This window comes from Pseudomonas sp. NPDC087598 (assembly GCF_044743525.1).
Taxonomy (GTDB): domain Bacteria; phylum Pseudomonadota; class Gammaproteobacteria; order Pseudomonadales; family Pseudomonadaceae; genus Aquipseudomonas.
In genome coordinates this window covers 2686-60356 of sequence record NZ_JBIUWQ010000036.1, presented here as the reverse complement: position 1 = coordinate 60356, position 57671 = coordinate 2686, and the positions used below count along the sequence as shown (strand labels likewise).

Sequence of the window (57671 nt, the reverse complement as noted above, 5' to 3'; positions counted from 1 at the left end):
CGCCAGCTCAAGGCACGATTGCCCGACTACGATTACGACCGGCATGTCGGTGGCGCGCTGTACCTGTTTCTGCGCGGTACTCGTGCAGCCAGTCGCGGTGCTTACTTTGTGCGACCACCGCGGGAGTTGATCGAACGTCTGGACCGGATGTTCCAGGGCAAACCCGAACCCAAGGCCGAGCCCTTGTGGGAACAGGGAGTCTTGCTATGAGCCGCAGCCTGGACGATCTGCTGCCGACACCGCTGGCTGCCGACAGTCTGTCGACACTCGCGCCCCTGACCCGCGCCGATGATTTGCTGGTGCTGCTCACCCGTTGGGTCGAACGTGGCTGGCTGCGTGCTCTCGACAAGGCATTCGTCGCATTCCTCCACGAGCTTGAGCCGGATACTGATCCACTGGTGCTGCTCGCCGCGGCGCTGACCAGCCATCAACTCGGTCATGGGCATGTGTGCCTGGATCTGTTCGAAACCCTCAAAGCGCCGGACTTTGCCCTGTCGCTACCGCCCGAAGGCGATGTGCTGGGCGGGGTGTTGCTGCTGCCCTCGCAATTGCTTGAGGCGCTCGATGGCGCGCATTGGTGCAAGGTTCTGGCGGCGAGCGCCTTGGTTGCATTGTCGGCTGACGGCAGTGATTCGGCGCAGCGACGGCCATTGGTATTATCCGGGAAACGTCTGTATCTGCGACGCTACTGGGCCTACGAGCGCCGTATCGATCTCGCCTTGCGCCAGCGCCTCGTACAGCGCGAAGCAACGCCGGATGACCTCCCGCAGCGGTTGAACGAGTTGTTTGGCTCGGCGAAATCCGGCGATGTGATCGACTGGCAAAAACTCGCCTGTGCCATCGCCACGCGTGGCGCATTCAGCATCGTCACTGGTGGCCCGGGCACAGGTAAAACCACGACGGTGGTACGTTTGCTGGCACTGCTTCAGGCGCCGGCGGTGGAGACTGGCCATCCCTTGCGTATCCGCTTGGCGGCGCCGACCGGCAAAGCCGCAGCGCGGCTGACCGAGTCCATCAGTCAACAAGTGCAGTCACTGAAAGTCGCCGAAGACGTACGGGCGAAAATCCCCTGCGACGTGACCACGGTGCATCGCTTGCTCGGCAGTCGCCCCGGCACTCGACACTTTCGACACCATGCCGGCAACCGCTTGCCCCTGGATGTACTGGTGGTCGATGAAGCGTCGATGATCGATCTGGAAATGATGGCGAATCTGCTCGACGCCTTGCCGCCCCACGCGCGCCTGGTATTGCTCGGTGACAAGGACCAACTGGCCTCCGTGGAGGCCGGTGCGGTGCTGGGTGATCTGTGTCGCGATGCCGAAAGTGGTTGGTACAGCCCGAAGACGCGTCAGTGGCTGGAGTCGGTCAGCGGTGAAACCTTGCAGGGCAGCGGTTTGTGTGAAGACGTCGACGACACTCATCCGCTGGCGCAACAAGTGGTAATGCTGCGTCACTCACGGCGTTTCGGCGAGGGTAGCGGTATCGGCCAACTCGCGCGCCGGGTCAATCAGCAATTGCCGGATGAGGCGCGTCAGCTGCTGTCGGCTGGGCACTATGACGATGTGTATTCGTTGTCGCTAAAGGGCGAGCACGATCACAAGTTAGAGCGACTGTTGCTGGAGGGCCATGGCGATGGCCCGCAAGGTTATCGGCATTATCTGAGTGTGCTGCGCAATCAGCGTCCACCGTCCGGCAGGCCGCTCGAACATCCGGACTGGATCACATGGGCCAGGGAAGTTCTGCAGGCGTTCGACACTTTTCAGCTGCTGTGTGCGGTGCGCAAGGGGCCGTGGGGCGTGGAGGGTCTGAACCTGCGCATTACCGCAGCTTTGCTCAAGGCTCGCCTGATCGACAATGACCAGCAATGGTACGAGGGGCGGCCAGTGCTGATGACGCGCAATGACTACGGCCTGGGTTTGATGAATGGCGACATCGGCATTGCCTTGAAACTGCCCGAGCGCGAAGGTCCCGATGCCGGCAAACCGGTGCTGCGTGTGGCTTTCCCGCGCAATGATGGCCAGGGCGGGGTGCGTTTCGTGTTGCCGAGTCGGCTCAACGATGTGGAAACCGTGTACGCCATGACGGTGCACAAATCCCAGGGCTCGGAATTTGCGCACACCGCGTTGATCCTTCCGGATGCCCTGAATCCAGTGCTGACCAAAGAGCTGATTTACACCGGCATCACCCGGGCCAAGCACTGGTTCACCCTGATCGAGCCGCGCGCCGGGGTGTTCGAAGAAGCCGTGCAGCGCAAGGTTAAGCGCCTCAGCGGGTTGATGCTTGAACTGGAAGAGGGGGCCGAGCCCCGAGAGTGATAAAAACAGCCATTGATGGCAATTACTGACCAGCCAGTCAGGGGGCACTGTATCGCTGGTGATTCAGCGCTGTGCTATCGTTGCGGCATCATTTCGCTACGATCCAAGAGAATCCCTGCATGAAGCTGGCTGTCTGGGCGACAGAGCGCGTGTTTCGCTGCAAGCGCGCAGTGCTTGTCGGTTTGCTCTGTGCGCTGGCGGGCATGGCCGTCGCACAGCCGCAAACGCCGCCGGGCATGGCTGAGCAACGCGCTCAAGCTGTCACCAAAGTCGTTCTGGGCATTCTCAGCTACGCACGCTGGCCGGTGGAGCCTGCGCAATTGCGCCTGTGCATCGTCGGCCCTACCGAGTACACCGACGATCTGGTCAAAGGTACGACCCAAGCCACAGGCCGACCCGTTACCGTGCGCCGTCTGCTGGCGGACAACCCGGCCATCGTCAGCGAATGCGATGCCGTGTACATCGGCAAACTCACAGCGGATGAACGCAGTCGCCTGTTTACCTCGCTGATCGGCCATCCGGTGCTGAGCATCAGCGAAGGCGGTGATCAGTGCACGGTGGGCAGCCTGTTCTGCCTGCGGGTTGGCGACGATCAGGTGTCTTTCGAAGTCAATCTAGACTCCGTCGCCCGCAGTGGCGTGCGCATTCATCCAAGCGTCCTGCAGTTGTCGCGTCGCAAACCGGCGGCGCCATGAAACTGTTCAGCTCGAAAGTTCGCCCCACGCTGGGCTCGGTCATTGGTCGCGGCAACTTGATTGTGGCGTTGGTGGCCGTGACGATGGCCAGTGTCTCGCTGACCCTGCTGGGTGTTCTGGCGTTGCGGGTTTACGCCGATCACAACCTGCACTTGATTGCTCGCTCGATCAGCTACACCGTCGAAGCGGCGGTGGTGTTCAACGACAAGGCTGCCGCCACCGAAGCGCTGGCGCTGATCGCTTCCACCGAGGAAGTGGCGGACGTCCAGGTGCTGGACGCTCAAGGCCAATTGCTCGCACGCTGGCAACGGCCGGAAAACGGCTTGTTCTCGGCGCTGGAAATGAGCATCACCCGCGCCGTTCTGGAAAAACCGATCAACCTGCCGATCCTGCATCAGGACCGTGAAATCGGGCGCGTTCTGCTCATGGGCCATGGTGGCAGCCTGATGAGCTTTCTGCTCAGTGGTCTGGCCGGGATTATTCTCTGTACCGCGATCAGCGCCTGGGTTGCACTCTCTCTGGCACGGCGCCAGTTGCGCGGCATCATTGGCCCGCTGCACAAACTCGCAGCCGTGGCCCACGCCGCGCGCAGCGAGCGAGCACTGGATCGCCGTGTGCCGCCGGCGCAGATCGCCGAACTGGACAATCTCGGCAACGACTTCAACGCCTTGCTCGACGAGCTGGAGTCGTGGCAAACCCATCTGCAAAACGAAAATGAAACGCTTGCTCACCAGGCCAGTCACGACAGTCTGACCGGGCTGCCGAACCGCGCCTTTTTCGAGGGCCGATTGATCCGTGCGCTGCGCAACGCCAGCAAACTTCACGAGCGCGTGGCGGTGCTGTTTCTCGACAGTGATCGATTCAAAGGGATCAACGATAACTTCGGCCACGCCGCCGGAGACGCGGTGCTGGTAGCCGTGGCCAACCGAGTGCGCGCCCAGTTGCGCGAGGAGGATCTGGTCGCGCGCCTCGGCGGTGACGAGTTCGCCGTGCTGCTGACCCCCTTGCACAAGATCGAAGACGCCGAGCGCATCGCCGACAAGATTCTCGCCAGCATGGACATGCCCATCGCGCTGCCGGGCGACACCAGTGTCGTGACGTCGCTCAGTATCGGCATCGCCGTTTACCCCGATCATGGCGCCACGCCCGGAGCCTTGCTCGATGCCGCCGATGCGGCGATGTATCAAGCCAAGCGCCTTTCCCGTGGCGCTCAATTCACGGCTGGGTCGGAGCACCCGACCGATCCCGTTCAAACCAGGAGCTGACTTCCGTGTTCACACTGCCCATTCGAATTTTTTCCATCCTGCTGCTGATGGCCACGCTGACCCTGACCGGTTGCCAGACCGCCCCGCAAAAAGGCCTGACTCCCGCGCAGATTGCCGTGCTCAAACAGCAGGGTTTTGAATTGACCGACGAAGGCTGGGAGTTTGGCCTGTCGGGCAAAGTGCTGTTCGGCAGCGATGTCGAAAGCCTGAACAAACAAAGCACCGAAATCGTCGAGCGCATCGGCAAGGCGCTGCTCAACGTCGGCATCGAACGAGTGCGGGTCGATGGCCACACCGACGCGTCTGGCAAGGAAAGCTACAACCAGCAACTGTCCCTGCGCCGAGCCAAAAGCGTGGCCAAGGTGCTGGGCACGGTCGGCATGAAGCAAGAAAACATTCAGCTGCAAGGCCTGGGCAGCAGCGAACCGGTTGCGCCCAACACCACGGCGGCGGGGCGCACGGAAAACCGCCGCGTCGCGATCGTGGTCAGCGCCGACTAATCGGCAAACCGCATCTCGCGGGTCTGCCCCATCAGCAGACCCTGATTGCGCTCGGTCACCTCACGGATGTAATCCCACAACAGGGTAATCCGCTTGAGCTTGCGCAGATCTTCGCGGCAGTACATCCAGAACTGCCGGGTGATATCGATTTCCTCGGGCAACACCGGCAGCAGGCGCGGGTCCTGTGCGGCGAGGAAGCACGGCAGAATCGCCAGAGAACGCCCCTGCTGCGCGGCGACGAACTGCGCGATCACGCTGGTGCTGCGCAAATGGGCGCTGGCGCCGGGCAGCACGTTCGCCAGGTAGAGCAGCTCCGAGCTGAACGCCAGGTCATCCACATAACTGATGAATTGATGCTTGCTCAAATCGGCCGGGCGACGGATCGGTGGGTGTTTGTCGAGGTAGTCCTGGGTGGCGTAGAGCTGCAAGCGGTAGTCGCAGAGTTTGCAGCAGACGTACGGCCCGTGTTCGGGACGCTCCAGAGCGATGACGATATCGGCCTCGCGCTTCGACAGGCTGATGAAGTGCGGCAGCGGCAGGATGTCCACCGAGATTGCCGGGTAGGAATCGACGAAATGGCTCAGCTGCGGCGTGATGAAAAAGCTGCCGAAGCCTTCGGTGCAGCCCATGCGCACGTGCCCGGACAGCGCCACGCCGGAACCGGAAACCTGTTCGCAGGCCATGTGCAGCGTGCTTTCAATCGACTCGGCATAACCCAGTAGGCGCTGGCCTTCGGTGGTCAATACGAAGCCGCTGGTGCGCGACTTCTCGAACAGCAACGTGCCGAGCGCCGCTTCCAGCGAACTGATGCGCCGCGACACCGTGGTGTAGTCCACCGCGAGCCGTTTGGCGGCGGTGCTGGCCTTGCGCGTACGGGCGACTTCGAGGAAAAACTTGAGGTCGTCCCAGTTGAGCGAACCTAGAGAGGTGATGTTTTTTTGCATGATGGACGGGCTTATATGTGCGTTCTTATTAGAAGTTTGCACATCTATACTCCAAAAACAGTCCGACAACCAATTCGTGACACACGCCTCATCTCAAGGCGAACTCTTCGCCTTGGCTACTACGATAAAAACAAGTTTTGGAGACCAGCATGAACGCATCGCTTACGCCCAACGAAACCACGGTCCAGAAGGTCAAGCTGCTGATCGACGGCGAGTGGGTCGAGTCGCAGACCACCGAATGGCACGACATCGTCAACCCGGCGACCCAGCAAGTGCTGGCGAAAGTGCCGTTTGCCACCGCCGCTGAAGTGGATGCAGCCATCAGTGCCGCACACCGTGCCTTCCAGACCTGGAAACTGACCCCGATCGGCGCACGCATGCGCATCATGCTCAAGCTGCAAGCGCTGATCCGTGAACACTCCAAACGTATCGCCGTGGTACTGAGCGCCGAGCAGGGCAAAACCATTGCCGACGCCGAGGGTGATATTTTCCGTGGCCTGGAAGTGGTCGAGCACGCGTGCTCCATTGGCACTCTGCAAATGGGCGAGTTCGCCGAAAACGTCGCCGGCGGCGTCGATACCTACACCCTGCGTCAGCCAATCGGTGTCTGCGCCGGCATCACGCCGTTCAACTTCCCGGCGATGATTCCGCTGTGGATGTTCCCGATGGCGATCGCTTGCGGCAACACCTTCGTACTCAAACCATCCGAACAGGATCCGCTGTCGACCATGCTGCTGGTGGAACTTGCCATCGAGGCTGGCGTTCCGGCAGGCGTGCTCAACGTGGTTCACGGCGGCAAGGATGTGGTCGACGGCCTGTGCACGCACAAAGACATCAAAGCCGTATCGTTCGTCGGTTCGACGGCGGTCGGCACCCACGTCTATGACTTGGCCGGCAAGCACGGCAAACGCGTGCAATCGATGATGGGCGCGAAGAACCACGCCGTGGTGCTCCCGGACGCCAATCGCGAGCAAGCGCTGAATGCCTTGGTTGGCGCCGGTTTCGGTGCGGCCGGGCAGCGTTGCATGGCCACTTCGGTGGTGGTGCTGGTCGGTGCGGCGAAACAATGGCTGCCGGACCTGAAAGCGCTGGCGCAGAAACTCACCGTCAACGCCGGCAGCGAGCCGGGCACCGATGTCGGGCCAGTGATCTCGAAGAAAGCCAAGGCACGGATTCTCGACCTGATCGAAAGCGGCATCAAGGAAGGCGCCAAGCTTGAGCTGGACGGTCGCGACATCAAGGTGCCGGGCTACGAGCAAGGCAACTTCGTCGGCCCGACCCTGTTCTCGGGCGTGACCACCGACATGCAGATCTACACCCAGGAAATCTTCGGCCCGGTGCTGGTGGTGCTGGAAGTCGACACCCTTGATCAGGCCATTGCGCTGGTCAACGCCAACCCGTTCGGCAACGGCACGGGTCTATTCACCCAGAGCGGCGCAGCGGCGCGTAAATTCCAGACTGAAATCGACGTTGGCCAGGTCGGTATCAACATTCCGATTCCGGTACCGGTGCCGTTCTTCAGCTTCACCGGTTCCCGTGGTTCGAAACTCGGCGACCTCGGCCCGTACGGCAAGCAAGTGGTGCAGTTCTATACCCAGACGAAAACGGTCACGGCGCGCTGGTTCGATGACAACAGCGTCAACGACGGCGTGAACACCACCATCAATCTGCGCTGAGGAATCGGCCATGAAAATCGCATTTATCGGTCTGGGTAACATGGGCGCGCCAATGGCGCGCAACCTGATCAAGGCTGGCCATTCGCTGAATCTGGTCGACCTGAACAAAACCGTGCTGGCGGAACTGGAACAACTGGGCGGCACCATTCGTTCGTCGGCGCGCGAAGCTGCCGAGGACGCCGAACTGGTGATCACCATGCTCCCGGCCGCCGTACATGTGCGCAGCGTCTGGCTCGGTGAAGACGGCGTCCTGGCCGGCATCGGCAAAGGTGTGCCGGCAGTGGATTGCAGCACCATCGATCCGCAGACGGCTCGCGATGTCGCAGTTGCAGCGGCGAAACAAGGGGTGGCCATGGCCGATGCGCCAGTCTCCGGCGGCACCGGTGGCGCGACGGCCGGGACGCTGACCTTCATGGTCGGCGCCACGCCAGAACTGTTCGCCACCCTGCAACCGGTGCTGGCGCAGATGGGCCGCAACATCGTGCATTGCGGTGAAGTCGGCACCGGGCAGATCGCCAAGATCTGTAACAACCTGCTGCTGGCGATTTCGATGGTCGGTGTCAGTGAAGCGATGGCGCTGGGTGATGCGCTGGGCATCGACACCTCGGTGCTGGCCGGCATCATCAACAGCTCGACCGGGCGTTGCTGGAGTTCGGAAATGTACAACCCGTGGCCGGGCATCGTCGAAACGGCGCCCGCCTCACGCGGTTATACCGGCGGTTTTGGTGCGGAACTGATGCTCAAGGATCTGGGCCTGGCAACGGAAGCGGCACGTCAGGCGCATCAGCCCGTGGTACTCGGCGCGGTGGCACAGCAGTTGTATCAGGCGATGAGTCAGCGTGGTGATGGCGGGAAAGACTTCTCGGCGATTATCAACAGCTATCGCAAGCCGCAGTAACCACAACTCCAAGAGCTAGGGTCAACTCAATCTCTTGGAGTGAAGGCGTTTTTTGTGGCGAGGGAGCTTGCTCCCGCTGGTCTGCGCAGCAGACCCAAAACCAGCGAATGCGGATATCCAGAACTCCGCGTCTGCTGAATTTACGACTGCTGCGCAGCCGAGCGGGAGCAAGCTCCCTCGCCACAGGTGATTTCCCGGCTTTTTTGTATCAGGCAAACACGAAGTATTTGCGCACGGTCTCGACCACTTCCCACGTGCCTTTCATCCCCGGTTCAATCACGAAAATATCGCCGGCCCGCAGGTGGATCGGCGCCATGCCGTCCGGGGTGATCACGCAGTAGCCTTCCTGGAAATGGCAGTACTCCCACTTCACATATTCCACGCGCCACTTGCCCGGGGTGCAGATCCAGGTGCCCATGATCTTGCTGCCGTCTTCGCTGGTGTAGGCGTTGAGGTTGACGGTGTGCGGGTCGCCCTCGAGTTTTTCCCATTTGCAGGCGTCGAGTACCGGCAGCGGGTGGGTGTCGCGCAGAACAGTGATAGGGGCGGTCGCGGTCATGGGGACTCCGGGCAGTGAACGTGAGGAATGAACTCGCACCCTATAGCGCCCGGGCGCTGCTCAGTTGTCTGTGCTCGACATCGAAGTGCTCAGAAACGCGCAAACCGCTTACAGGTTTTCCAGTGGGCAAGTGACCCGGGCGTGTTCCAGGCTTGCTTCGAACCCTTCCAGTTGCGCGTATTGCCGGATGAGCTCGGCCATGCTGTTGTTGATTTCGCGTTTCTTCGTTTCAATGGCCTGTTGCGCCAGCGCCCAAGGCATCGCCTCGCCGTGGTGATCAGCGAAGATCGCCTGCAGCTCCTTGAGGCGAAAACCCATGTCTTTGGCGCATTTGATGAAGATCAGCAGTTCGACACTTTGTTGATCGTAGAGGCGGTAGTTGCCTTGACGCCGGGGTTTGGGCAGCAGGCCGATCGACTCATAGTGGCGGATGCTTTTGATGGTGGTGCCGGAGCGTTGCGCAGCTTGACCGATGTACATAAACGTCCTTTTTAATGTGAATCAGCGCGGGGCATTATCGGCAGACTTACCGGCCGGCGATAGCCTGCGCCTGTTGCAGCCAGGCTTGTCGTTGCTGATCGGTGGAACCAAGCACCGGACCGAACGTCAGCGTGCGCACGGGTTTGATCCCGCAGAATTGGAGTGTGGTTTTGCGCACTTCATTCAGTCCGGGCATGCGATAGACCCAGCGGTAATACCAGGGCGGTGTGTCCATCGTCACCAGCAAATGCGCGGTGCGGCCCTTCAGCAGTTTGTCCGGGAAGGCTTTGCCTTTGCGGTATTTGAAGGCGAAACCCGGCAGCAGCACCCGATCAAAAAAACCTTTGAGCAGCGCCGGAATGCCGCCCCACCAGATCGGGTAAACCAGTGTCAGATGTTCAGCCCAAAGGATGTCGGATTGTGCCGCACTCAAGTCATTTTCCAGCGCCTGGATCTGTTGATAACCTTCGCGCAGCACCGGGTCGAAATTCATCTCCCCAAGCCTTAACTGACGCACCTCATGCCCGGCCGCAAGTGCGGATTGTGCATAACGCTCAGCGAGCGCGGCGCACAGGCTTGTCGCCGAAGGGTGGCCCAGAATCAGCAGTATGCGTTTGCCCATCGTTACTGTCCTTGCTGGAAAAAGCCAAGGATGAAGTCTGCCCCTTAGGGGAGAGTCAAGGCGTGCAACAAGGCTTTGGCGTACCCCGGCAATGCGCTGAAATCTCTGGCACAGAGCATTAAGGTACGGCGCGCCCAAGGCTCATCAAGGGCGACGCTTTTGAAGGCGCGAGACGGCCCGCGTTCGACGGCGGCCAGCGGCACAATGGCAAGTCCCGCGCCACGGCCGACCATGCGCATCACACCGTCAAAACCATCCGCGCGGATGCGCACCTGCATTCGCGAGCCGCTGTGCAAGGCCTGCTCTTCGAGATAGATCGCCAGAGCGCTGTCGGCACTCAGTCCTACAAAGTCGTGGCGCAAGGCGTCGCTGAAACTGACCTCCGCGGCGTCAGACAATGGGTGGTCCAGCGGCAGAATCAACACCAGTGGATCGTCGCGGAACGCTTGAGTCTGTAGGTCGCTGGTGTCGACCGCGTCAGACACAATCCCCAGATCTGCCGCACCTTGGCGCAAGGCATGGGTGATGCGTGCGCTGGGCAGCTCTTGCAGGTCGATGTCGAGATTGGGGTGGCTGCGCAAAAAGTCCGCGAGCACTTCCGGCAGGTATTCAGTGATCGCGGTGGTATTGCACAGTAGACGCACCTGACCTTTGACGCCTTTGGCGTAGTCGGCCAGATCCTGCTGCAGGCGTTCGGCCTGTTGCAGAAGGATGCGCGCGTGCTGCGCCAGGGCTTTGCCGGCCGGTGTCGGGGTGACGCCACGGCGACCGCGCTGGAGAAACTCGGTGCCCAATGACGCTTCCATCGCGCGGATTCTTGCGCTGGCGGCGGCAAGTGACAAATGGCTGCGGGCGGCGCCGGCGGTGATGTTGCCGGTGTCGAGAATGTGCAGGTAGAGGCGCAGGTCGGTGAGGTCGAAGTGCATGGGGACAGCCTCTGGTTTTGTGGTGTATGGGCCGGCCTCTTCGCGAGCAGGCTCGCTCCCACAGGTTTGTGCTCGCCACAGATCCAATGTGGGAGCGAGCCTGCTCGCGAAGGGGCCTGAGGTCTCAAAGAGTATCTCAGACTCTTGTATAGAGAGAGGCAGCCTCAGTATATGGCAGATTTTCAACCCGCCCCCTCAGGCGCACAGTAGCGCCATGAACACCCTCGCAGATTTCTACCAAAACCTCGGCCTGGCCCTGTCACTGCTGGTCATCGCCACTTTCGTCATGGCCGGTCTGGTCAAAGGCGTCATTGGCCTCGGCCTGCCCACGGTCGCCATGGGTCTGCTGGGTCTGGCTATGGCACCGTCGCAGGCAGCGGCGCTGCTGATTATTCCGGCAACGTTAACCAATGTCTGGCAACTGGCATTCGGCGGGCATTTGAAACAACTGATCCGGCGCCTGTGGCCGATGCTGCTGATGATCTTTCTCGGCACCGGTGTCGGCACTGTGTGGATCGGCATGGCGGGCGGGCACTGGGTCGTACGCGGGTTGGGCGCGGCGCTGTTGCTGTATGCGTTGAGTGGGTTGTTCCTGCCGACGCTGCACGTTAAACCTCGCCATGAATCCTGGCTCGGCCCGGTCTGTGGCGTGATCACCGGCCTCATCACTTCCGCCACCGGCGTCTTCGTCATTCCCGCCGTGCCGTACCTACAAGCGCTGGGCTTGAACCGTGATGAACTGGTGCAGGCGCTGGGCCTGTCCTTCACCGTTTCGACGCTCGCGCTGGCCGGCGGCTTGCTCTGGCGCGGCGCACTCGGTGGCGGCGAATTGAGCGCCTCGCTGCTGGCGCTGATCCCGGCAGTGCTCGGGATGCTGCTCGGCCAATGGCTGCGTCAACGCATCAGCGCGATGCTGTTCAAGCGCGTGTTCTTCATCGGAATGGGCGCGCTCGGCGCCCACCTGCTGATCAGCGGTTAGCCGATGACTCGCTGAGCATGTCGATCCGGCGGATATCAAAATCACGCTCCAGATACTCCATGCGCTGCTCGAAGAATTGCTTCATGTGCGGCAGGTTCGAGTGCACGTCCAGATGCGCCTGGCTTTTCCAGATCTCGTAGAAGATGAACAGCGACGGATCTTCCTGGTCGCGCAGCATGTGGTATTCGATGCAACCCGGTTCGGCGCGGCTCGGTTCGACATAGGCGCGGAACAGCGTCTCGAAAGCCTCGGCTTTTTCCGGACGGGTCTTGGCGTGCAGGATGAAACCGTGGCGTTCACTCATCGATGAAATTCCTCAAGTTCAGATGGCGGCCAATCCTACGGCAACAATCTGTGCTCGATTCGTGCGTTTTGCTCAAATGTATTTTGCGCAACAAAGGCTTATTCCGCGCGAGGCGGATCGTTAATCTGCCGCCATTCCATTTTCCCTTCTCCACCCAGCCCGATGGCTGCGCCGAGGCTTTGTCATGAAAAAAGTTTTGTTGCTCAATGGCGGTAAAAAATTCGCCCACTCCGACGGTCGCTACAACACCACCCTGCACGAAGCGGCGCTGAGCGTGCTGGATCGCGGCGGTGTCGACGTGAAAACCACGTTCATCGACGAGGGTTATGACGTTGCAGAGGAAGTAGCGAAATTCCTCTGGGCTGACGTGATCATCTATCAAATGCCGGGCTGGTGGATGGGCGCGCCGTGGACGGTTAAAAAGTACCTCGACGAAGTCTTCACCGAAGGTCACGGCAGCCTCTACGCCAGCGATGGCCGCACCCGCTCCGATGCGTCGCAGAAATACGGCAGCGGCGGACTGATTCAGGGCAAGCAATACATGCTGTCGCTGACCTGGAACGCACCCCAGCAAGCGTTTGACGACCCGACCGACTTCTTCGAAGCCAAAGGCGTGGACGCGGTGTATTTTCCGTTTCACAAGGCCAACGAGTTTTTGGGCATGACGGCTTTGCCGACGTTCCTCTGTGTGGACGTGATGAAGCGCCCGAACATCGAGAACGATGTGGCGCGGTATGAACAGCATCTGAAAGAGGTATTCGCTCTCAAGGCTTGAGTGAATCAAGCTACTATCGAATAGTTTGGCCAAATCCTGTGGCGAGGGAGCTTGCTCCCGCTGGACTGCGCAGCAGTCCCAAAAAGCTTGCGACCGCTGCGCGCTCGAGCGGGAGCAAGCTCCCTCGCCACAATGAATATGCATTCGATTAGAGGACACCCGTGAAAGCCAGATCGGATGAGTTGCAGATTTTCGTCTGCGTGATCGAATGCGGTTCAATCTCCGCCGCCGCCGAGCAGGTCGGGCAGACCCCTTCGGCGGTCAGCCGCACGCTGTCGCGGCTGGAAGCCAAGCTCGACACCACGTTGATCAACCGCACCACGCGGCGCATGGATCTGACCGAGGAGGGCAAGTATTTCTTCGAGCAGGCCAAGCTGATTCTCGACCAGATGGACCAACTCGAAGAACGCCTGTCCTCCCGCCAGCAAACCCCGTCCGGACGCCTACGGATCAACGCCGCCTCGCCGTTCATGCTCCACGCCGTCGTCCCTTACATCGACGAGTTCCGCCGGCTCTACCCGGACATCCAGCTCGAACTCAACAGCAATGACCTGATCATTGACCTGCTGGAACAAAGCACCGACATCGCCATCCGCATCGGCACCCTCGCCGATTCGACGCTGCACGCGCGTTCACTCGGTTGCAGTCCGCTGCTGATCGTCGCCAGCCCCGCGTATCTGCAGAAACACGGCGCACCGTTGCAAGTGGCCGACTTGAGCGAGCACACCTTGCTCGGCTTCACCCAGAACGAAGGCCTCAACCAGTGGCCATTGCGCTACGTGCACGGTGACCGCTGGCCGATCAATCCGGCCATCAGCGCCTCCAGCGGCGAGACCGTGCGCCACCTGGCACTGGAAGGGCAGGGCATCGCCTGCCTGTCGCACTTCATGACCATCGACGACATTCGCGCCGGACGTTTGAAAGTGTTGCTGGGTGAATTCAACAGCGGTTATCGCCAGCCGATCAACGCGGTGTACTACCGTAACTCGCAACTGGCGCTGCGCATTCAGTGCTTCCTCGACTTTATCCAGAGCAAACTCGCCGCTTACGCCAGCGCTGATTTCAAGGGCTGATTCGTGACCTCTGCGCAAGAGTGAATTGGCCGAGGGCGGGTGTTTCCGTGAGGGACATCGGTCGATACTCGCCCCATCACTTATTCACGCAGGGAGTTTCTCCATGAACGTATTCGTCACCGGCGCCGCCGGTTTTATCGGCGGTTCGATCGCCACGGGTCTGGTCCAGGCCGGGCATAAAGTCACCGGTCTGGTGCGCAGCGCCGAACAGGCAGATGAGCTGAAAGCACTGGGCATCACCGCGGTGATCGGCACCCTCGACGATAAAGTATTGCTCGCCGAACAGGCCCGTGCTGCCGACGCTGTGATCAACGCCGCCAGCAGCGACCATCGCGGTGCGGTTGAAGCGTTACTCGACGCTTTGCGCGGTTCCAACAAAGTGTTCCTGCATACCAGCGGTTCGAGCATCGTCGGCGATGCGTCGGGCGGTAAATCCAGCGACGTCATCTACTTCGAAGACAACCTGCCGGAACCGACCGTCGACAAGGCTGCCCGCGTGGCCATCGACAACCTGATCCTCGCCGCCGCGAAGGATGGCGTGAACTCTGCCGTCATCTGCAACACCTTGATCTACGGCCACAGCCTGGGCGTCAATCGCGACAGCGTGCAGTTGCCACGTCTGCTCAAACAGGCACGTAAAAGCGGCGTTGTGCGCCACGTCGGCACGGGTCAGAACATCTGGTCGAACGTGCACATTGAAGACGTCGTCGCCCTGTATCTGCTGGCGCTGACCAAAAACGTACCGGGTACGTTCTATTTTGTCGAAAGCGGCGAAGCGTCGTTCATCGACATGACCACCGCCATGGCGCAGGCACTGAACCTCGGTGAGCCGCAAGACTGGCCGCTGAAAGACGCCGAAGCCGAATGGGGCTACGAAATGGCCAACTACGGCCTCGGCTCCAACAGCCGCGTACGCGGCAAACACGCCCGCGAACTGCTGGGCTGGGCACCGAAGCGTACGTCGGTGGTTGAATGGATTCGTAACGAAATGGTGTGATGGGTGTTTAAGCCCTGTAGGGCCTGGCGATCACCACTCCAAACGGCTGCCCTCGGGCGGCCGTTTGTATTTCAGGCTTTGCGCTCGTGTCAGACCGGTCTTATGGTGCTCGGAACTATGCCGGTTCAAAGGTGCAAGGATGACTAACCGATATGACGCAGAGGGCGCACAGAGTCGCTTTCAGCCCGGCTCGAATGAGCAAGTACTGAGCAACAAATTGGGCCTCTGCGATCCTGAGGAAATGGATGACGCAGAACTGGTGCTGTTGGAAAAACTCTACCAGTCCGTGCTTATCGAGGATTTGCCGGATCGGTCAATCACTATTGAGGATTTGCAGGATTGGCATCGGCAATGGCTGGGGAATATCTATCCATGGGCGGGTGATGTTCGTGCGGTGGACCTTGGCAAGGATGGATTCTTCTTTGCGGCGGCACCGCAGATTCCTCGACTGCTGGATGGATTCGAGAAGAGCTGCCTGGCGAAATACACGCCATGCGGGCCTGATCTGGACGAGAACCTGATTCACGCCATCGCGGTTACGCACGTGGAGTTCATCCTGATTCATCCGTTCCGTGAAGGAAATGAACGTTTGTCGCGATTACTGGCGGATGTCATGGCCGTGCAAGCGGGCTACGTTCCGCTCGACTACAGCAGTTGGGAACGAAACAAAGAAGCTTATTTTTCTGCGATCCACCAGGGTTTGAATGGCAACTACGAACCGATGGAGTATTGGGTACGACAAGCCTTGTGGACCTGAGCGGCGATGTTACTTGGCCAGGGAAAGGTGCAGGAACTTGCTGTTTTTGACTTTGAGTTTGCGTTCAATTGCTTCAGGGATTCGGTGAACGACTGCAATCAAAACTGTAGGAGTGAGCCTGCTCGCGAAAGCGCTGCTTCAGTCGATAGAGATGTTGAATGCGAGACCGTCTTCGCGAGCAGGCTCGCTCCCAAATTCGTCTCTCATCTGCCAGGAAACTTATGAAAATCCCGCCCCTCGATTTTCATTAATCGCGACACGGCATATCCATTAGCGACACGCCTTATCTCTCCACGAAAATTACTTTCATGCGGTTTGAAATCTCGATCTCGAAATGATTTATGAGTTTCACAACCCATTCGAACGTGACCCTTTCGAGGAGTACCGCATGACGCCTTCCTTCGGCTATTGGCTGCTGGTCTATGCCGCCGTCGCCATCATCGCGCTGATCGTGTTGATCGCCCGTTACCGGCTCAATCCGTTCATTGTCATCACCTTGATTTCCATTGGCCTGGCACTGGTGGCGGGGATGCCGCCGTCGGGTGTGGTGGGCGCGTATGAGGCCGGGGTGGGCAAGACGCTGGGGCATATTGCGCTGGTGGTGGCGCTGGGGACGATGCTCGGCAAGATGATGGCCGAGTCCGGCGGCGCCGAGCAGATGGCGCGCACCTTGATTGACAAGTTCGGCGAGAAAAACGCCCATTGGGCGATGGTCTGCATTGCGTTTCTGGTCGGGCTGCCGCTGTTTTTCGAAGTCGGTTTTGTCTTGCTGGTGCCGATTGCCTTCACCGTGGCGCGGCGCGTCGGTGTGTCGATTCTGATGGTCGGCCTGCCAATGGTCGCCGGCCTGTCGGTGGTGCATGCGCTGGTGCCACCGCACCCGGCGGCGATGTTGGCGGTGCAGGCGTATCAGGCGTCGGTCGGGCAGACTCTGTTGTATGCGATTGCCATCGGCATTCCGACCGCCATTATCGCCGGCCCCTTGTACGCCAAATTCATCGTGCCGCGCATTCAGTTGCCGGCGGATAACCCGCTGGAAAAGCAATTCCTCGACCGCGAACCGCGCGACAAACTGCCGGGTTTCGGCATCACCATGGCGACCATTCTGCTGCCGGTGGTGCTGATGCTGATTGGTGGTTGGGCCAACCTGATTTCCACGCCGGGCAGTAGCTTCAATCAGTTCCTGTTGTTCATCGGCAACTCGGTGATTGCGTTGCTGTTGGCGACATTGTTGAGTTTCTGGACGCTGGGCATTGCTCAGGGTTTCAACCGTGAATCGATCCTCAAATTCACCAACGAATGCCTGGCCCCGACCGCCAGCATCACCTTGCTGGTCGGTGCTGGCGGCGGTCTGAACCGGATTTTAGTGGATGCCGGCGTCACCGATCAGATCGTCGGTCTCGCCCACGAATTTCACCTGTCGCCGCTGATCATGGGCTGGCTGTTCGCGGCGTTGATGCGCGTCGCCACCGGTTCCGCCACCGTGGCCATGACCACCGCGTCCGGCGTGGTCGCGCCGGTGGCCATTGGTCTGGGATATCCACACCCTGAGCTGTTGGTGCTGGCGACCGGCGCTGGCTCGGTTATCTTTTCCCACGTCAACGACGGCGGCTTCTGGTTGATCAAGGAATACTTCAACATGACGGTCGCGCAGACGTTCAAGACCTGGACCGTGCTTGAGACATTGATCTCGCTGGTCGCTTTCGGTCTGACCGTCGGCCTTTCTTACCTGCTGTAACCGGAGCCATCCGCCATGGACATCCTCTACCAGATCCGCGCCCGCCAGGATTCCTTCAGCGCCGGCGAGGGCCGCATCGCCCGGCTGATGCTCGACGACGTTGGTTTTGCCGCCTCCGCCAGCCTCGAAGATCTGGCGCAACGCGCCGAGGTCAGCACCGCCACGCTGTCGCGGTTTGCTCGCACCGTCGGCTGCCGTGACCTGCGTGATCTGCGCCTGCAACTGGCTCAGGCCAGCGGTGTCGGCAGCCGTTTTCTCGACCCGGCGGGCACGCCTGAGCAGTCGGCGTTTTACGGACAGATTGTTGGCGATATCGAAACCACACTGCGCCAGCACTTGGCCGGGTTCGACGAATCGCGCTTTGCCGACGCGGTGAAACTGCTCGGCCAGGCGCGGATGATTCATGCGTTCGGCATGGGCGGTTGCTCGACCTTGTGCAGCGACGAATTGCAGGTACGCCTGGTGCGCCTCGGCTACCCGATTGCGGTGTGTCATGACGCGGTGATGATGCGCGTCACCGCCGCCAGCCTGAATGCCGAGCAAGTGCTCATCGTCTGCTCGCTGACCGGCATCACCCCCGAATTGCTGGAGACCGTCGAACTGGCGCGCAACTATGGCGCACGTATTCTCGCGATCACCCGCAGCGATTCGCCGCTGGCCGAACTGGCCGACATCGTCCTGCCGCTGCAAGGCGCGGAAACCTCGTTCATCTACAAACCGACGGCGGCGCGCTACGGCATGCTGCTCGCCATCGACGTGCTCGCCACCGAACTGGCGCTGGCCAATCCTGAAGACAATCAAGAACGCTTGCGGCGGATCAAACTCGCCCTCGACGAATACCGTGGCGGCGACGATCACCTGCCGCTGGGAGACTGACATGCAGTACGACACACTGATTCGCAACGCCCTGATCATCGACGGTAGCAACACACCCGGTTACCACGCCGACGTGGCGATTCGTGATGGCCGCATCGAGCGCATTGGTGACTTGCACGATGCCACTGCAAACGAGGAAGTCGACGCCGCCGGCCGCGTGCTGGCGCCGGGTTTCATCGACGTGCACACCCACGACGACACCGTGGTCATTCGCCAGCCAGAGATGCTGCCGAAACTCAGCCAGGGCGTGACCACAGTGATCGTCGGCAACTGCGGGATCAGCGCCTCGCCCGTGACGCTGAAAGGCAATCCACCGGACCCGATGAACCTGCTCGGCACAGCGGCAGCCTTCGTTTATCCGCGCTTCAGCGATTATCGTGCGGCGGTCGAAGCGGCCAACACCACGTTGAATGTGGCGGCGCTGGTCGGCCACACGGCGCTGCGCAGCAATCACCTCGATGACTTGTTCCGCACCGCGACGCCGGAAGAAATCGCCGCGATGCGTGAGCAGTTGCGCGAGAGCCTGGAACACGGCGCCTTGGGTTTATCCACAGGTCTGGCCTACGCCAGCGCCTTCAACGCGTCCACCGATGAAGTCATGCAACTGACCGAAGAACTCACGGCGTTTGGTGCGGTGTACACGACCCATTTGCGCAGCGAATTCGCCCCGGTGCTGGAGGCGATGGATGAGGCGTTTCAGATCGGGCGACATGCGAAATCGCCGGTGATCATCTCCCACCTCAAATGCGCTGGCGTCGGTAACTGGGGGCGCAGTCCGCAGTTGCTCGCGTCGCTGGAAGAAGCGGCCAAAACCCACCCGGTCGGTTGCGATTGCTATCCCTATGCGGCCAGTTCTTCGACGCTGGATCTGAAGCAGGTCACCGATGCCCACCGCATCACCATCACCTGGTCGACGCCGCACCCGGAAGTCAGCGGCCGCGACCTGATCGACATCGCTGCCGAATGGACCGTGCCGTTGCTCGACGCGGCCAAACGCCTACAACCGGCGGGCGCGGTGTACTACGGAATGGACGAGGCCGATGTACGAAGAATCCTCGCGCATCCGTTGTCGATGGTCGGTTCTGACGGACTGCCGGAAGACCCGTTCCCGCACCCGCGCCTTTGGGGCGCTTTCCCACGGGTGCTCGGGCATTTCAGTCGTGATGTCGGGCTGTTTCCGTTGCACACCGCTGTGCACAAGATGACCGGGTTATCGGCGGCACGATTCGGCCTGAAGGAAAGGGGCGAGATTCGCGAAGGTTATTGGGCGGACCTGGTGTTGTTCGATCCGGAGACCGTGCGCGATGTAGCGGATTTCAGTGATCCGCAACGGGCGGCGCAGGGTATTGACGGCGTGTGGATCAACGGTGTTTTGAGTTACCGCGACGGCCAGGCAAACGGCCAAAGAAAAGGACGATTCCTCGCCCGCGAAGGAGACTTGCGCAAAGGTTTCAATTAATCGCAAAACCTCTGTAGGAGCCACCGCAGGCTGCGATCTTTTGATCCATGTCTCATGGTGGCACATTGCAATTAAAGAAAGTCCGCACCAAGCCGAAGTGCTGACATCCAGCCCAGCTACACTGTCGGGCCAACCAGTCAGGGAGCACCCCATGAGCTTCGGCAAAACCACCCCGATCCTGCGGATTTTCGATGAAGCCAAAGCCGTAGAATTCTACGTCGACTTCCTCGGTTTCAAGATCGACTGGCAGCATCGTTTCGAAGCGAACTTCCCGTTGTATCTGCAGGTGTCTCGCGGCGAATGTGTGCTGCACCTGTCCGAGCATCATGGCGATGCGACGCCGGGTTCGGCGTTGCGCATCGAGACCGATGAGCTGGAGGCGTTTCAGCAGCAATTGGTGGCCAAGGAATACAAGTTCTCGCACCCGCAGATTCAGGCGATGCCGTGGGGCAGCCAGGACATGACGATTGCTGATCCGTTTGGCAATCGGTTGGTGTTCACCAACGCGATCAGTGTTTGAGCTGAGAAGAGCCCCTCACCCTAACCCTCCCGAAACGTCGGACCGCCCAGAGGGAGAGGGGACTGATTGTGGGATGCTTTCGAGTTACGCCGACCTGAATGTGCTTTGCTGAATCCATAATCGACTCGGTCGCTCAGGTCGATGTAAAACGCCAGACACCTCGGTCGGCCCCCTCTCCCTCGGGGCGGTCCGACGTTTCGGGAGGGCTGGGGTGAGGGGCAAAATCCCGCAAGCCAGACAAAAAAGCCCGCTGCCAAACCACCAAGGTCTGACAGCAGGCTTTTTCGTCACTCGGTCGGCACTAACTTATCGAGCACGCGATTAACCGCCAGCTCCGCCAGCATCACCACCTGAGCAATGCCTTGCAGGGTTTTGCGGTGCGTGCCTTCGACCATTGCCGCGTGGTTATGCAGCATGACCGTGGCCGAGCCGAGGGTTTCACTGGCATCGACCAGCAGCGACTCGGTATCGGCTTCGGGGTCGGTCATGTATAGCTTGTTGGGTTTGTAGGGCGCGGCCATGATCTCGGCGGTGGGCGGGCGCAGGTAGTGGTCGAGGGCGCGCTCGGCGGCGTCGTGGAATTTCTTTGAATCGGGGGATTCGTAGGGGGAGCCCGGGTCGGTGACCGGCGGGTTTGGCGTTACTTTGAACATAAGCTGTGTTCCCTTCATTGAGCGTCAACCCTTCTGCTACTAAACGGAAGGGAGGCAGCTGTACGCAGGTTAGTAGACCGGGGAACTCAGCTTAAGCCGGCGCGCCGAAGCGCCCTACGTACAGCCACCATCAAGCTCAGGTACGAGAGCACCTGTGATGAATGTACGACCAGCAGAATTACCACGGGCTACTAAACCCGATCACTGTGAATCAGTGACCCGATTGAAGTTACGCAGCAAGCTCTGGGCGCACAAGCCGGCGGATTCTGGCTTAGCCGTAGGCCGCGGCGCAAGGATTTGTAGGCTCTTGGGCGTAACACCGAGTGTTTTTAAACACCTTGGGTGTGAGAAGTTTATTGCGCTACAGAGTTTGAGGATTTGCCTGTCGGATCACGGTGTGGCGACTGACGTCATCGCTGGCAAGCCAGCTCCCACAGTGATTGAGTCGTACGCAAAATTTGGCTTCGCCGCAAAACCTGTGGGAGCTGGCTTGCCAGCGATGGGGGCAGAACAGTCACCCCCGATGCGTCTGCCGAAACTCCCCCGGCGGCATCCCCCGCCGGCTCTTGAACGTGCGATGAAACGACCTCGGTTCGGTAAACCCCAGGTACTGCGCAATGTCCTGAATCGGCAACGTGCTGTTCAACAGATAATGCTCAGCCAGTTCCTGGCGCAGATCATCAAGAATCTGCTGATATGACGTCCCCGCCTGATGCAACTGGCGCTGCAACGTGCGCACCGACACTGCAAGCTGTTCGGCCACTTGCTCCTTGCGCGGCAAACCTTCCTTGAGCAACTGACGCAGGATGTTCTTCACCTGCTGCGCGAGCGAGGCATCCTCCAGCGTCGCCATCAAACCCAGCGCATGCTCTTCCAGCGTGCGCAGCAATTGCGCATCGGCCTGACGCAACGGCAACTGCAAATAATTCAGCGGCACGATCAGCGCCGAGTAAGGCTGATCGAACAACACCGGGCAATCGAAGAACTGCTCATAGTGCGCCAGCGTCACCTCGTCCGGGCGGGCATGCTCCAGCCACACAGCGGCCGGCGACATCTGCGTATCGGCAATCCAGCGCGCGTATTGCAGCCAGGAACCGAGCACGTTTTCCACCAGGTGCCGACGAATCCGTGGGCGTTGATAACGGCAGGTCCAGATCAGATGCACGTGGCCGTCCAGCACCTCGGCGCGGCTCACGCCCATATCGCCGACCAGTTTCTCGAACGGCATGATCCGGCTCATGGCATCGCCGAGCGTCGCGCAGTTCATGGTGATGTAGCCGAGCACGCTCCACGAGTTGGGTAGGACGAAATTCGCCGCGTTGAGCCCGAACAACGGATCGCCCGAGTGTTCGCAGAAATAATCGAGCAGCTTTTCATGGGCCTCACCCGGCAAGCGCAGGGTGTTGTCGCTCAACTGTTGCGCCTGTAAACCAGCCGCCGCCAACGCCGGCTCGATGGCCATGCCCAATTGCTCGGCATGGCGCAAATATTTAAGCAGCGGCGGAACAGAGGTGAAGCCGAGCGATTGCATGATCGTTTTCCCTTGATCAAAGCCTGCATGAGCGGATGAATGCCTGAAAGGTAATTTGAAACCACGGCTAAAGTAAATGGCTGACGCTTGCGCGACGTTTGACTCAATTGGCTACACGAACTGGCCGGATGCGACCGTGACACTTTTTGGCCGCCGACTAGTATGGGGGCCTGAAATATCGCTGATAAGAACCGAAAAAGGACACACGCATGCGACGCTGGAACGGCTGGGGAGATGCAACCACGGTGGTCGAACTGCCGGCCCAGGGCGCGAGTTTTCTCGCGCAACGCTTGGGCGATGGTCGAGCGCTGCCCGATGCAACGCTGGACACGGCGTTGGCCCGCGTGCCCGTTTCGCGGTTGCAGGCGCACACTTTGTACAGCGTCGATGCCCATGATCGTTTACTCCACGCTCGGGGCCAGAGCCTGCCGGACTGGCTGGCGTTGCGTGAAGGTGTGCTGGGCAATTATCCCGATGCGGTGGCGTTCCCCGAGACCGCCGAGCAGATTCGTCAATTGCTCGCGCTCGCCCATGCGCAGGACCTGTGCCTGATTCCTTATGGTGGCGGCACGTCGGTGGCCGGGCACATCAATCCGCCGGACTCCACGCGGCCAGTGGTCACCGTTTCGCTGGCGCGGATGAATCGCCTGATCGATCTCGATGAACAGAGCCTGTTGGCGACGTTCGGCCCCGGCGCCAGTGGCCCGCAGGTGGAAAGTCAGTTGCGCGCCCGTGGCTACACGCTGGGGCATTTCCCGCAGTCGTGGGAGCTGTCGACATTGGGCGGTTGGGTCGCCAGTCGCTCAAGCGGTCAGCAGTCGTTGCGCTATGGGCGCATCGAACAATTGTTCGCCGGCGGGACGCTGGAAACCTTCGCCGGGCCGATGCAGATTCCAACCTTCCCGGCCTCGGCGGCAGGGCCTGATCTGCGCGAAGTGGTGCTCGGTTGTGAAGGCCGTTTCGGGATCATTTCCGAAGTCAAAGTGCGGGTCAGCGCACTGCCCGCCGACGAACGTTTCTACGGCGTCTTCCTGCCGAGCTGGAGCAAGGCGTTGCAAGCGATTCGCCAATTGGCCCAAGCGCGCGTGCCGCTGTCGATGCTGCGTTTGTCCAACGCCGTGGAAACTGAAACGCAATTGGCGTTGGCCGGTCATCCGCAGCAAATCGCCTGGCTGGAAAAATACCTGAGCCTGCGCGGTGCGGGTGAGGGCAAGTGCCTGCTGACGTTCGGCGTGACCGGCAATCGTCGGCAAAACGCACTGTCGCTGAGCCAGGCCCGCCAGCATCTGAAAGCCTTCGGCGGTGTGTTCACCGGTACTTTGCTCGGCAAGAAATGGGCGCAGAATCGCTTCCGCTTCCCTTATCTGCGCGAGAACCTGTGGAACGCCGGTTACGTGGTCGACACCCTCGAAACCGCCACCGACTGGAGCAACGTCGACAACCTGTTGCACCTCATCGAAAACAGCCTGCGCGACGCCTTGGCCGCTGAAGGCGAACGGGTGCACGTCTTCACGCACCTGTCCCACGTCTACGGCGAAGGGTCGAGCATCTACACCACCTACGTGTTTCGCCCGGCGGCGGATTACCCCGCGACACTGGCGCGCTGGAAAGCGCTCAAACATGCGGCCAGCCAGACCATCGTCGACAACCACGGCACCATCAGCCACCAACACGGCGTCGGCAAGGATCACGCGCCGTACCTGCTGCGCGAGAAGGGCGAGTTGGCCATCGATACCTTGCAGGCGCTGAGCAAACACTTCGATCCGGCCGGGCGTCTCAACCCCGGCACGCTGTTGCCGGAGTGACGGCTATGGGCCTGAACTGGAACGCAGCGTGGCGCCAGCAGATTCTGCCGACGCTGGCCGATGAAACGTGGGATCTGATCGTCATTGGCGGCGGTATCAGCGGCGCCGGAATCCTGCGTGAAGCGGCGCGCCGAGGCTGGCGCTGTCTGCTGCTGGAGCAGCGTGATTTCGCCTGGGGCACCTCCAGTCGCTCATCGAAAATGGTTCACGGCGGTTTGCGTTACATCGCCAAGGGCCAGTGGCGCCTGACCCGTGATTCGGTGCGCGAGCGTCAACGCTTGCTTGACGAGGCGCCGGGGCTGGTCGAGCCGATGAGTTTCCTGATGCCGCACTATCGCGGCGGTTTTCCCGGACCGCGTGTTTTGGGTGGTTTGCTCTCGGTGTATGACGCGCTGGCCGGGCGCCGCAGCCATCAGTTTCATGACGTGCAACAACTGCGCTACCTGGCACCGGGCGTGAAGGAAACCGACCTGCTCGGCGGCACCTGTTTTGTCGATGCGCTGACCGATGATGCGCGCCTGGTGATGCGTGTGTTGAGCGAGGCACGGGCCGATGGCGCGGTGGTGCTCAACGGTTTGCGCGTCGAGCATCTGCTGCGTGAAAACGGGCGGGTGTGCGGGGTTCAGGTCGAGGATTGCGAAGCGGGCGTGTCGCTGCAATTGCGTTGTGGCGTGCTCGCTGTAGCCACGGGTGCCTGGGCTGAGCGCTTGCGACCGTCCGGAACTGCACGTCAGTTGCGCCCGTTGCGCGGCAGTCATTTGCTGCTGCCGGGCTGGCGTTTGCCGGTGGCGCAGGCGTTCACTTTTCTGCATGACCGCGACCGTCGACCGGTGTTCGTTTTTCCATGGGAAGGTGCGACCGTGGTTGGCACCACGGATCTCGATCATCGTGGGGATCTGGATCAGAGCGCGAGCATCAGCCAGGAGGAACTCGACTATCTGCTGGCGGCTTGCAGCCAACAGTTTCCCGGCGCTGAAGTGGTCGCTGCCGATGTGCTTTCAACCTGGTCCGGCGTGCGTCCGGTGGTGGGCAGCGCGGCGAGCGAGCATCAGGGCAAACCGTCAAACGAAACCCGTGAGCACGTGCTGTGGCGGGAACCGGGTTGCGTCACCCTGGCCGGTGGCAAACTGACGACGTTTCGCCCGCAAGCCATCGAAGTGCTCAAGGCCTGCGCGGCGATGCTCGACCGACCCTTTGCTGATGACGCTGCTGCGATTTTTACCGCGGTGCCGCCATCGGCGATTCCCGGGCTCAGCGCGCAGCAGTGGCGACGTCTGGCCGGACGCCACGGTCGCGACCTGCCGAAGTTGGCGCAACTGATCGCTGAACTGGGTCACGACAGCGTCGCCAGCACCGACACTCTGTGGGCGGAACTGGCTTTTGCGTGTGATGCGGAAATGGTCTTGCACCTCGATGACCTGCTGCTGCGCCGCACGCGTCTGGGCCTGTTGCTGGCGCGCGGTGGCGAGGACCATTTCGCCGCCATTCGCCAACTCTGCCAGCCGCGATTGGGCTGGGACGATGAGCAATGGCAGCAGGAGTTGCAGCGCTATCGGGCGTTGTGGCAACGCCATCACGGTTTGCCGGATGCCACGCCTTGATGCCCCTTGAAGAGAGCTCCATGGATAACCCACCGAACAAGCGTTACCTGCTGGCCATCGACAACGGCACCCAGAGCGTGCGTGCGCTGCTCTTCGATTTGCAGGGCAATCTGCTCGGCAAGGGCAAGGTTGAACTGCAGGCGTATTACTCGACGCAACCGGGCTGGGCCGAGCAGGATCCGGAATATTACTGGACGAAACTCGGCGAGGCCTGCCAGCAGGTGTGGGCGCAAACCGGGATTGATCGCGCGCAGATTGCCGGTGTTTCCCTGACTACTCAGCGCGGCACGGTGATCAATGTCGACGCCGAGGGCAAGCCGCTGCGTCCGGCGATTCTGTGGCTCGATCAGCGTCAGAGTGAAGTCGAAGGCGGGATCAAGGGACCGTGGGGCTGGTTGTTCAAACTGGTCGGTGCGCAAGCCACCGTGGATTATTTTCGGGCCCAGGCTGAGGCTAACTGGATCGCCAGGCATCAGCCTGGAGTGTGGGCGGCGACCGACAAGTTTTTGCTGCTCTCGGGGTTTCTCACTCATCGCTTGTGCGGGCAGTTTGTCGACTCGGTGGGCTGTTGCGTCGGCTACCTGCCATTCGATTTCAAACGCCTGAAATGGGCGGCGCCCTCCGACTGGAAATGGCAGGCGCTGGCGGTGCGTCCCGAACAATTGCCGAGTCTGCACAAACCCGGTGAAACCCTCGGCTACATCACCGCTGAAGCCAGCCGCCATACCGGCATTCCCGAAGGCCTGCCGCTGATTGCCGCCGGTGCCGACAAGGCCTGCGAAGTGGTCGGTTCCGGTGTGGTCGATGCGAGCACGGTGTGCCTGTCGTATGGCACCACGGCGACGATCACCAGCACGCGCTCGCGCTATCTGGAAATCGTCCCGTTGATTCCGCCGTATCCGTCGGCGGTGCCGGATCAGTTCAACTGCGAGGTGATGATTTATCGCGGTTACTGGATGGTCAGTTGGTTCAAGAACGAGTTCGGTTTGCGCGAGATGCAGCAGGCGAAGGCGCAGGGTATCGAGCCCGAAGAGCTCTTTGATGCGCTGGTCAACGAGGTGCCGCCGGGGTCGATGGGGCTGATGCTGCAACCCTACTGGTCACCGGGTATTCGCGAGCCGGGCGTGGAGGCCAAAGGCGCGATGATCGGCTTCGGCGATGTGCACACCCGCGCGCATATCTACCGGGCGATTCTGGAAGGGCTGGCGTATGCCTTGCGCCAGGGCATGGAGAAGATCGAGAAGCGTTCGAAGGTTTCGATCACGCGTCTGCGGGTGGCTGGCGGTGGCTCGCAGAGCGATGCGGCGATGCAACTGACGGCAAATATTTTTGGCCTGCCGGCGGAGCGTCCGCATGTGTATGAAGCGTCGGGTCTGGGCGCGGCGATTTGTTGTGCGGTGGGGCTGGGGTTGCATGCGGATTTCCCATCGGCAATCGCTGCAATGACCCGAGTCGGCGCGGTGTTCATGCCGCAACCCGAGGCGCAAAAAATCTACGAACAACTCTACAAAGATGTCTACCTGCGCATGTATCGCCAGCTCAAGCCGCTGTACCAGAGCATCCGCAAAATCACCGGCTATCCCGCCTAGCCGACCACGCCTATCCCTTGTGGGAGCGAGCCTGCTCGCGAAGGCGGGTATATCCGTTAATCAACGCTGACTGACACTCCGCATTCGCGAGCAGGCTCGCTCCCACAGGGGGCGGCGGTGTTTTGGCGATCGGGTAAATGGCGCCATTGGAGAGCTTTTCTGGTGAGATCGGACAGTGTCAGCGGCGGGGGTGGTTGTTAGGCTCATCCCCCACGGCACATCCAATAAAAAGAACCAGAAGCATGAAGCTGACATTCCTCCTGTTGCTGCTTTTTGCAACGGCCCCGAGCGCTTGGGGTTGGTCAAACCATACGGTGGGCAGTTACCTGGCATTGCAGGATCTGCCAGCGCTGCGTGATGCACCGCCGGTTGCAGTCGAGCCACTGGAACAGTTTCTGACTGAACAATATCCAGCCATCGTCGCACTGCTGGAACAACAGGAAAGCTTCGCCCGCGAGCACTTCGCCGAGTACCCGCCACGCCCCGATGAACTGAAAATGCCCGCCGTGCCGGGGGACAATTTGCGCCACGCGTTCCTTACCGCGCTGCGCATCAATCCGGAGATTCATCTGGCGATGGTCATCCAGCCGTTGCCGGGCAAAGACCTGCTCGAACGTGAGCACCTCAGCGCCGATCAAGTCATGGTCGAACAGACCTTGTCACCGTGGAATCGCCAGCGTTTTATCCGCGTGGCCGACGGTGAACAAGTCGCGCCGCTTGCGGTGTTGGCCAGCGCCGCCGATGAGCCGGATTACGGTCACGACATCAACCTTTTCAGCGACAACCCGGGCGCAGTCGGCGCGCTCTACGGCTTCGGCCCGCAGCCGTTCGGCGATGCACGGTTTCAATACAGCTCGCAGGCGCCGTTCCACATGGGCTTCTTTCATGAGAGCGCGGTGGTGTATGCCGCTGCCGGATTTCTACAGCGCAGTTGGCCGGACTGGCGTGCCTATCAATACATGGGGCTGGCGCGACTGGCGTTTGCCAGTGGCCATAGTTATTGGGGTTATCGCTTTCTCGGCTGGGGCGCGCACCACGTACAGGACCTGACTCAGCCGTATCACGCCAAGCCACTGCCCGGCGTCGACCTCGCTAATCTCCTGCTGCTGGAAGGCAAGGCGCTGGCCGGTTTCGCTGACGATAAGCAGGCATCCATCGAACGCGTTGCCACCCGGCATATGGAAGTCGAAAAGTATCAGTCGAACTGGCTGCGTCGTTTGCTGCGCGCCGGACAAGCGCATCCGATGCTCGACGCTTACAGCGATTTTTCCCAGGACAAACAGTACCCGCCGTACTCCGTGGACTACTTGCGCGAGGTGGTCAGCGCCGAGTCCGTCGACGACTCTGCCGCGTTCGATGAAGCCATCGGTCAGTGGCTTGAGACCGCGCCGGTCGCCAGCGATTTCAGCAGTGGCAATCAGCTGCAACGCGAAGACTTCAACCATCCGGCACTGAACCGGCAGTTGTTCAAACTGCTTGGCCATTTCGGCTCGCACAGCCGGATTTATGTCAGCGCGGGATTGCTTCCATAGCGATCGCCTCACGGTTGCGCGAACACAAAAACAATAAGAACAGGGAAGGAGAAAACTCATGATCAACACTCGATTGCGTCTGTCTGGCGCGGCGCTCCCCGGGGTCGGCCTGGCCGGGTTGCTGCAACTCTGCGCGGTCGATGGGGCGCAGGCTGTGGAGTTCAGCGTGCTGGACAAACAGGTGACCGGCTCGTTCGACACGACACTGTCCTATGGCCGCTTGTGGCGGGTGCAGGGGCGCGATAAAACCAACGACGACGTCAACACCAACGACGGCAATCGCAACTTCGACACCGGTCTGGTTTCCGAGGTGTACAAGATCACCTCCGAGCTTGAGGCCAACTATCAGAACTACGGCTTATTCGTGCGTGGCACCGCGTTCTACGACACCCAGTTGATGGACAAACGCAACGACTACTACCGCAACGACAACCCGTCGCAACCGAGCCAGAGCTACCCGCAGGACGACCGTTTCACCAACCAGACCCGCGACATCGCCGGCAGCCGCATCGAGATGCTCGACGCCTATGTCCACGGCAGTTGGGACGTTGCGCAGATGCCGGTGACGGCGCGTGTCGGCCGTCAGGTGTTCAACTGGGGCGAGGGGATTTTCTATCGCGGCGGGATCAACACCACCAACCCGGTGGACGCCGCCAAGTACCGCTTGCCCGGCGCCGAAGTGAAGGAAGTGCTGGTGCCGGTTGAGGCGCTGAGCTTCAACATCGGCCTGACCGACAGCCTGACCATGGAGAGTTTCTACCAGACCAACTGGAAGGAAACCCGCATTGATCCGGTCGGCACGTTCTACTCGCAAACCGACCTGTTCGCCGACGGCGGCAACACCGGTTACAACGACTTCAGCGGCACGGCGCTTGATACGCCAGTGCCGGGATTTGGCAACGTCATCGGTCTTTACAGTGCCTTGGGCAACAACCCTTTGCTCAGCCAGGCCCTGCAAACCACCGGCCTCTACGCCAACGGCGTGACACCGGCCTACGGTAATACGCTCAAGGTCGCGTCCATCGGCAAGGACTACAACGCGCGCAACGACGGCCAGTTCGGGTTTGCCTTTCGCTACATTGCCGAGGAGCTCAACAGCACCGAGTTCGGCCTGTACATGGTCAACTACCACGCCAAGGAACCGACCATCGCCGCTGATCTGGGCGGTTACAAGGGCATCGATATGAATGCGCTGACCAATCTGTTGGCAGGTGTCGCGGGCAGTCAGGCCGGCGCACTGGCCAACGGTCTGGCCACGGCGGATGTGATGGGCAACATTCAGGCGCATCGGCGCTATGCCGAAGACATCCGCATGTACGGGTTCAGCTTCAACACCACGTTGGGCGAGGCCTCGGTGTTTGGCGAATTGGCGTATCGGCCGAACCTGCCGATCGGTGTCGCAGCGACCAACGATCTGATTGGCGACCTGGCTAACGGTGCGGCTGCGGCGGTGACCGGCAAAGCGATCAACGTCGGTGGGCAGATGGTCACTCTCGACAGCCAGATCAACAACGCCGAACGCGTGGAAGCGTTCAACACTTCGCTGGGCACCATCTACAACTTCGGCCCGACGGCGTCGTTCGATTCACTGTTCGGCATCTTCGAACTGGCCTCCGAACACCTGCGCGGCAGCAGCCTGCAATACACCGCTTATGACGGCAGTCGTCGTTACTACGCCGGCACCGGCAACTATTCCTATGTGTCGGGCGGCGATCGTGACGATCAGGTCAATCGCGATTCCTACAGTTACACGGCCATGCTCAACGGCACCTGGAACGACGTTTACGCCGGGGTCAACGTCTCGCCTTACGTCGTCTACAAGGACGACTTCAAAGGCAACAGCTATCAGGCCGGCAACACCATCGAAGGTCGCAAGGCCTACACGCTGGGGATCAAGGCCAATTACCAGAACAAGCTTGAGGCCGAGCTGCAATACACCGAGTTTTACGGCGGCGGGCAAAACAACGGCATTCGCGACCGCGACAACGTCGGGTTCAACCTCAAGTATTTCCTGTGATTGCCCAGAACAATTCTTGCGGCACCCCGTCCCCCTGTGGGAGCGGGCTTGCCCGCGATGACGGCAGCACATTCGACATCAATGGTGGCTGAACCACCGCTATCGCTGGCAAGCCAGCTCCCACAGGTTTCTGCATTCTGGAGAAGAAAACATGTTTCCCACTTCGCGATTGACCAAGACCACGTTGGCGCTCGTCATGAGTCTGGCGGCCAGTAGTGTTTTCGCCGCCATCACCCCGCAACAAGCCGAACAACTGAAAACCACCCTGACCCCCATGGGCGCCGAGCGTGCCGGCAACGCGGCGGGTACTATTCCCGCGTGGACCGGAGGCATCACCCAGGCCCCGGCCGGTTACAAACCCGGCCAGCATCACCCCGATCCCTACGCGGCGGACAAACCGCTGTTCACCATCACCAAAGCCAACCTCGACCAATACAAGGCTCACCTCAGCCCGGGTCAGATCGCGCTGTTCAACAGCTACCCCGACACCTTCCAGATGCCGATCTATCCTTCGCGTCGATCGGGTTCTGCCCCTCAGTGGCTGTACGACAACACCTTGAAAAATGCGACCTCGGCCAAGCTGCTCGAAGGCGGCAGCGGTTTCTCTGATGCCTATGGCGGCGTGCCGTTCCCGGTGCCCAAGGACGGCATCGAAGTGCTGTGGAATCACATCACCCGTTATCGCGGCATCTACGTCGTCCGTCGCGCTTCCGAAGCGCCCGTGCAACGCAACGGCAGCTTTGCACTGGTGACTTCGCAGCAAGAAGCGCTGTTCAATTTCTACCGCCCGGGCGGCCAGTTCGCCGACCTGAAAAACATCCTGTTCTACTACGTCGCCTTCGTGAAAAGTCCGGCACGGCTAGCCGGTGGTGCAGCGCTGGTGCACGAGATGCTCGACCAGCTCAAGGATCCCCGCCAGGCCTGGGTCTACGACGCCGGCCAACGTCGCGTGCGCCGCGCGCCGAACCTTGCGTATGACACGCCGATCGCGTCCTCCGATGGCTTGCGCACGGCGGACGACACCGACCTGTTCAATGGCTCGCCGGATCGCTATGACTGGAAGCTCAAGGGCAAACAGGAAATCTACATCCCTTACAACAACTACAAAGTCGGCAGTCCCGACGTGAAATACGCGCAACTGCTCACCCCGGGCCACCTCAACCCGCAATACACCCGCTACGAGCTACACCGCGTTTGGGTGGTCGAAGGCAACCTCAAACCTGGCGCACGACACATCTACTCCAAGCGCGTGCTGTTTCTGGACGAAGACAGCTGGGGCGCCGCACTGGTCGATCAATACGACGGGCGCGGGGAGTTATGGCGCGTGTCGATGGCCTACCTGAAAAACTTCTACGACCTGCCAACGACATGGAGCGCGCTGGACGTCTTCCACGACTTGCAGGCCCGCCGTTACTACGTGCAGAACCTCGACAACGAAGAACCGGAAACCGTGGATTTCGCCCAAGCAGTGCCGGAGGATTCGTACTTTATGCCGTCTTCATTGCGCCAGCGTGGCACGCGGTAAAAACCACGGTTTAGATTCTCACCACCGTCAGAAAGAGCCCGAAGCCATTTAACTCGTTTGGCTTCGGGCTTTTTTGTGAGCTTAAAAATATCTACTTTACAGATATCTGTATTTGAGATAATTTTGGCGCATGTAGGGACGCCAGAACCGAAAATTTATGAGAGTGATTACAAAAGCGGCGGTTGCGCGGGCCATTGAAACCCATGGCCAGTGGAGAGATGCTCTCACCTTGTGGCTAACCATCTTCGACCGGGCACCGCTGCGCTTTGAGTCGTTTGAGAAGCTACGTCAAGACTGGGCCAGTGCCTCAGGATGGAACGTCGATCGCATCCCTCACTCGAAGCTGAGGCTGACCAGTAAAAAAGGCCCGCTGGATATTTACGTTTTTGATATCAAGAAAAATGAGTGCCGAATCATTACGTGGATCAACACGAAAACCGGCACTGTCTATATCAAGGAAATTCTTCCCCATGCTGGATACGACAAATGGTGGAAGGCTGAAGTTAAGTAGTTGGTCAGAGTGGCCCAAGCTATTTATGTTTAATGAAATCAAAGGTGGGAACATGAAGCGCAAAAAGGTCGAAGCCACCGGACTGGATTCCTTCATAGCCGATATTTCGCCCATGCTTGATGGCTTGGGCGAACAGATAGCTACGTTGTCCAAGCTGTTGTCTGCCTGTCATGACCCGATCAAGAACGATGCTGACTTGCAGGTGCGGATGGCGCTGATCGATGAGCTTTACTCGCATGCTGACAATGAAGACCACGCAGCAGCGCGGTTCGCGGAGTTGGTGTCTGATCGAGTGTATGAGTACGAGGCTGAAACTGTTTTGATTCCTTACTCATCTCAATCAGAAGCGCTGGCGTTTCTGATTTCGGAAAGAGGGGTCAAGCAGAAGGATTTGTCTGATATCGCAACTCAGAGTGCTGTTTCAGAAATATTGAATAACAAGCGAAAAATGACCGTTGCCCAGATAAAGGGTTTTGCCGAATTCTTTAAAGTACCGGTTGAGTTCTTCATGCATGGCGTGGTTTGACTTGATGCGGTGACAGGTCTAACGCAATCGCGGGCAAGCCCGCTCCCACAGGTATCGCGTCGAACACAAACTCTGTGAACGACCGAAAAACCTTTGGGAGCGGGCTTGCCCGCGATTGGATCTAGGCTATGACGCTGACTGAAGGTCAAACGCGGAAGTGGCTGACCATCTGCTGCAACTGACCACCCAAGCGTGCCAGCTCAACACTCGAAGCAGCGGTCTCATCACTCGCCGCTGCGGTCTGCTCAGACACGTCGCGCACGTTGATGATGCTGCGGCTGATCTCTTCGGCCACGGCGCTTTGCTGTTCGGCAGCGGCGGCGATCTGCTGGTTCATCGACTGGATGTTCGACACCGTACGGGTGATGTTTTCCAGCGAGGCACCGGCCTTGCGCGTCAGGGCGACGCTGCTGTCGGTCAGGGCGCGACTGTTGCTCATCACCGCCGAAACTTGCTGTGTACCGTTCTGCAGACCGGCGACCAGGCCTTCGATTTCTTCGGTGGATTTTTGCGTGCGCTGGGCCAGACCACGGACTTCGTCGGCGACCACGGCAAAACCACGACCGGCTTCACCGGCGCGTGCCGCTTCAATCGCGGCGTTGAGCGCCAGCAGGTTGGTCTGTTCGGCGACGGCTTTGATCACGTCCATGACGCTGCCGATCTTGTCGCTTTCCTGTTGCAGCACGCTCATGGCTTCGGTGGAACGTACCACTTCGCTGGCCAGACGTTCGATCTGCGCGATGGCTTCGTTCACTACCTTGTCGCCTTCACGGGCTTCGCCGTCGGCGGCAGCGGCGGCTTGCGAGGCTTCTTCGGCGTTGCGTGCGACTTCCTGCACGGTGGCGGTCATCTCGTGCATGGCGGTGGCGACCTGATCGGTCTCGACCTTCTGGCTGTTCACGCCGGCGCTGGTCTGTTCGGTCACGGCCGAGAGTTCTTCAGCGGCGCTGGCGATTTGCGTAACGCCGTCGCGAATGCCGCTGATCAGGTCGCGCAGGGTCACGCCCATGCGCGCGATGCCTTGTTGCAGGACGCCGAGTTCGTCACGACGGGTGACGATGACATTTTGGGTCAGGTCGCCGCTGGCGATGCGCTCGACCACGGCCAGGGTTTCCTGCAGCGGACGGGTGATCTGACGGGTGATGATCACGGCGGCAATCACGCCCACCAAAAGGGCCAGCAAGGTACTGATCAACTGGAAGGTGCGCGCCTGGGCACTTTCGATGTCGCGACGGTCGAGCTGGATTTGATACAGCTGCTCGCTGGTGGTAACGATGGCGGCGCCCTGATCGGTCATTTCCTTACGGGCCTGCACTGCATCGGTGTTGGCGTTTTTATACGCCATCAACGCGCTGCGGTAGTTGACCAGTGCGGTTTCCAGCTGACGCAGGGCGTCCTGCTGCGAGTCGGCGAAATGCACGTTCAGTTGCTTGAGGCTGGCGATCGCCACGTCGAGTTGGCCGACGGCTTTCTGCTCGGTTTCGGCGTTGGTGGTGGCGGTGTAGCCACGCACTTCGTAGCGCGCGAGGATGAACGCTTCCTTGGCGGCGGTGATCGCCTGGAACTGTTCGAAACGCTGCTCGCTCATGTCCATCTGCTGCACGCGTTTGCTGATCGATTCGATTTGGTTGTACGCGGTCTCGGCACTCACGCTCATGGAATCGCGGGCGTTGTTGCCGGTGCGGTAGGCGTTGCGCATTTTGTTCAGCGACGTCTGGTATTCAGCGATGGTCGCTGCCTGCTCCTTGAGCAGTTTGACGTTTTCCGGGCTCTTGAAGCTATTGATCAGCTTCTGTTGCTGCGCGGCGAAGCTTTCCAGGGTGGTCTGCACATTCTGTGCGGCGGTTTCGTCGCCGTTGGTCAGCATGTATTGCAGGCGCACCACGCGCAGTTTGGTCAGGCCGGCGTTGAGCTGGGTGATGTCGCTCATCCAGTTACTGCGATCAATCAGGCCGCCAAGGCTGGTCCAGCCAGTCAGGGCCAGCACGCAGGTCAGGGCCAGGACAAGGCCGAAGCCCAGGCCCAGTTTCATGTTCACGCTGATGTTGCCGAACCAGCTATTCATCACAATTCCTCCAGAAACGTTGTGTTTCCTGATCGTCGGTTAGGCTGGAAGATTGTTGTTTTTTTGAGCCAGCAAGGGTGTTAGCAGGACTGTATCGGCCGCAAATGCGAGAGCTGAAAGGATTTTGTCAGACAGAATTTGTAACAAGCGATCCCAAGACTTTTTTCACATGGGTTTCACTGGCTGCCCACGCGAGTGTCTGTAGTTTCGCCGCATCGAATGACAAGTGACGGGCGGCTTTTTGTGGAATTGAGACTGAGTCTGTTTGGTGTCAAGCGCTCGATCGACCTGAGTGGTCTGGCGCGTTTTCGCAACACCTGGGTGGTGCTGGCGGCCTCGGTGCTGGTGATTCCGTTGACCCTGTGGTTGCTGGCGCCGGCGGCGGTGCCGGACCTGGCCCACGGCAATGTGGCGGGCGCGCAGGCGTTGGCGGCGGGCTGGGCCCGGGGCGACATGATCGTGCTGGTGCGTCACGTCGAGCGCTGTGATCACTCCAAAGCGGCGTGCCTGAGCGGCAATGACGGTATCACCGACCGTTCACGCAGTGTCGCGGTGGCTGTCGGCGCGCAGTTCGAGCAGTTGGGCCTGAACAACGCCGACATCTACAACAGCCCGGTGATGCGCACCGTGCAAACCGCCGGTTACATGTTCAACCGGGCGACCAGCGGCGAAGACTGGTTGATCAATTGCAAGGGCCGCATGTTGCAGGACGCGCTGGCTCACAAGGTCGCCGGTCGTAACCTGATACTGGTGACGCACAGCGAGTGCATGGGGCAACTCGAAAAAGACCTGAAAGTACCGAACTCCGACTTTGGTTACGGTGCTTCGCTGTTTGTTTCCGCTGCCGGCCCGGCGGCTCCGAAGATGCTCGGCTTCATTGAAGCCTCCGACTGGCGCACGGTGACCACCCGATGAAATCGCGTTTTTATGCAATCAACTTCGGCATCCCGCTGGCCTGCGCCGCGCTGGTGTTCCTGATGTTCGACATGACTACCCTCGACATTCAGTTCAGCAACCTGCTGTTCGATCCGCTGAGCCAATCCTTCCCGCTCGATAAGGTTCACTTTTTCGAAAAGCTCACGCACAAATGGGCGCGGATCATTCCGAACTGGACCGCCGAAATCGCCTTGATCGGCGCGATGCTGTCGCTGGTCTGGCCGCTGGTCAATCCGCAGAAACGGCCGCGACTCGGCGCGTTCCTGGAACGCAGCAGAGTCGCGCCAGTGCTGCGTTTTGCCGCTGATCATCGGCGGGATTTTTTCTTCGTGGTGGTCGCGTTCGCGGTCTGCACCGGGGTGATCCATTTCCTCAAGTCGCACACCAGCGTTTATTGCCCGATCGAGACCACGCTGTACGGCGGCAAAATGGCCCACATCGAGTGGTACAGCAATTTCCAGCTGTTCCATGAGGCGGGGAGTGGACGTTGCTGGCCGGGCGGACATGCCTCCGGTGGCTTCACCATGCTCGCGCTGTACTTTGTGGCGCGGCGTTATCAATGGCGTTTTTCCAGTGCCATTTTGTGGGGCTCGCTGTTGCTCGGTTTTATCTATGGCACGACGCGCGTTCTGCAGGGCTGGCACTACATGTCCCACACGTTCTGGGCCGGGATCTTTGTGTGGTTGGCATGTTTGCTGACGGCACTGGCGTTTTATGGGCGGGCGCGGCTGGATGTGCCGGTGCGACAGAAATCCGCAGCACCGGACAAGTTGCGTCAGTCCGAATCGGTGGCCTGACGATCCAGTTCCGCCAGCGCTTCAGGCGCAATGACGGTGAGCTTCAAATGTGAGGCGAAATCAGCGCTCATATGTACCGTGTTGGTGGCGATGCGTTTGAGCGAAGCCTGACCTTCGGCCTCACCGCTGTTGGGATTGACGTCAAAGTGCGGGAAGTTGCTGCTGGCAATGTCCAGGCGCAAGCGATGTCCACGTTTGAACAGGTTGCAGGTGGCAAACGGTTCGATCAGCACTTTTACCCGTTGGCCCGGGATCAGCAGCTGCGGTTTCTCCCACGAATCACGGTAGCGGCAACGCACAATGCCGTCGGTAATGTTCATCGCGTAGCCATCCGGATACACGTCCACCAGCTTGGCGGTGAAGTCGGTGTCGAGGCCGTCACTTTCCACCCACAGTTCAATACTCAGCGGGCCGGCGACTATCAGGTCTTCGTTCAATGGCTGGGTCTGAAAGCTCAGCACATCGGCACGTTCGGCCAATGGCTGATCATTGCCTTGGGTGCCGAAGAAGTCCGCTCGCTCACGTTGGTCGAAAGCCCCTCCGACGAATACCGGAGCACCAGAGGTCAATGCGCCACCGATGGTCGGTACCGGATGATCGGGATCGGCGCGATAGCTCAGGCTCGACCCGTTTGCCACAGGTTTATCCGTGCTCAATTGACGCTGATCGTTCAAGTACAGGTCCAGGGAGTGGCTGCCAGAGAGCGGCCACTGCGAGCTTTTCAACCAGCGCCCGCCATGTTGCAGTCGGCCGTGACGATCCTTGGAACCGTCGCCACTGCCCATCAGAAATACCTGCACCGGTGGTGTAAGCGCAGGTTCGCCGGTCTGAACCTTGAGCGAGCGCTCAAACCAGTCCAGGCGACAGTCCAGCCAGGTGCGCGCGACATTGCCATCGAAGTTGGCCGCCGCACCGAACTCGACATCACCGCTGTGGCTGATATTGCGATCGCCATGCAGCCACGGCCCCATGATCAAATGCTGGACGCTGCGGTTGTGACGGCTGAATGCCTGGTAGTTGGCCAGCGTCGAGCTGACATAGGCGTCGTACCAACTGGACATGAACAACACCGGAATGTCCGGGAGACTGTCGTAATGTCCTTCGGCGTAAATGCCGGGTTTGCGCCAGTAATCGCTGAAGGTGCCTTGGGCCCATTGTTCCAGTAGATATGCTTCGTACTCCGGCACATGGCGAATCGGCGAGTGCCCGGCCTGCCATGGCATGCGGGTAAACCACTGGTGGATGTCTTCCTGCTCGAGGGCTTCGCGAATCTTCGGGTCGGCGAGAGCGGCAGGGCTCTCCTTGGCCTGCCGCCAGGCCCACGTCGCCTGTTTCAATTCGAACGCGCCACCCTGACGAATGCCGCACTGGAACGCGTTCGCAAAACCGCCAGAGTCGAGCACCATGCTTTTCAGTCCCGGCGGGTGCAGGCAGGCCATCGCCAATTGCGTGTGGGCCGCGTAGGACAAACCCATGCTGCCGATCTGCCCGTTGCACCAAGGCTGCTCGACGATCCAGGCAAGCGTGTCAAAACCGTCTTCGCCTTCCGAGGTGTATTTAGTGAATACGCCTTCAGAGGCGTAGCGCCCACGACAATCCTGAAAGATCGCCACAAAGCCTTGCGCAGTAAAACGCGTGGCCATGGCTTCACGGGACAGGTGCCGGGAGTCGAGCTGTTTTTCCGAGCGCGATGGACTGTTTTTGTCGTAGGGCGTGCGCTCGATGACTACCGGCCACGGTCCTGCGCTATCGGTTGGCAGGTAAATATCGGTAGCGAGGTGGATGCCATCACGCAGACGGATCATCTGGTCACGCAGCAAGCGCATGGCGGGCAATGCCTGTTCGTTCAGCGAAGTCATATCAGAGCCTTGTAAAAACCGGCGTCCATTCCATGGCGGGTGGACGCCCTGGAACTCAGTAACCGGTAGTCACCGCGACCGCCAGCAGCACCATCGCCAGCACGGTATAGATCAGGAACAACGGCAGGATGTAGCGTGCCCACTGTCCCCAGCCGACTTGCGCAGTGGCGAGCAGCACCAACAAACCGCTGGAGGTCGGGGTAATCATGTTGGTCAGGCCATTGCCGAGCAGAAACGCATACACGGTGGTTTGCGGACTGACGCCGGAAAGTTGGCCGAGCGGGCCGAATATCGGCATCGTCACGGCCGCCTGGCCCGAGGTCGACGGGATCAGCACATCCAGGCCCAGTTGCGAGAAGAACATGGCGAAGGCTGATACCACCGGACCGTGGTCGCTGACCACGCTGGCCAGGCCGTTGACGATGGTGTCGAGCACCTGACCGGTGCTGAGGATGATTTCCACCGCGGTTGCCAGACCGATCAACACGCCAGCGATCAGGACTTTTTTCATACCGTCGACAAACGCACTGGCGGCCGTGCTGGCGCCCATGCCGTGGATCGCTGCGAAGATCACGCTCAGCAGCAGATAGAAGGCCGACAGTTCGTGGTACTTCCAGCCCCAGCGGTTTGACGCAAACACCATAAAGCCCACGCCGCATGCCAGCACCAGCAGGTTGAGCAGATGGCGCAAGGGCAACGGTTGGCTTTCGAAGGTGATGACGGCGCTGGCGTCATAGCCGTGCCGCCGAATGCTCCAGAGCACGAAAACAATGCCCACCGCGAGGAACAATGCATAAGCGGCAATGCGCATGCTCATGCCGCTGAAAATTGGCAGCCCGACCATCGGTTGCGCAACGGAGAGGGCGACCGGATTGGTGATCGATGCCAGATAACCGATCTTCACTGAAATACAGACGATGGCCAGACCTATGAGGTTGGACAGTCCCAGTCGATTGGCCATCGCGACCATCAGCGGCACGATCAGAATGAATTCCTTGGCCAGCCCCATGAAAGTGCTGCCGGCGGAGAACACCAGCATCAGCATCGGCACCAGCACATAGATGTTGCCGCGAGTCATGCCGAGCAACCGCTCAAGCCCGGCGTCGATCACCCCCGCCTTGTTCAGTACGCCGAACATGCCACCGATGAACAGCACCATGAAAATCAGCCCGGCGCGTTTTTCGATGCCCTGCGGGATTGCCATGAAACCTTCGATCAGCGACACCGGGCGTGCCACCGGATCCTTCGCTACGCGTGTTTCGACAGCAAACAGATGAGTGAGGGAGTGGCTCTTTTCCAGAACTTGATAAGAGCCTGGTACCACCAACCCGTTCTGGCGCTGGAAGGTCCCGGAGTTGACGGCATAGGTGAACCCGACCGCGAGCAACACGATGCTCAACAGGATGATGGCCGGGTTGATGGTTTTGCGTGCTGTCGGCTTGTCGGGTTGTGTCTGACTTTCAGCAGCGCCCGGTTGTGTGAGGCTGATCTGGGACATGGCGGTAAGCCCTTTGGTGTTTTTGTTTTGAGTGTCGGTACTGCGATGGGGCAGACACTAGGGCAAACGACAAAGGGCTACAACGTTATGCGAGGAGCGGGTCGGGCTATGCGTTTTGTGGGTTGTGAACGGTGTTCATCGACTCGTTCAGACGCTGTTTGAGATGGGCAGCAAAGGCACTCACCATGGGTGGACGCTGTTCGTCCCGGCGAAACGCCAGTCCGAATTCGTAGCGCAACGTCGGTTGAAAAGGTCGCGTGACGATGGGCAAGTGAGTGAAGTGACTGGCCAGCAATCCATTGACGATCGATACCCCAAGACCTTCTGCGACAAAACTGCACGCAGCACCGACAGAGTGCACTTCGATACGTACTTGCGGTGTCAGGTTGACGGCGCGAAACACTTGGTTGAGTTCGGCACGCAAGGCGCGCTGCCGGCCGAGCAATACCAGCGGTTCGTTACGCAGATGCTGCACCTGGATTACCGCGTGGCGGGTCAGCGGATGATCGGCCGGCATCACGCAGACGCCTTCGGTTTCCAGCACCGGTTCAATGTCGAAATCAGGCAGTTCAGTGGGCAAACGCACGAACCCGAGATCGGCAGTCCGGTCGAGCACGGCGCGCTCAATGGTGTCGTAGGAGCCGGTGAGCAACTCGACCACGATGTCCTCGTGATTCTTGAGAAATTCGGCAACGATTTTCGGCAGCAGCTCTTGAGTCATGCTGGTTGGCACGCCCACTTTGAGCAGGCTTTTGTGTGAGCGGCCGATGCGCAATTCGTCGGCCATGCGTTGAATGCGCTGCATGCCGTCCACCAGCCCGGTGACTTCGGCAAGCAGCTCTTCGGCTTCCGGCGTGGCCATCAAACGGCCCTTCTTGCGCAGGAACAATGCGAAGCCAAGCGCCTCTTCAAGCTGCGTCAGCAAGCGACTGACCGCCGATTGCGAAAGCCCCATGCGAGTGGCGGCGCCGATGGTCGAGCCGGTGGCCATGATGGCCTTGAATGCCTCGAGTTGCTTGAGATTCACGCTGACGATCCCCGTGGTTCTGCAAAGGTGTACGCCTGCGAAGAACACGCTTTCGCATAGCCTGATGCGCTTCTCGCATAACGTTGTGGAGGCGCTGTCGAGCCGTTAGTGTCCGCCGCAATGCGCCGCTGAGTCCAGCTTCGCAGATCAACAAGAAACCATCCCTATCCCGTTTTCGGGACCTTTGCGACTGCCCATAAAACCGATAATGCGGGGCTGAGGAAAACACCATGCGTGGACTGTTCACGAGAGGCGGCATTGTGTCCGCAGGATTGCTGGCGGGCTTGTCGCCAGAGTTGATGGCTCAAGGATTTTTCGAAGACTCGCAAGGCAAACTGACCTTGCGCAATTACTACTTCAACGACGGTTATCGTGACGGCGGTGAAGACCGCAAAGAGTGGGCGCAGGGTTTTTTGCTCAACCTGCAATCGGGATACACCGAAGGCACGGTGGGGTTTGGTCTGGATGCGTTGGGCCTTGCCGGTCTGAAACTCGACTCCAGCCCGACGCACGCTGGCACCGGTTTGCTACCGGTGCACGACGATGGTCATGCGGCGGACGGTTTTTCCAGTCTGGGCATCACGGCAAAAATGCGTATCGGCGAGGCGGTGATCAAGACCGGTAACCTGATGCCGAAGATTCCGGTGCTGGTCTACAACGATGGCCGCCTGTTGCCGCAAACCTTTCGCGGTACGCAGATCGAATACAGCGGCATCCGTGATCTGTATTTGCACAGCGGTCACCTCGACAAGTTCAAACAGCGCAATTCCACCGACAGCGTCGATCTCTATCCTCAGGGCTATTCCGGCAGCAAAGGCACTGACTTTGATTTTGCCGGCGCCACTTACAAGTTCACTCCGAGCCTCAGCGGCACCTGGTATTACGGTGAGATGCGCGAGTTCTACCGGCAGCAGTTTTTCGGGCTGGTGCACAAGCTGCCGGTGGGCAGCGGCAGTCTGACGAGCGATTTGCGTTACTTCATCAGTGACGATTCCGGTGAGGCGCGCAACGGCGCAGTGGATGCCGATATGTTCAGCGGCCTGTTCACCTATCGTCTCGGCGGCCATGCCCTGGGTCTCGGTTATCAGAAAGTCAGCGGCGATACCGCGTTGCCCTACACAAGTGTGTCGACGGTCTATTCGTTCTCGAATGCCGGTGTCGGAAAATTCATCCAGGCCGGTGAGCAGACCTGGATGCTGCGTTACGACTATGACTTTGCGGCGTTTGTGCCGGGACTGAGCCTGATGACCCGTTACTACAAGGGCGAAAACGGCGACTACAAAGGACGCGAGGCGCGGGAGTGGGAGTCCGACACCAATCTGCGCTATGTCATACAAAGCAGCGCGTTAAAAGGCGTAGGCATCGAGGTGCGCAAAGCCACCTATCGTTCGACCTACGCCAGTGATCGAGATAACTATCGCCTGTACCTGACGTATGACATCGCGCTGTGGTGATTCAATACCTCACGAAGTAGTACGCCTGCCGCCCGACCATTAAAGTTTTCAACACTTTCAGCGGGGCGGCGGGCTCTTGGTCTCCCGCCTTCAACGCCACGTGGGCTGGGGACGCGGCGAGATAATCCCGTAGCTGCGCATCAGTATCCAGCCCCTTGAGCACCTGCTGCGTGTAGAAAACGCTCGCCCCGCCAACCCGCTCATTGGCTTGAAACAATGCCACTTGATGCCCTTCGGCTTGCAGCGTCTGAATGTGTTCGGTCAGCGGCAGGAACGACAGTTTTTTATCCGCATGAGGCAGCGCCCACTGTGCGGCGGCGAGATAGCTGGCGATCACCACGGTCAGTACGCCAACTGCCAACGTCTGACGATGACGGGCGATTCTTCCTACAAGCCGATTGGCGCCTTCATACCCTTTCAATCGCTCGAACAGTACCCACGCATACTCCGCCGCAATCACCGCCGCCGCCGGTGTCATCGACATCAGGTACACCGTGCGCTTGCTCGACGCCAGGGTCAGCATGATGAATTGCGCAACGATCCACAGGCTGAAAAACAGCAGGTAACGATTGGCCTTCAACTGTTTACGGAAATGCCAAAGCCCCAGATACACCAGAATGTTCCATGGTAAAAACGCTTCGGGCAGTTTGGCCAGGTAGTAGTAGAACGGCTCGTAGTGCCCGGCCTCGACGAACGATCCGCTGAAGCGTCCGACGCTGTTGGTCAGCAATACTTCACTGACCGCTTGCAGACCGCCGCGCTGATACAGCACGGCCAGCCAGATCAGCAGCGGAATCAGCCCGACCAGCGTCAGTAGTCCCGGCCGCAGCCAATCGCCGATCTTCAGGCGTTTGTCGATCAGGTTATCCGCCAGCAGATAAGCGAAAATCACCACGCCCGGCATCGCCAGCCCCAGCACGCCTTTACTCAGCGTGGCGATGGCGATTCCGACGACAAACAACAGCGAACTGCCGGCGGTCGATGCTCGTTGCGCCTGGAAAAATCCCAACAGCGCGGCCGTCACGCCGAGAGCGAGCAGCGCATCCTCGCCGACCCCACGCACGTTGCTCCAGTAACTGGCCATCGTCGCCAGCAGAATGCCTGCCGTCCAGGCGATCGCTTTCGGGCGTTCGAAGCGCCGCAACATGCCGTACAGCAACATCACGCTGAGCAGCCCGGCCACCGCCGACGCCAACCGCACTGCCCACGGCGAGACGCCAAATACGCGCATGGCGCTGGCGTCGAGCCATAAACTCAGCGGTGGTTTTTCCAGAAAGGGCTCGCCGAACAGACGGGGCGTCACCCAGTCGTCGTCCAGATGCATCTCCATGGCGATCCCGGCAACGCGGGCTTCGGTGGATCCTTGCAATTGATGATTGCCCAATGCGAAGAAAAACAGCAGGGCAGCAAGCAGAAACAGCGACGGGGCGGCACGCGACATAGGTTTCAGGCAACCGGAAAGGGCAGGAGGCCTGAGCATAGATCGCCATTGCTGAACAAATTGTGAATGTCAGCCCAAACGACGGGACCAACGCTGATCCGGCGCTTCGAAGGCCTGATTGACCAACGCCGTCAGCACATGATCCTGCCAGCGCCCGGCAATGTTCAGATACGCTTTGGCGTAACCCTCTTGTTCGAAGCCCAGTCGCTCCAGCAACCGCGCACTGCGCTCGTTGCCGGGAATGTAATTGGCCATGATCCGGTGCAGGTTCTGGGTGTCGAACATGTAGTCGATGCCAGCCTCCAGGCCTTCCTGCATCAAACCCTGACCCTGATGCGCTGCGTCGATGTGATAACCCAGATAACAGGCTTGAAACGCCCCGCGAATAATCCCGCTGAAATTGCAGGCGCCGATCATCTGCTGGCCGTCGGGCGTCAACAGGGCGAAATGCATCGCCAACCCGGCTTCGAACGCGTCGGCCTGGATATCGAGGCGGCGTTGAATTTGCTCGGTGGAAAAATAGTCAGTGGTACGGATCGGTGACCACGGCGCGAGGTGACGCTGGTTGCGTTGGTAGAAATCGCTTTCCAGTTTTGCCTGTTCCGGGTCAAGGATGGCGAGCGTCAGGCGTTGGCAGGGCAGGGTCAACAGCGGCATCGGGCGCTCCGGTCAGTGGGATCAAAGGACAGAATTGCCCGCTGCGGCAGAAAATACAAACCGGCTTGTTCAGACAGCTAACCAGGGCTGGTACTGATCAGCGTTCACTCAAAGGCCCGGCATTCACAACGCCACGGCGTGCAGGACACGCTCGTCTACCGCCTCGACGCCAATCCGCAGGCAAAAAAAAGCCCGCGGGAGAGCCGCGGGCGAACCGTAGTTTCTTGAATGAGCGAGCGGACTGTACCGGTTTGGCACCAGCCCGGCAGTGAAGAAAAATTCATCTCGATGGACTGCCCGGGCGGCAGCGCGGTCAGTGCCGGTGTCGCCTGTTAATGGCGCACTTCAGGGCCTGATGGGGCAGGCGATCCCTGTTGCACAACCTGGTCCCGTGCCCGACAGACGACAATTTCGGCCAACGCGCTCAGTTGCCTGATCGCCACCGCGATATGGCGTTGGGATCCTTCGCATTCATCGGCAAAGTTTGCGCTGATCTGCGTGAGGGAATCGAGAAGATCACTGGCGTGCGAGAGCAGAGTGATCGTGTCGACATCGTCGCGCACGCTGAACATCTGCTTGAGGGGGATGGTACGGCGGCGATTTCGACCGGTTGCGCCGGTCGCGCTGGCGGGCGATTGCTGGCCGGGCGTTTGCGCGTCGGCGGGTGCCGGTCCAACAAGGGAAAGTCGGGTGATCTTTTTCATGACGTAGCTCCGTGGAATGAACAATCTCTGCGGGGGCGGTCTGTCAAACCGTCCGCTGGATGGCAGCGAGTCAGGGAGGGTAGCGCCGGAAAAAACTGTGCACCAGTTCATGAAAGTCGACGCGTATTGCGGGAAATTTCCTAGGACGTGGAATGTAGGAAGCTAATGCTTCTCTCGTTGTTCATGATGTCGCCGGTTTTGTCGCCTGTGGCATGGCCGTGTGCACGGTGCCATAGGTTCAAGCCCAGACGCAGCCGGGCTGATTACTCCTCTACTTTCTCTTCGCGCAAAACCCACCCAGCTTCTCCCGCCACCAGTTTGTACTGGATCTGCCGCATCTTCCCCGTCCGCCCCGCCCCCGCGTCGGCGCTGTCGTACACCGGAAAGCGTTGCACGAGCATGTTCTCCACCACCGCAAACGAATCCTCGCCCTGATACCCCTCGGCCGCTTTTGGATTTTCGCTGATTGGCGGCAAATAGATTTCGCTCAGGGATTTTTTCCGGTTGGCGGAGTAGGCGATAAGTTCCCCCGGCATACCGCGCCCGGGCGAGCGTGTAGCGATATAGACCTCGGGCGAGCCATCGTTATTGAGGTCGGCGACTTCAGCGCGGACGATGCTGCCGTTGAGCGGGCGGGTGATCGGCGAGTTGTCGATTTCCAGGCCTTTGGGCTCGATGCGCACCACGGGCTTGCCATCGACCTGATCCGCTTTCACATGAAAGTCGATGCCCTGCAACGCCAGGTTCTGGTCAAAAGACAGATTGTTATCCACAGCATCGCCGTTGGCGACGATCAGCGAAATTTCATAGTTGGCCACCTCATTACGCCGCGCTGCGTTGCGCATGAGATAGACCTGCACCGTGTAATCGCCGTCGGCGGGTAACGAGCCGATGAAGTGATCGCCCATGATCGAACCGTTGAACAGCGCGTAATCCGCGCCTTTGGCGGTGATATTGAAATATGCGGAACTGTTGGAGGGCTTGAAGTCCACAGTCAGGATCTGCCCGGCCTTCGCGCTGAGTTTGTACTCCGCCGTTTTATAGCCCTTGATCGACTGCTTGAACTGCACGCTGCCATAGCCGCTTTTGTAGACGACTTGCTGAATCCGCGGCGGGACGTCGGTGGTGGCAGCGTGGGCAGACAGTGAGACGAGGGTCGCGAGTGCGGCGCCGAGCCAGATATTCATGAGGGTCCTTCGGGTAGTGGCCTATGTGGCTCGAAGGATAGAGCCGCAGCCGTGAGGCCGTCTAACCTTGGGGCGATTGGAATCCGGCGGCAATCTTCGGAGCGGGATGACAGCCGAGTTGGTGTGTGCAGGATCTGCAGATGCGACAAAGCCCGCACTGGGCGGGCTTTGTCGTTGAGAGTTGGTGGAGCCGGGGGGATTTGAACCCCCGTCCGCCAGTACTCCGCTGTCGGTACTACATGCGTAGCCGTGTCTATTAAGTTAACCCTCAGCGACCCGACGGGCAGGGTGCTTTGGGCGAGTTGTGTAAGTTTTAGCCGCTTCGTCCACAACGTACTGCACGGCGATTCTGTTCTATATGACAATCATTTTGGGTTTACAGACATCCCCTGATGATTGCTGGACCCGAAGGTACCAGAAGGGAAGGCTAAGGCTGCTTACGCAGCGAGAGCGTATTCCCCGTAGGTTTCGTCATTGGCAACTATAAGAAGTTGCAACAGTGGATTTACGAGTTCTGTTACCAACTCGGCATGCACCTAAAGTTTCGCAACCGGCGTCGAATCCTAAACGGCCCCGAACTCATTGCTCAGTACATCTGTTTGAGCAACAAGCCTGCGCAGTGTACGCCAAACGGGCGACAAGGCCAACCCGAAGGTTGGCCGCCGCCTCGATCAATTGTTGGTGCCGGTGGACTTGCGCAATTCCACGATGGTTTGCGAGGTTTCCGCAATGCAATCGTCGATTTTGCCTTGAGCCTTGAGCGCCTTGGCTTTGGCGACACTGGTTTCAGCGCGCTGACTCAGGTCTGGGTTCGATGACAGCTGCCCCTTGGCGTTGTCGATGGTCTGGATATTGGCATCGCACAGATCGGCAGGCTTGTCAGCGGCGAACGAGGTGGAGGCCATCAGCGAAGCAGTAACGAACAGACCTAACAGTACAGAACGTTTCATGTGTATCTCCTTGAACCGAGTGGTCCAGACGTCGTTAGCCGAAAACCGGCAACCGAGTGAGGGAAAAGCCCCTTAATGTGGGGCTTGTTCTGTGGACTACGGTCGCACGCAAGGGTTCTATTTTTCTTCAGCCGGCCTTTGCTTGGGTCACCCGATCCACCAAATACACCAGACCGTGGTAGTCGATTCCACCATGCTGCGTCAGACCGATCTCACACGTCCGGCTAGTGGAAATGCCCTCGCTGCAATGCTGCACCGCCTCCTTGAGTGTGCGCAGTGAATGGCTGTTCAGCTCTGGCGTGGTAAAGCCCTTGTCACCGGCGAACCCGCAGCAGTGAATGCCTTCGGGGATGACCACGTTCTTGCTGCATTTGCGCGCCAGATCGATCAGCGCCTGGCTTTCACCCAGATGCTGGGTGCTGCAGGTCACATGCACGGCTATCGGCGCGTCCTGTGGGGTGAAATCCAGTCGATCAAGAAGATGCGTACGGATGAAGCGCACCGGGTCGTACAGATCCAGGCGAACATCGCCGACATCCTGCACCAGTCGCAGCGTGCACGGACTGGTATCGCAATAGATCGGATCAAGCCCGCCGCGACTGGCGTGCAGCAATGCGCCGATCAACTCCTGGCGCTTGTGTTCAGCCTGTTCGGCATAGCCTTTGGAGGCGAAAGGCTGACCGCAGCAAAGGTTGTCCTGATTGTCGGGAAAGACCACTTGGTAACCGGCCTTTTCCAGCAGGCCGCGGGTTTTGTCGTACAGCGACATTTGCTCTTTATCACCCGCCGCCGGGCCCATTACCCGCGAGACGCAGGCGGCCAGATAAACCACACGCGGGCGTTCGTCCGACACGCTCGGGCTGAAGCGAATGGCCTTCTCCGGTTGCGGCATCGCATTCGTCCACAACGGCACCTGGCCCTTGGACAATCGCGTCAGCGTCGCCGAGAGCCTGGCCAGGCGCGGCGCGCCCAGCAGCATCCGCGCACCATTGGCGACATGCAGGGTGAAGCGTGCCCCTTGCAGCGTTTTGGCGAAATTTCCTTCGATCCAGTCGGCAGTTTTCTGATGCGTTGCGTGTCGTCCTCGGAGCTTTTTCACCAGGTCGCCGGTATTGATGCCTACAGGGCAACGTTGCGCGCACAAACCGGTCGCGGCGCAGGTGTCGATGCCTTGGTACTCGTAGGCTGTTTCCAGTTCGGTGGTGTCGATGCCGGCGCGCTTCTTCGCCTGAATATCCCGCCAGATGACGATGCGCTGGCGCGGGCTCAGGGTCAGGCCTTTTGACGGACAGACCGGTTCGCAGAAGCCGCACTCGATGCACTTGTCGACAATCTCGTCGGCTGCCGGCAGTGGTTTCAGGTGCTTGAGGTGGATCTGCGGATCTTCGCTGAGCACCACGTCCGGGTTGAGGATGCCATTCGGGTCGAGCAGACGTTTGAGCTGCCACATCAATTGATAGGCGTCGCTGCCCCATTCCAGCTCCACGAACGGCGCCATGTTGCGTCCGGTCCCGTGTTCAGCCTTGAGCGAACCGCCGAATTCCACCGCGACCAATTGCGCGACGTCGTCCATGAACGCTTGATAGCGTGCGACTTCTTCCGCGCTGTTGAAGCCTTGGGTGAAGACGAAGTGCAGATTGCCTTCCAGGGCGTGTCCGAAAAGGATCGCTTCGTCGTAGGAGTGTTTGTCGAACAACTCGATCAAGCGATTTACGCCGATGGCCAGTTGCTCGACCGGGAAGGTCACGTCTTCGATGATCACCGTGGTGCCGGTTTTGCGTACGGCACCGACTGCCGGGAAGGTGTCTTTGCGGATCGCCCAGAGTCGGGCGTTCTCGACAGGGTCCTCGGTGAAATCGACGCGTTTCTCCACGGGAAAGTGGTTGAGCGAGACCATGATCTGCACCAGTTGCTCCTGGAGCAGCGAGGCGGAGGCCGCGCGGGATTCGATCAGTAATGCACAAGCGTTATTCGACAGTTGTTGTACGAAAGCGGGCATGCCCGGTTTGTTCTGTACCGAGCGCAAGCTGCGGCGATCCAGTAGTTCCACCGCCGACACCGGTTGGCTTTTCAGCACGGTGACTGCGTTGCAGCAGGTTTCCACATCCGGAAACACGATCAATGCCGAAGCTTTGTTCGGGTGATCAATCACGGTGTCGTAAGTCACCGCACTGATAAAGCCAAGCGTGCCTTCCGAGCCAACCAGCAAATGACTCAAGATATCCACAGGCTCATCGAAATCCACCAAGGCATTGAGCGACAGGCCGGTGGTATTTTTCAGACGATATTTGTGGCGGATTCGCGCAGCCAATTCCGCATTGGCGCGGGTCTCGCGGCCCAGAGTCGCCAAACGCTCCAGCAGTTCGCCGTGACTGCTGTGAAATGCCGCGACACTGGCGGCGTCTTCGGTATCGAGCCGCGTGCCATCGGCCAGCACCAGACGAATGCCCGCCAGCGTGTGGTAGGTATTCTGCGCAGTGCCGCAGCACATGCCGCTGGCGTTGTTGGCGACGATGCCACCGATCTTGCAGGCGTTGATCGAGGCCGGGTCCGGGCCGATCTTGCGCCCGAACGGTGCCAGCCACGCGTTGGCCTGTGCACCGATAACCCCCGGTTGCAGGCGGATTTGCATGCCCTGGCCACGAATTTCGCGGGCGTTCCAGTTATCCCCAAGCACAATCAGGACGGAATCGCTGATGGCCTGCCCAGACAGACTGGTGCCGGCTGCACGGAAGGTCACCGGGACCTGATCGCGCTGGGCCAGTTGCAGCAACGCCACCACTTCGTCTTCGGACTCGACGCGGATCACCAGTTTGGGGATCAGTCGATAAAAACTCGCGTCGGTGCCGAAGGCCAATGTTGATAGCGGATCGTCGAAGCGGCGGTCGGCCGGAATCAGTTGTTGCGCATCGCGCAGGAAAGTCGCCGGTAACGTCATTGGTCCTCCAGAATCAGAACCACCAGGTCTTTCGGACCGTGGGCGCCGTAGGCCAGCACTTGTTCGATGTCAGCGGTTTTCGACGGGCCGGATACCAGCAGCGCGTTGGTCGGCATGCCTTGGGCCCAGTTGAATTCCTCTTGCACCTGATAAAAGTTGTCGCGGATTTCGCTGGCCTTGAGCAACGCGAAATGTACGGGCGGCACCAGACTCATCAGCCGGGGTTCTTCGCGGGTCGGCCAGAGAATCAGGCTGCCCGTAGCAGCGATGGCGCCGAGGGTGCCGGTGAGACTGGCCGGGGTGTCGTTGAACAGTTCGGCTTTCCACTCTTCCATCGGCCGGTCGTAGGATTTCAGCGTCGGGAGATCAGGATTGTTCGACCAGTGTTGAGTGACTTTTTCACCGTGCGCCGTAGTCGGTGCGATCAACAGGTCAGGCAACTGACGATCACGCAGCAATTGCGCGAGCAGTGCAGGCCATTCTTCACCTGACGTCATGTGAATTTCGGTGTGCACCGCTTCCATCATTTTTCGCAGTTGCGGGATGCGTTGTTCGGCGCTGTAGGTGTAAGGCTGCGTCACCAGATCGACATCGAAGTTGTCGGCAATCGGTGTGGCGCCCGTCAGACTTTTCCGCAGTTTGGCGAGAATATTTTGCTTGGCGCTCATCAGCGGTCTCCCTGTTTGGCCAGATGCTCGCGGGCCATATCATGCAGCGAGCGGGCGGCGGGTTTCGGCGCGCTGTGGTTTTGTGTCCACGGGCCTACATTGCTTGGCGTCAGGGCGCGCAAGCGCGTGGCGAAGAAACCGAACAATCGATACAAGGTCGGCGAACTGTTGAGCCTGGCCCAGGCGTTCCAGATAAAGCGTTCCTTGCGCGAATACTTGCTGCCCTGACCACGCATCACTTGATGCGGACTGTCCGGGGCTTTGACGTTCTCTTCACGCAAGCGACGCAGGATCGCCGGGATAGGAATTTTTACCGGGCACACTTCACCGCAGGCACCGCACAGCGAAGACGCGCTCGGGTGATCCGAAACCTTGGCCAGGCCGACCATATGCGGCGTGATGATTTTGCCGATCGGCCCCGGATAAACCTCGCCATAGGTGTGGCCGCCAACACGGGTGTAGACCGGGCAATGGTTCATGCAGGCGCCGCAACGGATGCAGTTCAGGGTCTGGCGCAATTCGCTGTCGGCGAAAGCCTGGCTGCGACCGTTGTCGAGCAGCACCAGATGCACTTCCTGTGGGCCGTCGAGTTCATGCTCCTTGCGCGGACCGGAGATCATGTTGACGTACGTGGTGATCGGAATGCCCAGCGCCGAGCGGGTCAGTAACGAGAGCAGTGGCACCACATCGCGCAGGTTCTCGACGACTTTTTCGATGCCGGTGACGGCGATGTGCACCGGCGGCACGGTGGTGGTCATGCGCCCGTTGCCTTCGTTTTCCACCAGCAGCAGGGTGCCAGTTTCGGCGACAGCGAAGTTGACACCGGAGACGCCGATGTCCGCTTCGAAGAATTTCTGTCGCAGGACTCTGCGACCGATTTGAATGAGTTGGTCAACGTCCTTGGTGTATTCCACGCCAAGTTTGTCGTGGAACAAGGACGCGACCTGACCGGCATTCTTGTGGATCGCCGGCATAATGATGTGTGAAGGCTTCTCGTGGTCGAGCTGGACGATGTATTCCCCCATATCGGACTCCAGACATTCAATGTCTTGAGCCTCGAGGAAATGGTTCATCTCCATCTCTTCGCTGACCATCGATTTGCCCTTGATCACTTGCCGCGCCTCGTGAGCGCGGATGATCGACAAGACGATGCCATTGGCCTCGTCCACCGTTTCCGCCCAGTGCACTGTCACACCGTTGCGGGTCAGGTTTGTTTCCAGTTGCTCGAGCAGGTCGGGCAATTTGGAGAGCGCACGCGCCCTGATCGAGTTGCCCAAGGCGCGCAAATGTTCTCTTTCGTGGGCATCGCTGAAAGCCGCTGCCCGCTTGGTCATCAATGAATCCATGGCAGTGCGGAAGTTATTCCGTAGCTGCGGGTCACCCAGAGCGTTGTGCGCCCGGGTGCGGAAATCTTCTTCTACGGCAACCGTAGGAATAATCGTCGAGGTGCTCATTTCGCACCTCCGGTTCGCTGCCAGAGGAAGCTGGCGAGATGTTGCCCGCGTAGCGCTTCTTTTTGTTTCTCGAATGCGCCGTTGATGTTCATCAAACAGCCACAGTCGGCGCTCAGTACCTTGTGTGCACCGGATTCCTTCAGCGCGCGGGTCTTGTCAGCCACCATTGCGCCGGAAATGTCTGGCATACGGACGCTGAATGTCCCACCGAAGCCACAGCATTCGCTTTCATGGTCATGGTTGACCCGTTCCACGTTGCTCAGCTGCGCCAACAATTCGCGGCCGTGCAGGTGGGTATTCATTTCGCGGCGCGCCGAACACGAGGTGTGCAGCGCGACTTTTACCGGCTCGCCGCTGTCCTTGAGCTGCACCTTGCAGACGAACAGCAGGAACTCCGCCAGCTCGTAGGTGCGAGCCGCGAGGGCTTGAACCTGTTTCAGCGTCTCTGGCTCGTCCTTGAACAAGTCGGCGTAATGTTCGCGCAACATGCCCGCGCAAGAACCCGACGGCACCACCACCGGATAATCCCCGGCAAACAGCGCCAGTTGCGAGCGCGCCACGGTCCGTGCCTGCTCGGTGTAACCCGAGGTGTAGGCCGGTTGTCCGCAGCAGCTTTGCCCTTGCGGGTACTCGACCCGAATCCCTTCGCGCTCCAGCAAGTGGATCGCGTCCATCCCGGCTTCGGGGTAGAACAGGTCGACCACACAGGTGCCGAACAGGTAGACCCGCGACGGTTTCTCGCTGGGGTATTGCTGTGGTTCGGGCAGTGGCGGTGCAACGCGGGTCGCGTTCGGCACAGCGTTGTAAAAAAGCTCGCTCATCAGGCGTGTCTCCGGGTGGTCCCGGTTATCCGTCCGCTGAGGCTGCTGAATATAGAGAGAGTTGCTTTCAGCAGCCTTACAGACCGGGTTGTGAATTGCTGACGCCGGAATCACGAACCGGCGTCGGTTATTTCCATGCTTCTTTTAGACGTCTTGTAGGCTTCTTGAAGGTATCAGTGCACCAACATGCCGGTGAACCAGTAGGCTTGAGCCAGGGTGATCAGACCGACAATCGTTGCAAAGAATAGGCTGTGCTTGAGGGTGAAGCGGAACAGATCCGATTCCTTGCCCACCAGACCGGTCGCAGCGCAGGCCACGGCGATCGATTGCGGCGAGATCATCTTGCCGGTGACGCCGCCGCTGGTGTTCGCCGCGACCAGCAGTGTGTCGTTGACGCCGATCTGGTGCGCGGTGGTCGCTTGCAGCGAACTGAACAGGGCGTTGGACGAGGTATCGGAACCGGTGAGGAACACGCCCAGCCAGCCAAGGAACGGCGAGAAGAACGGGAACGCGGCGCCAGTACCTGCGAGCACCAAAGCCATGGTCGAAGACATGCCGGAATAGTTGGTGACGAACGCGAACGCCAGCACCATGCCGATCGACAGGATTGGCCAGCGCAGTTCGTAGAAAGTTTCTTTCAAAGTGGTAAGACCAATTTTGAAATTGATCTTCAATACCATCATCGAGATCAGCGCCGAGAAGAAAATCGCGGTGCCGGTCGCAGAAATCGGGTCGAGTTTGAATACCGCAGGGATGGCGGTCGGCGCTGCCACGATCGGCGCAGTCTTGATGACCAACTGATCAAGGTGCGGAATCGCGAAGTTGAACACCCAGCTGTACATCGAACCGCCGGCGGCGAACATTGCCTTGAATGGCTTCAGGGTCCAGATGGTCACCAGCACGGTGAGAATCAGGAAGGGCGACCAGGCAATGAAAATTTCCCAGAGGCTGTAAGGCGAGGCCACAGTGGTGCGTTTCTGACCGAAACCACCGACGCTGCCAGTAATCGCTGCGCTCGATGTCGCGCCGGCGATTTGCGCGCCTGCGGTGCGTTTCGGCTGCCAGACTTTGAGGAACAGGGTCAGCGAAATCAGGCTGGCCAGCGCCGAGGTGATGTCCGGCAGTTCCGGACCAATGAAGTTCGAAGTGAAGTATTGGGTGATGGCGAAGCTCAGGCCTGCAACCAGTGCGGCCGGCCAGGTTTCGCGCACGCCGCGCAGGCCGTCCATCATGAACACCAGCCAGAATGGTACGAACAGCGACAGCAGCGGCAGTTGGCGTCCGGTCATGGCGCCGATCTTGAACGCGTCGATGCCAGTCACCTGGCCGGCGACGATGATCGGAATGCCCAGCGCGCCGAACGCGACTGGCGCGGTGTTGGCGATCAGGCACAGGCCAGCGGCGTACAGCGGGTTGAAGCCCAGTCCGACGAGGAGGGCGGCGGTAATCGCGACCGGTGCACCGAAACCGGCGGCACCTTCCAGGAACGCGCCGAAGCAGAAGCCGATCAGCAGCACTTGCAGGCGTTGGTCGTCAGTGATCGACAGTACCGAACTGCGAATGACCTCGAACTGACCACTCTTGACCGTCAGTTTGTAGAGGAACACGGCCGCGACAATGATCCACGCAATCGGCCACAGACCGTAGGCGAAGCCATACCCGGCGGCGGCGAAAGCCATGTCGACCGGCATCTGGAACGCGAAGATCGCCACGGCAATCGACAAGGCAAGCGTGATGCTGCCGGCCACATGACCTTTGAGGCGGAACACCGCCAAAGCGAGGAAGAAGAAAACGATGGGGATGACGGCCGCGAGTGCGGAGACGCCGAGACTGCCGAGCGGGCTGTAGAGCTGTTGCCAGGTTTGCATATGGGGTGGCCCCTAATTGTTGTTGGTCAGGCACTGTCAGCGTTCTTGGATAATTGGTAAGACCAATTTACAATCGCTGTTGGCTAGGGTAAAAGCCTTGATGTCGGTGTGTCAATTTGTCGCCCTGAAACTTTTGTCGAATGAGCGGTACAGAACTCATCTGATCTGGTCGGGCGATTGTTTTCTGGCAGGTGTCGACAGCGCGCCAATAGGCCAGAATAGAGAGCCCGGCGAGCGGTCGGGATCGTGGAGAAATGAGTTATGGGGTTTGATCAGATACGTCAGCGCCGTTTGTCTGACGACATTGTCGAGCGGCTCGAGGGGATGATTCTCGAGGGCACGCTGAAGTCCGGTGAGCGGTTGCCAGCGGAGCGCACGCTGGCCGAGCAATTTGGCGTATCACGTCCGTCGCTGCGCGAAGCGATTCAGAAACTGGCGGCCAAGGGGCTGCTGGTCAGTCGACAGGGTGGCGGCAATTATGTGGTGGAAAGCCTAGGGTCGACCTTCAGCGATCCGCTTCTGCAATTGCTCGAAAGCAATCCCGAGGCGCAGCGTGATTTGCTGGAATTTCGGCACACTCTGGAGGCATCGTGCGCTTATTACGCGGCATTGCGCGCCACCGATGTCGATCGCGAGCGCCTGACGGCTGCCTTCGAAGAGCTGCAGGATTGCTACTCGCGTCACGACGATGTCAGTCGGGCGGAGGAGGGCGCGGCGGATGCGAAGTTTCACCTGGCGATTGCCGAGGCCAGTCATAACGCGGTGTTGTTACACACCATTCGCGGGTTGTTTGATTTGCTCAAGCGCAATGTCGTGACCAACATCGGCGGGATGTACAAGCAGCGCACGGAAACCCGCGACATGCTGATCACTCAGCATCGGGAATTGTATCTGGCGATTATCGAAGGTCGTGCGGAGCAGGCGAGGGAAGTCTCCAGTCGACACATTTTGTATGTGCAGGAAGTGCTGGAAGAGGTGCGCCAAGAGGTTCAGCGCATGGCTCGGGCGGAGCGGCGCAAGGGGATGTGAGGTGGCAAATTAATTGTGGCGAGGGAGCTTGCTCCCGCTGAGGCGCGCAGCGGCTCTCGCTTTAATTTAAGCGAGAACCGATGGCGCCTGCTGCGCAGGCGAGCGGGAGCAAGCTCCCTCGCCACAGGCAGAAAAAATTAATCTTCCTTGCCCTTGTTGCGCACGGCGCGCTGCAACTCACGACCGGCATCGCGTTCGCGCTCGGTGTCACGCTTGTCATATTCCTTCTTGCCCTTGCCCAGAGCAATTTCGCACTTGACCATGTGCTTGCTCCAGTACCAGGACAGGCATACGCAGGCGTAACCCTTTTGCTGCACGGCAGCGGCAAGCTTTTCCAGCTCGCGGCGGTTGAGCAGCAATTTGCGCGTGCGCACCGGGTCAGCGATGACGTGGGTGCTGGCGGTCATCAGAGGCGTAATGTGACTGCCTAGCAGCCACGCTTCGCCATCCTTGAGCAGCACGTAACTGTCGACCAGTTGCAGCTTGCTTGCCCGCAGACTTTTTACTTCCCAGCCGGCCAGGACCAGACCAGCCTCGAACTTATGTTCGATGAAGTAATCGTGTCGCGCCTTTTTGTTCTGCGCGATGGTCCCTGTTGGGTGTTTCTTCTGTTTAGCCATAGGGGCGGCAATATATGGAGATAAAAGGCTGACGGCTACGGTGATGCTGC

51 protein-coding genes, 1 other RNA gene and 1 pseudogene (1 of these 53 running past the window's edge) are annotated in these 57671 nt (G+C 59.7%); 28 read left to right on the top strand and 25 right to left on the bottom strand.

Annotated features, from left to right (window positions below; genetic code table 11):
- From recB to ACIOWE_RS19315, 5 genes are all read left to right on the top strand, one after another.
- Positions 1-210, top strand: partial view of an exodeoxyribonuclease V subunit beta gene (gene recB / locus ACIOWE_RS19335; protein WP_401394588.1) — the final stretch only. Its footprint begins 3477 nt before the window's first position; only the last 210 of its 3687 coding nucleotides appear in the window; the start codon falls outside the window, past its left edge; it ends in the stop codon at positions 208-210.
- Complete coding sequence (gene recD / locus ACIOWE_RS19330) at positions 207-2315, top strand: exodeoxyribonuclease V subunit alpha (protein ID WP_401394585.1); 2109 nt, start codon at positions 207-209, stop codon at positions 2313-2315. The genes recB and recD overlap by 4 nt, the downstream gene beginning before the upstream one ends.
- A gap of 119 nt (positions 2316-2434) precedes the next feature.
- Positions 2435-3010 carry a YfiR family protein gene (locus ACIOWE_RS19325; RefSeq protein ID WP_401394582.1) on the top strand — a complete coding sequence of 192 codons (576 nt, stop codon included), beginning with the start codon at positions 2435-2437 and terminating at the stop codon, positions 3008-3010.
- Positions 3007-4275, top strand: coding sequence for a diguanylate cyclase domain-containing protein (locus ACIOWE_RS19320; protein WP_401394579.1), 1269 nt, complete (start codon positions 3007-3009; stop codon positions 4273-4275). The genes ACIOWE_RS19325 and ACIOWE_RS19320 overlap by 4 nt, the downstream gene beginning before the upstream one ends.
- A 47-nt stretch (positions 4276-4322) precedes the next feature.
- The gene (locus tag ACIOWE_RS19315) at positions 4323-4775 is read left to right on the top strand and encodes an OmpA family protein (RefSeq protein WP_401394604.1); all 453 of its coding nucleotides are present in this window, start codon (positions 4323-4325) and stop codon (positions 4773-4775) included.
- Here the strand turns inward: ACIOWE_RS19315 and ACIOWE_RS19310 are convergent.
- Positions 4772-5719, bottom strand: coding sequence for a LysR family transcriptional regulator (locus tag ACIOWE_RS19310; RefSeq protein ID WP_401394601.1), 948 nt, complete (start codon positions 5717-5719; stop codon positions 4772-4774). The genes ACIOWE_RS19315 and ACIOWE_RS19310 overlap by 4 nt on opposite strands.
- A gap of 149 nt (positions 5720-5868) precedes the next feature.
- Between ACIOWE_RS19310 and ACIOWE_RS19305 the strand changes: the two genes are divergently transcribed.
- Entirely contained in the window at positions 5869-7395 is a 1527-nt protein-coding gene (locus tag ACIOWE_RS19305) for a CoA-acylating methylmalonate-semialdehyde dehydrogenase (protein WP_401394576.1), read from the top strand.
- A gap of 10 nt (positions 7396-7405) precedes the next feature.
- A complete protein-coding gene (gene mmsB / locus ACIOWE_RS19300) occupies positions 7406-8293 on the top strand; it encodes a 3-hydroxyisobutyrate dehydrogenase (RefSeq protein WP_401394573.1) in 888 nt (295 codons plus the stop codon).
- 208 nt (positions 8294-8501) lie between these two features.
- Here the strand turns inward: mmsB and ACIOWE_RS19295 are convergent, their stop codons facing one another.
- From ACIOWE_RS19295 to ACIOWE_RS19280, 4 genes are all read right to left on the bottom strand, one after another.
- Positions 8502-8852: a cupin domain-containing protein gene (locus ACIOWE_RS19295; protein ID WP_103303269.1), complete on the bottom strand. Its 351-nt coding sequence runs from the start codon at positions 8850-8852 to the stop codon at positions 8502-8504.
- A 108-nt stretch (positions 8853-8960) separates the two neighbouring features.
- Complete coding sequence (locus ACIOWE_RS19290) at positions 8961-9332, bottom strand: MerR family transcriptional regulator (protein ID WP_401394570.1); 372 nt, start codon at positions 9330-9332, stop codon at positions 8961-8963.
- Between the two features lie 46 nt (positions 9333-9378).
- Positions 9379-9954: an NAD(P)H-dependent oxidoreductase gene (locus tag ACIOWE_RS19285; protein ID WP_401394567.1), complete on the bottom strand. Its 576-nt coding sequence runs from the start codon at positions 9952-9954 to the stop codon at positions 9379-9381.
- Between the two features lie 44 nt (positions 9955-9998).
- A complete protein-coding gene (locus ACIOWE_RS19280) occupies positions 9999-10880 on the bottom strand; it encodes a LysR substrate-binding domain-containing protein (protein WP_401394564.1) in 882 nt (293 codons plus the stop codon).
- Positions 10881-11094: 214 nt separating this feature from the next.
- Between ACIOWE_RS19280 and ACIOWE_RS19275 the strand changes: the two genes are divergently transcribed.
- Entirely contained in the window at positions 11095-11859 is a 765-nt protein-coding gene (locus ACIOWE_RS19275; protein WP_401394561.1) for a sulfite exporter TauE/SafE family protein, read from the top strand.
- Here ACIOWE_RS19275 and ACIOWE_RS19270 read toward each other — a convergent pair.
- Complete coding sequence (locus tag ACIOWE_RS19270; RefSeq protein WP_401394558.1) at positions 11849-12163, bottom strand: putative quinol monooxygenase; 315 nt, start codon at positions 12161-12163, stop codon at positions 11849-11851. The genes ACIOWE_RS19275 and ACIOWE_RS19270 overlap by 11 nt on opposite strands.
- A gap of 184 nt (positions 12164-12347) precedes the next feature.
- On the opposite strand from ACIOWE_RS19270, the gene ACIOWE_RS19265 reads away from it, so the two are divergent.
- The 8 genes from ACIOWE_RS19265 (at position 12348) to ACIOWE_RS19230 (ending at position 20358) form a co-directional block, all read left to right on the top strand.
- On the top strand, positions 12348-12938 hold the full coding sequence (locus ACIOWE_RS19265; protein WP_103303263.1) for an NAD(P)H-dependent oxidoreductase: 591 nt from the start codon (positions 12348-12350) through the stop codon (positions 12936-12938).
- Between the two features lie 161 nt (positions 12939-13099).
- Positions 13100-14011, top strand: coding sequence for a LysR substrate-binding domain-containing protein (locus ACIOWE_RS19260; RefSeq protein ID WP_401394555.1), 912 nt, complete (start codon positions 13100-13102; stop codon positions 14009-14011).
- A gap of 103 nt (positions 14012-14114) precedes the next feature.
- Positions 14115-15008, top strand: coding sequence for an NAD-dependent epimerase/dehydratase family protein (locus ACIOWE_RS19255; RefSeq protein WP_401394552.1), 894 nt, complete (start codon positions 14115-14117; stop codon positions 15006-15008).
- A gap of 139 nt (positions 15009-15147) precedes the next feature.
- A complete protein-coding gene (locus ACIOWE_RS19250) occupies positions 15148-15765 on the top strand; it encodes a Fic/DOC family protein (RefSeq protein ID WP_401394549.1) in 618 nt (205 codons plus the stop codon).
- Between the two features lie 388 nt (positions 15766-16153).
- The gene (locus tag ACIOWE_RS19245) at positions 16154-17503 is read left to right on the top strand and encodes a GntP family permease (protein ID WP_401394546.1); all 1350 of its coding nucleotides are present in this window, start codon (positions 16154-16156) and stop codon (positions 17501-17503) included.
- Positions 17504-17518: 15 nt separating this feature from the next.
- The gene (locus ACIOWE_RS19240) at positions 17519-18379 is read left to right on the top strand and encodes a MurR/RpiR family transcriptional regulator (protein WP_401394543.1); all 861 of its coding nucleotides are present in this window, start codon (positions 17519-17521) and stop codon (positions 18377-18379) included.
- A gap of 1 nt (position 18380) precedes the next feature.
- Positions 18381-19838: an amidohydrolase family protein gene (locus tag ACIOWE_RS19235; protein ID WP_401394540.1), complete on the top strand. Its 1458-nt coding sequence runs from the start codon at positions 18381-18383 to the stop codon at positions 19836-19838.
- Positions 19839-19989: 151 nt separating this feature from the next.
- Positions 19990-20358 (top strand): glyoxalase superfamily protein, encoded by a 369-nt coding sequence (locus ACIOWE_RS19230; protein WP_201235560.1) that lies wholly within the window; start codon positions 19990-19992, stop codon positions 20356-20358.
- A gap of 287 nt (positions 20359-20645) precedes the next feature.
- Here ACIOWE_RS19230 and ACIOWE_RS19225 read toward each other — a convergent pair whose 3' ends face one another.
- Entirely contained in the window at positions 20646-21011 is a 366-nt protein-coding gene (locus tag ACIOWE_RS19225) for a DUF6124 family protein (RefSeq protein ID WP_401394537.1), read from the bottom strand.
- 514 nt (positions 21012-21525) lie between these two features.
- Positions 21526-22542: an AraC family transcriptional regulator gene (locus ACIOWE_RS19220; protein WP_401394534.1), complete on the bottom strand. Its 1017-nt coding sequence runs from the start codon at positions 22540-22542 to the stop codon at positions 21526-21528.
- A 209-nt stretch (positions 22543-22751) separates the two neighbouring features.
- Between ACIOWE_RS19220 and ACIOWE_RS19215 the strand changes: the two genes are divergently transcribed.
- The 8 genes from ACIOWE_RS19215 to ACIOWE_RS19180 all read left to right on the top strand — a co-directional run bounded on the left by ACIOWE_RS19215 (position 22752) and on the right by ACIOWE_RS19180 (position 33648).
- Positions 22752-24347 carry an FAD-binding oxidoreductase gene (locus ACIOWE_RS19215; protein ID WP_401394531.1) on the top strand — a complete coding sequence of 532 codons (1596 nt, stop codon included), beginning with the start codon at positions 22752-22754 and terminating at the stop codon, positions 24345-24347.
- A gap of 5 nt (positions 24348-24352) precedes the next feature.
- Complete coding sequence (locus ACIOWE_RS19210; protein WP_401394528.1) at positions 24353-25948, top strand: glycerol-3-phosphate dehydrogenase/oxidase; 1596 nt, start codon at positions 24353-24355, stop codon at positions 25946-25948.
- A gap of 20 nt (positions 25949-25968) precedes the next feature.
- Positions 25969-27537, top strand: a complete 1569-nt coding sequence (locus tag ACIOWE_RS19205) for an FGGY-family carbohydrate kinase (RefSeq protein ID WP_401394525.1) — start codon at positions 25969-25971, stop codon at positions 27535-27537.
- 242 nt (positions 27538-27779) lie between these two features.
- The gene (locus ACIOWE_RS19200; RefSeq protein WP_401394522.1) at positions 27780-29069 is read left to right on the top strand and encodes a phospholipase; all 1290 of its coding nucleotides are present in this window, start codon (positions 27780-27782) and stop codon (positions 29067-29069) included.
- A gap of 58 nt (positions 29070-29127) precedes the next feature.
- Positions 29128-31086, top strand: a complete 1959-nt coding sequence (locus ACIOWE_RS19195; protein WP_401394519.1) for a DUF1302 domain-containing protein — start codon at positions 29128-29130, stop codon at positions 31084-31086.
- Between the two features lie 196 nt (positions 31087-31282).
- On the top strand, positions 31283-32611 hold the full coding sequence (locus tag ACIOWE_RS19190) for a DUF1329 domain-containing protein (protein WP_401394598.1): 1329 nt from the start codon (positions 31283-31285) through the stop codon (positions 32609-32611).
- Between the two features lie 157 nt (positions 32612-32768).
- Complete coding sequence (locus ACIOWE_RS19185) at positions 32769-33122, top strand: type II toxin-antitoxin system HigB family toxin (RefSeq protein ID WP_242489354.1); 354 nt, start codon at positions 32769-32771, stop codon at positions 33120-33122.
- Between the two features lie 52 nt (positions 33123-33174).
- On the top strand, positions 33175-33648 hold the full coding sequence (locus ACIOWE_RS19180) for a transcriptional regulator (RefSeq protein WP_201234310.1): 474 nt from the start codon (positions 33175-33177) through the stop codon (positions 33646-33648).
- Positions 33649-33793: 145 nt separating this feature from the next.
- Here ACIOWE_RS19180 and ACIOWE_RS19175 read toward each other — a convergent pair whose 3' ends face one another.
- Both ACIOWE_RS19175 and ACIOWE_RS19170 read right to left on the bottom strand, forming a co-directional pair.
- A complete protein-coding gene (locus tag ACIOWE_RS19175) occupies positions 33794-34507 on the bottom strand; it encodes a methyl-accepting chemotaxis protein (protein ID WP_371042694.1) in 714 nt (237 codons plus the stop codon).
- Positions 34508-34651: 144 nt separating this feature from the next.
- Positions 34652-35578: pseudogene (locus ACIOWE_RS19170) on the bottom strand (methyl-accepting chemotaxis protein); the annotation flags it as partial.
- Between the two features lie 378 nt (positions 35579-35956).
- On the opposite strand from ACIOWE_RS19170, the gene ACIOWE_RS19165 reads away from it, so the two are divergent.
- The gene (locus ACIOWE_RS19165) at positions 35957-36628 is read left to right on the top strand and encodes a histidine phosphatase family protein (protein ID WP_401394516.1); all 672 of its coding nucleotides are present in this window, start codon (positions 35957-35959) and stop codon (positions 36626-36628) included.
- Entirely contained in the window at positions 36625-37446 is an 822-nt protein-coding gene (locus ACIOWE_RS19160) for a phosphatase PAP2 family protein (RefSeq protein ID WP_401394513.1), read from the top strand. The genes ACIOWE_RS19165 and ACIOWE_RS19160 overlap by 4 nt, the downstream gene beginning before the upstream one ends.
- Here the strand turns inward: ACIOWE_RS19160 and ACIOWE_RS19155 are convergent.
- From ACIOWE_RS19155 to ACIOWE_RS19145, 3 genes are all read right to left on the bottom strand, one after another.
- Positions 37425-39272 carry a CocE/NonD family hydrolase gene (locus tag ACIOWE_RS19155; RefSeq protein WP_401394594.1) on the bottom strand — a complete coding sequence of 616 codons (1848 nt, stop codon included), beginning with the start codon at positions 39270-39272 and terminating at the stop codon, positions 37425-37427. The genes ACIOWE_RS19160 and ACIOWE_RS19155 overlap by 22 nt on opposite strands.
- A gap of 88 nt (positions 39273-39360) precedes the next feature.
- Positions 39361-40803: a YfcC family protein gene (locus ACIOWE_RS19150; protein WP_401394510.1), complete on the bottom strand. Its 1443-nt coding sequence runs from the start codon at positions 40801-40803 to the stop codon at positions 39361-39363.
- Positions 40804-40909: 106 nt separating this feature from the next.
- On the bottom strand, positions 40910-41830 hold the full coding sequence (locus tag ACIOWE_RS19145; protein ID WP_401394507.1) for a LysR family transcriptional regulator: 921 nt from the start codon (positions 41828-41830) through the stop codon (positions 40910-40912).
- Positions 41831-42060: 230 nt separating this feature from the next.
- Between ACIOWE_RS19145 and ACIOWE_RS19140 the strand changes: the two genes are divergently transcribed.
- Entirely contained in the window at positions 42061-43284 is a 1224-nt protein-coding gene (locus tag ACIOWE_RS19140; RefSeq protein WP_401394505.1) for an OprD family porin, read from the top strand.
- A 1-nt stretch (position 43285) separates the two neighbouring features.
- Here ACIOWE_RS19140 and ACIOWE_RS19135 read toward each other — a convergent pair whose 3' ends face one another.
- The 11 genes from ACIOWE_RS19135 to ACIOWE_RS19085 form a co-directional block, all read right to left on the bottom strand.
- Positions 43286-44725: an ArnT family glycosyltransferase gene (locus ACIOWE_RS19135; protein ID WP_401394502.1), complete on the bottom strand. Its 1440-nt coding sequence runs from the start codon at positions 44723-44725 to the stop codon at positions 43286-43288.
- A 69-nt stretch (positions 44726-44794) separates the two neighbouring features.
- Complete coding sequence (gene rimJ / locus ACIOWE_RS19130; protein WP_401394499.1) at positions 44795-45382, bottom strand: ribosomal protein S5-alanine N-acetyltransferase; 588 nt, start codon at positions 45380-45382, stop codon at positions 44795-44797.
- 332 nt (positions 45383-45714) lie between these two features.
- Entirely contained in the window at positions 45715-46086 is a 372-nt protein-coding gene (locus ACIOWE_RS19125; protein ID WP_401394496.1) for a DUF6124 family protein, read from the bottom strand.
- A gap of 263 nt (positions 46087-46349) precedes the next feature.
- On the bottom strand, positions 46350-47273 hold the full coding sequence (locus ACIOWE_RS19120; protein WP_401394493.1) for a hypothetical protein: 924 nt from the start codon (positions 47271-47273) through the stop codon (positions 46350-46352).
- Positions 47274-47455: 182 nt separating this feature from the next.
- Positions 47456-47848, bottom strand: a transfer-messenger RNA (tmRNA) gene (gene ssrA, locus ACIOWE_RS19115).
- A 96-nt stretch (positions 47849-47944) separates the two neighbouring features.
- Positions 47945-48223 (bottom strand): hypothetical protein, encoded by a 279-nt coding sequence (locus ACIOWE_RS19110; protein WP_401394490.1) that lies wholly within the window; start codon positions 48221-48223, stop codon positions 47945-47947.
- 127 nt (positions 48224-48350) lie between these two features.
- Positions 48351-51161, bottom strand: a complete 2811-nt coding sequence (locus ACIOWE_RS19105; protein ID WP_401394487.1) for an FAD-binding and (Fe-S)-binding domain-containing protein — start codon at positions 51159-51161, stop codon at positions 48351-48353.
- Positions 51158-51829, bottom strand: coding sequence for a lactate utilization protein C (locus ACIOWE_RS19100; RefSeq protein WP_401394484.1), 672 nt, complete (start codon positions 51827-51829; stop codon positions 51158-51160). The genes ACIOWE_RS19105 and ACIOWE_RS19100 overlap by 4 nt, the downstream gene beginning before the upstream one ends.
- Positions 51829-53283: a LutB/LldF family L-lactate oxidation iron-sulfur protein gene (locus ACIOWE_RS19095; RefSeq protein WP_401394481.1), complete on the bottom strand. Its 1455-nt coding sequence runs from the start codon at positions 53281-53283 to the stop codon at positions 51829-51831. Before ACIOWE_RS19095 ends, ACIOWE_RS19100 begins: the two co-directional genes overlap by 1 nt.
- Positions 53280-54104 carry a (Fe-S)-binding protein gene (locus ACIOWE_RS19090; protein ID WP_401394478.1) on the bottom strand — a complete coding sequence of 275 codons (825 nt, stop codon included), beginning with the start codon at positions 54102-54104 and terminating at the stop codon, positions 53280-53282. Before ACIOWE_RS19090 ends, ACIOWE_RS19095 begins: the two co-directional genes overlap by 4 nt.
- A gap of 173 nt (positions 54105-54277) precedes the next feature.
- A complete protein-coding gene (locus ACIOWE_RS19085; RefSeq protein WP_401394475.1) occupies positions 54278-55972 on the bottom strand; it encodes a lactate permease LctP family transporter in 1695 nt (564 codons plus the stop codon).
- A 261-nt stretch (positions 55973-56233) separates the two neighbouring features.
- Here ACIOWE_RS19085 and ACIOWE_RS19080 point away from each other — a divergent pair, with 261 nt between their 5' ends.
- Entirely contained in the window at positions 56234-57001 is a 768-nt protein-coding gene (locus tag ACIOWE_RS19080) for an FCD domain-containing protein (RefSeq protein WP_401394472.1), read from the top strand.
- Positions 57002-57138: 137 nt separating this feature from the next.
- On the opposite strand, the gene smpB is transcribed toward ACIOWE_RS19080, so the two are convergent.
- Entirely contained in the window at positions 57139-57621 is a 483-nt protein-coding gene (smpB, locus tag ACIOWE_RS19075; protein ID WP_007915208.1) for an SsrA-binding protein SmpB, read from the bottom strand.
- Positions 57622-57671 lie beyond the last annotated feature (50 nt).

Bases quoted from the DNA above. Each gene is read 5' to 3' on its own strand.
- ACIOWE_RS19305 (WP_401394576.1), top strand. From the start codon at position 5,869: ATGAACGCATCGCTTACGCCCAACGAAACCACGGTCCAGAAGGTCAAG.
- ACIOWE_RS19085 (WP_401394475.1), bottom strand. From the start codon at position 55,972: ATGCAAACCTGGCAACAGCTCTACAGCCCGCTCGGCAGTCTCGGCGTC.
- ACIOWE_RS19310 (WP_401394601.1), bottom strand. From the start codon at position 5,719: ATGCAAAAAAACATCACCTCTCTAGGTTCGCTCAACTGGGACGACCTC.
- ACIOWE_RS19200 (WP_401394522.1), top strand. From the start codon at position 27,780: ATGAAGCTGACATTCCTCCTGTTGCTGCTTTTTGCAACGGCCCCGAGC.
- ACIOWE_RS19095 (WP_401394481.1), bottom strand. From the start codon at position 53,283: ATGAGCACCTCGACGATTATTCCTACGGTTGCCGTAGAAGAAGATTTC.
- ACIOWE_RS19080 (WP_401394472.1), top strand. From the start codon at position 56,234: ATGGGGTTTGATCAGATACGTCAGCGCCGTTTGTCTGACGACATTGTC.
- ACIOWE_RS19315 (WP_401394604.1), top strand. From the start codon at position 4,323: ATGGCCACGCTGACCCTGACCGGTTGCCAGACCGCCCCGCAAAAAGGC.
- ACIOWE_RS19265 (WP_103303263.1), top strand. From the start codon at position 12,348: ATGAAAAAAGTTTTGTTGCTCAATGGCGGTAAAAAATTCGCCCACTCC.
- ACIOWE_RS19225 (WP_401394537.1), bottom strand. From the start codon at position 21,011: ATGTTCAAAGTAACGCCAAACCCGCCGGTCACCGACCCGGGCTCCCCC.
- ACIOWE_RS19215 (WP_401394531.1), top strand. From the start codon at position 22,752: ATGCGACGCTGGAACGGCTGGGGAGATGCAACCACGGTGGTCGAACTG.
- ACIOWE_RS19155 (WP_401394594.1), bottom strand. From the start codon at position 39,272: ATGCGCTTGCTGCGTGACCAGATGATCCGTCTGCGTGATGGCATCCAC.
- recD (WP_401394585.1), top strand. From the start codon at position 207: ATGAGCCGCAGCCTGGACGATCTGCTGCCGACACCGCTGGCTGCCGAC.
- ACIOWE_RS19150 (WP_401394510.1), bottom strand. From the start codon at position 40,803: ATGTCCCAGATCAGCCTCACACAACCGGGCGCTGCTGAAAGTCAGACA.
- ACIOWE_RS19240 (WP_401394543.1), top strand. From the start codon at position 17,519: ATGGACATCCTCTACCAGATCCGCGCCCGCCAGGATTCCTTCAGCGCC.
- ACIOWE_RS19135 (WP_401394502.1), bottom strand. From the start codon at position 44,725: ATGTCGCGTGCCGCCCCGTCGCTGTTTCTGCTTGCTGCCCTGCTGTTT.
- rimJ (WP_401394499.1), bottom strand. From the start codon at position 45,382: ATGCCGCTGTTGACCCTGCCCTGCCAACGCCTGACGCTCGCCATCCTT.
- ACIOWE_RS19195 (WP_401394519.1), top strand. From the start codon at position 29,128: ATGATCAACACTCGATTGCGTCTGTCTGGCGCGGCGCTCCCCGGGGTC.
- ACIOWE_RS19290 (WP_401394570.1), bottom strand. From the start codon at position 9,332: ATGTACATCGGTCAAGCTGCGCAACGCTCCGGCACCACCATCAAAAGC.
- ACIOWE_RS19285 (WP_401394567.1), bottom strand. From the start codon at position 9,954: ATGGGCAAACGCATACTGCTGATTCTGGGCCACCCTTCGGCGACAAGC.
- ACIOWE_RS19180 (WP_201234310.1), top strand. From the start codon at position 33,175: ATGAAGCGCAAAAAGGTCGAAGCCACCGGACTGGATTCCTTCATAGCC.
- ACIOWE_RS19295 (WP_103303269.1), bottom strand. From the start codon at position 8,852: ATGACCGCGACCGCCCCTATCACTGTTCTGCGCGACACCCACCCGCTG.
- ACIOWE_RS19140 (WP_401394505.1), top strand. From the start codon at position 42,061: ATGCGTGGACTGTTCACGAGAGGCGGCATTGTGTCCGCAGGATTGCTG.
- ACIOWE_RS19160 (WP_401394513.1), top strand. From the start codon at position 36,625: ATGAAATCGCGTTTTTATGCAATCAACTTCGGCATCCCGCTGGCCTGC.
- ACIOWE_RS19190 (WP_401394598.1), top strand. From the start codon at position 31,283: ATGAGTCTGGCGGCCAGTAGTGTTTTCGCCGCCATCACCCCGCAACAA.
- ACIOWE_RS19210 (WP_401394528.1), top strand. From the start codon at position 24,353: ATGGGCCTGAACTGGAACGCAGCGTGGCGCCAGCAGATTCTGCCGACG.
- ACIOWE_RS19090 (WP_401394478.1), bottom strand. From the start codon at position 54,104: ATGAGCGAGCTTTTTTACAACGCTGTGCCGAACGCGACCCGCGTTGCA.
- ACIOWE_RS19185 (WP_242489354.1), top strand. From the start codon at position 32,769: ATGAGAGTGATTACAAAAGCGGCGGTTGCGCGGGCCATTGAAACCCAT.
- ACIOWE_RS19320 (WP_401394579.1), top strand. From the start codon at position 3,007: ATGAAACTGTTCAGCTCGAAAGTTCGCCCCACGCTGGGCTCGGTCATT.
- ACIOWE_RS19325 (WP_401394582.1), top strand. From the start codon at position 2,435: ATGAAGCTGGCTGTCTGGGCGACAGAGCGCGTGTTTCGCTGCAAGCGC.
- ACIOWE_RS19100 (WP_401394484.1), bottom strand. From the start codon at position 51,829: ATGAGCGCCAAGCAAAATATTCTCGCCAAACTGCGGAAAAGTCTGACG.
- ACIOWE_RS19275 (WP_401394561.1), top strand. From the start codon at position 11,095: ATGAACACCCTCGCAGATTTCTACCAAAACCTCGGCCTGGCCCTGTCA.
- ACIOWE_RS19245 (WP_401394546.1), top strand. From the start codon at position 16,154: ATGACGCCTTCCTTCGGCTATTGGCTGCTGGTCTATGCCGCCGTCGCC.
- ACIOWE_RS19175 (WP_371042694.1), bottom strand. From the start codon at position 34,507: ATGCACGAGATGACCGCCACCGTGCAGGAAGTCGCACGCAACGCCGAA.
- smpB (WP_007915208.1), bottom strand. From the start codon at position 57,621: ATGGCTAAACAGAAGAAACACCCAACAGGGACCATCGCGCAGAACAAA.
- ACIOWE_RS19230 (WP_201235560.1), top strand. From the start codon at position 19,990: ATGAGCTTCGGCAAAACCACCCCGATCCTGCGGATTTTCGATGAAGCC.
- ACIOWE_RS19270 (WP_401394558.1), bottom strand. From the start codon at position 12,163: ATGAGTGAACGCCACGGTTTCATCCTGCACGCCAAGACCCGTCCGGAA.
- mmsB (WP_401394573.1), top strand. From the start codon at position 7,406: ATGAAAATCGCATTTATCGGTCTGGGTAACATGGGCGCGCCAATGGCG.
- ACIOWE_RS19220 (WP_401394534.1), bottom strand. From the start codon at position 22,542: ATGCAATCGCTCGGCTTCACCTCTGTTCCGCCGCTGCTTAAATATTTG.
- ACIOWE_RS19250 (WP_401394549.1), top strand. From the start codon at position 15,148: ATGACTAACCGATATGACGCAGAGGGCGCACAGAGTCGCTTTCAGCCC.
- ACIOWE_RS19120 (WP_401394493.1), bottom strand. From the start codon at position 47,273: ATGAATATCTGGCTCGGCGCCGCACTCGCGACCCTCGTCTCACTGTCT.
- ACIOWE_RS19255 (WP_401394552.1), top strand. From the start codon at position 14,115: ATGAACGTATTCGTCACCGGCGCCGCCGGTTTTATCGGCGGTTCGATC.
- ACIOWE_RS19105 (WP_401394487.1), bottom strand. From the start codon at position 51,161: ATGACGTTACCGGCGACTTTCCTGCGCGATGCGCAACAACTGATTCCG.
- ACIOWE_RS19125 (WP_401394496.1), bottom strand. From the start codon at position 46,086: ATGAAAAAGATCACCCGACTTTCCCTTGTTGGACCGGCACCCGCCGAC.
- ACIOWE_RS19235 (WP_401394540.1), top strand. From the start codon at position 18,381: ATGCAGTACGACACACTGATTCGCAACGCCCTGATCATCGACGGTAGC.
- ACIOWE_RS19110 (WP_401394490.1), bottom strand. From the start codon at position 48,223: ATGAAACGTTCTGTACTGTTAGGTCTGTTCGTTACTGCTTCGCTGATG.
- ACIOWE_RS19205 (WP_401394525.1), top strand. From the start codon at position 25,969: ATGGATAACCCACCGAACAAGCGTTACCTGCTGGCCATCGACAACGGC.
- ACIOWE_RS19280 (WP_401394564.1), bottom strand. From the start codon at position 10,880: ATGCACTTCGACCTCACCGACCTGCGCCTCTACCTGCACATTCTCGAC.